We start from the raw sequence: 55686 nt of genomic DNA on the forward strand, positions 1-55686 counted from the left end.
TCGCCGAAGCCGACTGGCGCCTGATGATCCCGCTGATCACCTGGATCATCGCCTACAGCCTGGCCCTGCGGTACTTCGTGCCACGGGTCAAGGACCGCTCGGTCATCTCATCCGAGGCCCGCTCCAAACTGATGGGGCGGATTGTCGACGGCTACACCAACATCACCACCTTGAAGCTGTTCGCTCACACGAATTTCGAGCAGAACTACGCCAAGGAAGCGATCGTCGAGCAGACCGAGAAAACCCAACTGGCCAGCCGTGTCGTGACCAGCATGGACATCGTGATCACCACCATGAACGGCCTGCTGATTGTCACCACCACCGGCCTTGCCCTGTGGCTGTGGACCCAATCCCTGATTTCGGTGGGCGCCATCGCCCTGGCCACTGGCCTGGTGATTCGTATCGTCAATATGTCCGGCTGGATCATGTGGGTGGTCAACGGCATTTTCGAAAACATCGGCATGGTGCAGGACGGCCTGAAAACCATCGCCCAACCGCTGGCAGTGACCGACCGGGAAAATGCCCCGCGCCTGGAAGTGCCCCATGGCGAGGTGCGTTTCGATCAGGTGGACTTCCACTACGGCAAGAAGAGCGGAATCATCAGCGGCCTGAACCTGGACATTAAACCGGGTGAAAAAATCGGCCTGATCGGGCCGTCCGGCGCGGGTAAATCCACCCTGGTCAATCTGCTGCTGCGCCTGTACGACCTGCAAGGCGGACGCATCCTGATCGACGACCAGAACATCGCCGAAGTCGCCCAGGAAACCCTGCGCGAACAGATCGGCATGATCACCCAGGACACTTCGTTGCTGCACCGCTCGATCCGCGACAACCTGTTGTACGGCAAGCCGGACGCCACCGATGAAGAGCTCTGGGCCGCCGTGCACAAGGCCCGCGCCGACGAGTTCATCCCGCTGCTGTCGGACGCCGAGGGCCGCACCGGCCTGGACGCGCACGTCGGCGAGCGCGGGGTCAAACTCTCCGGTGGGCAGCGCCAGCGCATCGCTATTGCGCGGGTACTGCTCAAGGACGCGCCCATCCTGATCATGGACGAAGCCACCTCGGCGCTGGACTCGGAAGTGGAAGCGGCGATCCAGGAAAGCCTGGAAACCCTGATGCAGGGCAAGACCGTGATCGCCATCGCGCACCGGCTTTCTACCATTGCCAGAATGGACAGGCTGGTGGTGCTGGAAAAAGGCCAGATTGCCGAAAGCGGCAGCCATGCCCAATTGCTCGAACACGGCGGCCTGTATGCGCGACTGTGGCAACACCAGACCGGCGGCTTCGTCGGAATAGGCTGATTCCGTTGGTTAACTGCACCCTCAATTCCGAACAATTCTGACAGTTTTCTCCATCTCACTGGTCTTGCGACACAATCCTGCTGTACTGCAATCAGGCCCCAGGAGGGCCCTGATTTAAGGCAGCAGGGATGCACCACAGACCCGTTAATCAGATAGAGAAATCTACTAAGGATGTGTTCATGTCACTGTTCAAACGTTCCGTTACGGAAGGACTGGGTACGTTTTGGCTGGTGTTGGGCGGCTGCGGGAGTGCGGTGTTGGCCGCAGCGTTCCCCAACGTCGGAATCGGTCTGCTCGGTGTGGCCCTGGCGTTCGGGCTCACGGTGCTGACCATGGCATTTGCCATCGGGCATATCAGCGGCTGTCACCTGAACCCGGCCGTTTCGGTGGGGCTGGTCGTGGGCGGAAGGTTTCCGGCCAGGGAGTTACCCGCCTACATCGTGTCCCAGGTGATCGGCGGCACCATCGCCGCCGCACTGCTGTACTTCATTGCCAGCGGCAAGCCAGGGTTCGAACTGGCCTCTGGCCTCGCCAGCAATGGCTATGGCGAGCATTCGCCCGGTGGTTATTCAATGGCGGCAGGGTTTGTGTGTGAGCTGGTGATGACCGCGATGTTCGTGCTGATCATCCTCGGCGCCACCGACCGCCGCGCTCCGGCAGGCCTGGCGCCGATCGCCATCGGCCTGGCACTGACGCTGATCCACCTGATCTCGATCCCGGTCACCAACACCTCGGTCAACCCGGCCCGCAGTACCGGCCCGGCGCTGATTGTCGGCGGTTGGGCGCTCCAGCAGCTGTGGCTGTTCTGGCTGGCGCCGATCCTCGGTGCGGTGATCGGCGGTGTCACTTATCGATGGCTGGGCAAGGAAGAAACCGCCTGAGCCCAACGGGTTCAGCCCTGCCGATAAGGCAGGGCTGTTCTCGCTTCTTCAGCGTACGCCAGGATTCCCACGCTTTCGCGCTCGAGGAAATCCGCTACCGCCGTCTTCAATCCCGGATGGCGCAAGTAATGCCAGGAGCGGGTAATCACCGGCTCAAACCCGCGAATCAACTTGTGCTCGCCCTGGGCGCCGGCGTCGAACCGCTGCAAACCGTGGGCAATCGCGTAGTCCATGCCTTGATAGAAACACGTCTCGAAATGCAGCCGGTCGAACTCCGCCAGGCAGCCCCAGTAACGACCATAAAAGCTGTCGCCGCCGATCAGGCTGAACGCCATGGCCACCGGCCGTGAGCCTTGCTTGGCCAGCACCACGCGAATCGCCTCGGGCATGCGCTCGGCCAGCAGGCTGAAAAACGCCCGGGTCAGGTAGGGCGATTGTCGACGCACAGCGTAGGTATTGGCGTAACAGGCGTAGACGAAATCCCACTGCGTTTCGCTCAGTTCATGGCCTTGCAACCACTCGAACTCAATCCCCTGCCCCGCCACCTGTTCGCGCTCCTTGCGCATCTGTTTGCGCTTGCGCGAACTCAAGGCATCGAGAAAGTCCTGGAAGTCGCGGTAACCGCGATTCTGCCAATGAAACTGGCAGCCCAGGCGTTGCAACCAACCCGGCTGTTGGGCCAGTGCGGTGTCTGCCAGCGTATCGGTAAAGTTGATATGGGCGCTGGAAAGACCTTCGATCTCCAGATAACCCGGCAGGCTCTTGAGCAATTCGAAACCGTCCTCAGCGCGAGCAGCCAGCAAGCGCGGTCCGCTGACCGGGCTGAAGGGCACTGCCGTGAGCAATTTCGGGTAGTAGTCGATACCGGCACGCTCACAGGCGTCGGCCCAACCATGGTCGAACACGTATTCGCCGTAAGAATGCCATTTGCGGTAGCTGGGCAACGCGGCAATCAGCCGGCCACCTTCGTAGTGCAGCAAATGCTCCGGCTGCCAGCCGGAGTGCGGGCCGATGCTGGCACTGTCTTCCAGGGCGCTGAGGAACGCATGGCGCAGAAACGGCTGATCTACGGGGACCAGCGCATTCCATTCATCGGGCGCAATCTCGGACAGGCTATTCAAACGTTGTAACGGCATCCCATTCCCCGACGGTGACCACAGGCAGACGTGGCGAGTATCGCAGTTCCGGTGGGCATTTGGGGTTATCCGCCCCATAAAAAAAGCCCCGCCAAGCGGCGGGGCAAACCAAATGAGGAGCGCTTTAACGGATGAAGAAAAAGCGCATTGGAGCGGTGTTACAGGTTGCTTAGAACACGTATTGCACGCGGGCTACGATGGCGTCGCCGCTGTCGTCGCCATTGGCGTTCTGGATCTTGTCAGTGCTGACCTTGAGGTAGTTGGCAGAGATCTTCACCGCTTCGTTGGCGTACCAGTTGACGCCGATGGTGTTCAGGCTGGCCTTGGCGTCGCCCACTTCACGGGTCGCGCTGTTACGCACAACGTTTTTGTCATCAACGCTGATGTTGTCGTAGCGGTAGAACACTTCCCACGCACCGAACTGCTTGTTCTCCGGCTTGATGGTGTCGAACTTGGCGCCGTCGAGTTTGTAGACGCGGGACTCGCCGGTCAGGGTGTAGGCGACCTGGCCGTAGAAGCCCGTGGCCTTCACGTCCTGATAAGCGCTGCTGTCGGCCTTCATCTTGCGGTTCAGGTATTCGGCCTGCAGGGACAATGGGCCGCGAGCGAAGGCAAACTCACCGCCGAACACCGTGTCGGTGTCGTAGGCGTCATTCGCGGTCAGGTTGCCGGAATCCAGCCCCACGCCACCGCCGAAGGTCGCACGGTTACCGTTGGCGCCGGCATCGTTGCCGCCGTTGGTGGCAACACCGCGAGCGTCCAGGCGAGGACGGATTCGCGAGTCGAACGAGGTGTCCTTCAGGTCACGCACCGCCACGTCCACACCCAGGTGCAAGACGTTGCCGCTGTCGTGCATCGGCGCAAACACGGCTCGGCCGTTGAACTGCTTCACGCCTTTGCCGTTCTTGTCGTTGATGTCTTTGGACGAAACGCTGGAGGACAGGTAGGCCATGTCGGCGACCACGGCGCTGACTTGCAGGCCCATGCCGTTTTCGTGGGAGTTGACCCAATCGGCGACTTCATAACCCAGGTTACGCTCGATGGCGGTGACCCACTTGGAGCTGGTGGCTTTTTCCAGGCCGAAGTCCTGGTCGAAGCGACCGGCGCGAATCACCACCGGCTTGAAGCCTACGTACGAGAAGGACGCTTCGTCGAAGTAGCCATCATCGGCGTTGCCGGAGTTGTGGGAGAAGTCGTAGTTGATCTGGTATTTCCAGTCCTTGTACACCGTGCCGCCCAATTCGAGGTAGGCGCGTCGGAAATACGTGGCGTCGGCCGAGTTGCCGTTTTTGGTGTAAAAGCCATCAAACGTGCCGTAATCGGCCTGCAAACGACCACCCAGCTTGAAGCTGAAATTCTGGTCGGTGGTTGCAACCTCAAGGCCGCCCTTGGTTTTGACAACGATATCGGCGCCGTCAGTTGTGACAGTACCAGCGAAAGCCTGGGCGGTGACAGCCAGGGCCAGGGCGCTGGCCGCGAAACCGGCGAAGTGCTTACGGATCATCGAAGAATTCCCCTAATTGATGGTCTTGTGCATTGGCAAAACACGCGGTTTAGAGCCGCTCGTGTTGGGGGGCGATCTTGGCGAGGGGATATTTCAGCCGGGTTGCTGGAACATAAAGATTTTGTTACTCAGGAACTTTTTAATAGCCATTCGAAATAAGCCAAAGCCCACGCAAATCAAGGCTCCAGCGCTTTAAAGTGGTAAAAATGTCAGATGTTGCAAAATGTAAAAACAGCCGAGAAAAGTGAAATATTTTTTATCCTGGTTATTTTTTGAGCAAAAAAAAGCCCGCATCCTTTATCGATGCGGGCTTCGTTTTTGTGTGAAAAGTGACGGGTACTACTGGTCGCGGGAGCGCTCGGCGGCCAGGCGTTCGGCCAACGCGTCGACATCAGCGATTGGCGGCTCGGGCAGGATCTTCAGCGTCGCCTGCATCAAGCGCATCTGCCGGATAAAACGCCGGCAGTTGGGGCAGAACATCAGGTGATGGCGCACCAACAGGCGCTCGCGAAAGGTCAATTGCCCATCGATATAGTCACTGGAGCGCGCCACTTGTTCCTTACAGGTCAACATTCGCCGGTTTCCTCAAAATGCTCCACCGTGGCGAAGACTTTAAGCCGTGCCCGATGCAGCAGCACACGAACATTGGAGAGCGATAGTGTCAGAAGATTACAAATCTCTTCCAATTCCAGGCCCTGACGTTCCCGCAGCAGCAATACGCTGCTCTGCAACTCGGAAAGACTCGCCAGCGTGTGCTCCAGGCATTCGCGCAGTTCGTCTTCGGTGAGCAACGCTTCAGGCGTGTCCTGGTGCCAGGCAAACGGTGCGACGGCCCAGTGGCCATCATCGGGCACAAAGCGATCATCACCGATGGTGCCGTGGGGCGACGGCAAGTCATCGAGCAGCACTTCCCGGCGATTTTGCTTGTAGCGGCCCTTTGCCGAATTGGCCGTGATGGTCAGCAGCCAGGTCTTGAGGCTGGAGCGCCCCTCGAACTTCGCCAGGTTACGTACCACCGAGAGCCAGGCGTCCTGCACCACCTCATCGGCATGACGCTGGCCGACGATGGCATAGGCCACGGCGCGCATGGCGCTCTGGTAGGTGGTGACCATTTCCTTATAGGCCCGCTGCTCGCCCTTGAGCAATCGTTCAAGCAGGTGCGCGTCGTCCGCTGCTGCCATTCAAGACCTCGATTTCAAAACATGATCAGCGTTTGCGCAGGATCACGCTACCAATCGAATAACCCGCGCCAAACGAGCTGAGCACCGCCACGGCGCCCTTGGGCAGGTCGTCCTGGTAGGTGTGAAACGCAATCACCGAGCCCGCCGAGCTGGTGTTGGCGTAAGTATCGAGGATCACCGGCGCTTCTTCCACCGAAGCCTCGCGGCCCAGCAGTTTCTTGACGATCAGGTGGTTCATGCTGAGGTTGGCCTGATGCAGCCAGAAGCGCTTCACATCCCCCACATTCAGCTGGTTTTCCGTCAGGTGCTTGCCAATCAACTCGGCGACCATCGGGCAGACATCACGGAAGACTTTGCGGCCTTCCTGCACGAACAGCTTGTCTGGGCCACCGATGCCCTCTTCCGCCGCGCGGTTGAGGAAGCCGAAATTATTGCGGATGTTGTTGGAGAACTTGGTCAGCAGCTTGGTGCTCACCACGTCGAACTGATGCTCGGACGTGGCGAGGTCAGCGCGCTCCAGAATCACAGCGGTGGCCGCGTCGCCGAAGATGAAGTGGCTGTCACGGTCGCGGAAGTTCAGGTGGCCGGTGCAGATCTCCGGGTTGACCATCAGGATCGCCCGGGCTTGGCCCAACTGGATGCTGTTGGCAGCGTTCTGGATGCCGAAAGTCGCCGAGGAGCAGGCCACGTTCATGTCAAAGCCAAAACCCTGGATGCCCAGCGCTTCCTGGACTTCGATGGCAATCGCCGGGTACGCCCGCTGCAGGTTGGAACAGGCGACGATCACGCCATCGATGTCGGCGGCGGTCCTGCCGGCGCGCTGCAAGGCTTGCTCGGCAGCACTGACGGCCATCTGGCAGAGAATCGACCACTCGTCGTTGGAGCGCTCGGGCAGGCGGGGCGCCATGCGCTGCGGGTCGAGAATGCCGGCCTTGTCCATGACAAAGCGGCTCTTGATGCCCGAGGCCTTTTCGATAAACGCGGCGCTGGATTCGGTCAGGGCCTGCACGTCACCCCGTTCGATGGCGGCGGCGTTATCCAGGTTGAACTGTTGCACGTAAGCATTGAAAGACTGCACCAGCTCTTCGTTGGAGATGCTGTTGGCCGGGGTATACAGGCCTGTGCCGCTGATGACGACGTTATGCACGGTCGTTCCTCTAAATCTGTTCAGGCAGAAGGGTATTGGTACCGTCGTACCAAACCGTAAGTAGTTTTATGCCGCCCAGCGGCCTTCAAACTGGAAACGCTTTATTCCATCGCGCCACGGCTGCACCAGCCCAACTCGACGATCCCGGCATTTATAACCGCGAAGTTTGCCATAAAGCCCGGGATTTGGCGCCATTTGCTCGACAGGCGCCTGTCCCGGGGATTGTGGTCACGCTTCGACCAGGCTCCATTGCTTGCTCAAACGCTTGTCGGAAATCGGCACCTTGGTACCCAATTGCTGGGCAAACAACGACACCCGATATTCCTCCAACCACCAGCGATACAGCTCCAGTTGAGGGTCGCGCTTGCCTTCCTGGGCGTGTTTGTTCAGGCGGTTCTGATACTGGCTCCACAGGCCGCCCAGTTCGGTACTCCAGACCCGGTCCTTCTGCACCTGGCTCGGCAATTTCTCCAGGCGCAGCTCGATGGCCTTGAGGAAACGCGGCAGCTCCTTGAACCACTGAGCCGGGGTTTCCCGCACAAAACCGGGATACACCAGGTTGCTCAGTTGCTGCTTGATGTCATTGAGAGCCACGGCCTGGGCCAGGTCAATCTTGCCTTTGAAGCGTTTTTGCAAGCCATGCCACAGTTTCAGGATCTCGAGGGTCAAGCGCGCCTGACGCTCGGCATGCTCGGTCCAACTGCCGCGCTTGCGCTCGGCCAGGGCCGCCAGGCCGGCGCCGTCACGCGGCAGGCTGGCTTCGCCTTCCAGCACGCAGCTGTCGAGGCTGGCCAACAGGATGTCTTCCACCAGGGCTTCAATACGCCCCAGCTCGCGGTACATCAGCCCCAGTTCGGTCAGGCCGGGCAACTTGCCCCGCAGGAATTTCGCCGGTTCGGCCAATTGCTGCAACAACAGGCGCTGCAAGGCCCGGCGGTGCTGGAACTCGGCCTCGGCGGCAGTGGAGAAACGCCCCTCTTTCACCGTGCCACTTTCTTCCACCAATGCCGGATAAACCGTCATCGACAGCCCGGCGATGTTTTGCTGGGTTTTCTCGGCCACCGCCGCGAACACCTTGGCCTCTACCGGCTGCTGGCTCTTCGCAGTCTGCGGCACGGCCAACGCGGCCTGGCTGGCTTCGGCGAAACGGGCGGTCAGCTCGGCCAGGTCGCGGCCTTCGCCAAGGAACTTGCCCTGGCCGTCGACCACTTCCAGGTTCATCTTCAGGTGGCTTTCCACCTGCTGCGCGGCCTCGGCCCAGGCTTCATCGCTGACCCGTGCCCCGGTCATGCGCAACAATTCACGCCCCAATGCCTGGGGCAACGAACCTTGGCCGAACTCGATACGCTGCAACGCCGCCTTGACGAAGTCCGGCACCGGCACGAAGTTCTTGCGCAGGGCCTTGGGCAAGTTGCGCACCAGGGCAATGCACTTGGCCTCGATCACACCCGGCACCAGCCACTCCAGGCGCTCGGGCGGCAGCGCCGGCAACAGCGGTGCCGGCACGCGCAGGGTCACGCCGTCCCGGGGATGGTTGGGCTCGAAGTGGTAACTCAAGGCCAGGGCCAGGTCGCCCAGGTGCAAGGTGTCGGGGTAATGGGCGGCGGTGACTTCACTGGCCTCCCGGGCCAGCACGTCTTCTTCGCGCATGATCAACAGTTGCGGGTCTTTCTGGCTGTTGACCTTGTACCAACTGTCGAACGTCGCCGTCTGGTGGATCTCGGCGGGCAGGCGCGCATCGTAGAAGGCGTACAGGGTTTCTTCGTCCGCCAGGATGTCGCGGCGGCGAGCCTTGGCTTCCAGCTCATCGAGCTGCTCCAGCAGTTGCTGGTTGGCCGTCAGGCACCGGGCGCGGGACTGAATTTCGCCCCGCACCAGGCCTTCACGGATAAACAGCTCGCGGGACGTCACCGGGTCAATCGGCCCGTAATGCACTGGCCGGCGACCGACGATAATCAACCCGAACAGGGTGATCTGCTCAAACGCCACCACCTGGCCGCGCTTCTTCTCCCAATGGGGTTCGAAGTGGTTTTTCTTGATCAGGTGCCCGGCCAACGGCTCGATCCAGTCGGCGTCGATCTTGGCCACCATCCGCGCATACAGCTTGGTGGTTTCCACCAGCTCGGCGGTCATCAGCCATTGCGGGCGCTTCTTGCCGATGCCCGACGAAGGGTGAATCCAGAAACGCCGCTGACGCGCGCCGAGGTAATCGCCCTCTTCGGTTTTCTGGCCAATCTGGCTGAGCAGGCCGGACAACACCGCCTTGTGCAGTTTCGGGAAGTCCGCCGGTTCTTTGTTGACGGTCAGCTGCATGTCGCGGCAGATCAGGCTCAACTGGCGGTGGGAATCACGCCACTCCCGCAGGCGCAGGTAATTCAGGAAATTCTTGCGACACCAGTTGCGCAGCGGGCTGGCGGTCAATGCCTGGCGCTGTTCTTCAAAACCGCGCCACAGGTTGACCAGCCCGGCGAAGTCCGAATCCGCGTCCTTCCATTGTGCGTGGGCCTGGTCGGCGGCTTGCTGGCGTTCCGGCGGGCGCTCGCGCGGGTCCTGGATCGACATGGCGCTGGCGACGATCAGTACTTCCTGCAAACTGCCAAGCTTGGCGGCCTCCAGCAGCATGCGGCCCATGCGCGGGTCCACCGGCAAGCGTGCCAACTGGCGGCCCAGCGGCGTCAGTTGGCTGTTGCGATCGACTGCCGACAATTCTTGCAGCAGGTTGAAACCGTCGCTGATCGCCTTGCCATCCGGCGGCTCGATAAACGGGAAGTCGGTGATTTCCCCCAGACGCAGGTGCAGCATCTGCAGGATCACGGCCGCGAGGTTGGTACGAAGAATCTCGGGGTCGGTAAATTCCGGGCGCCCGATAAAGTCTTCTTCGCTGAACAGGCGCACGCAAATCCCCGGCTCGACGCGCCCGCACCGGCCTTTACGCTGGTTGGCGCTGGCCTGGGAAATCGCCTCGATCGGCAAGCGCTGGACCTTGGCGCGGTAGCTGTAGCGGCTGATACGCGCGGTGCCGCTGTCGATCACATAACGAATGCCCGGCACGGTCAGCGAGGTTTCCGCGACGTTGGTCGCCAGCACCACACGACGGCCAGGGTGGGACTGGAAAATCCGCTGCTGCTCGGCCGGTGACAGGCGCGCATACAGCGGCAGGATTTCAGTGTGCTTGAGCTGGGCCTTGCGCAGCATGTCGGCCGCATCGCGAATCTCGCGCTCGCCGGGCAGGAACACCAGCACATCGCCGGGGCTCTTGCGCTCGCTGCGCTCGAAGGCGGCGATTTCATCGAGGGTGGCAAGAATCGCCTGGTCGACGGTCAGGTCGTCCTCGACGCGGTTGCCCTCCTCGTCCTGCTCCAGGGTCAGCGGGCGGTACCAGGTTTCCACCGGGAACGTGCGGCCCGACACCTCGACAATCGGCGCATCGTCGAAGTGCTTGGAAAAGCGCTCCAGGTCGATGGTGGCCGAGGTGATGATGACCTTGAGGTCCGGGCGACGCGGCAGCAGGGTTTTCAGGTAGCCCAGCAGGAAGTCGATGTTCAGGCTGCGTTCGTGGGCTTCGTCGACGATGATCGTGTCGTAGCGTTCGAGGTAGCGGTCGTTCTGGGTTTCGGCCAGCAGGATGCCGTCGGTCATCAGCTTGATCAGGGTGTTGGAATCGCTCTGGTCCTCAAACCGCACCTGATAGCCCACCAGCGCTCCCAGCGGTGTCGCCAATTCTTCCGCGACCCGGCTGGCCACGCTGCGTGCCGCAATCCGCCGTGGCTGGGTGTGGCCGATCAAGCCGTATTGGCCACGGCCGATTTCCAGGCAGATTTTCGGCAACTGCGTGGTTTTACCCGAACCGGTCTCACCGGCAATGATCAACACCTGATGCTTGAGCAGCGCCTCTTTGATCTCGTCGCGCTTGGCAGCGATCGGCAGGCTGTCGTCGTAGCGAATCACCGGCAGGCTGGCGCGCCGCGCCGTCACCTGGGCGCAGGAGGCCTGCATCCGCGTCACCCACTGCGCAAGTTTTTCCTCATCGGGTTTCTTGCGCAGCTCAAGCAGCTGCCGCCGCAAGCGGTGGCGGTCGGCGAGCATGGCGTGATCGAGGTTTTTCAGCAGTTGGTCGATAGCGGGCGCTTGGTCAGTCATCAGGTACGCAAAGGTCGTCTATTTATGCAGGGGGCGGATTGTCGCAGAAAAGCGCCGCCACGCGCTCCCCTCATTCGTTGTCCAGGCCCTTGCGCCGGTAGGGAAACACATCAATCACCTTGCCGGCGCGAATCGCCTCTTGCAGGCCTTTCCAATAGTCGGCGTTGTACAACTCGCCATGCAGTTCATCGAATAGCCTGCGCTGGCCGGAATCGGCAAACAGGAACGGTGGGAATTCCTCCGGGAACACATCCAGCGGGCCGATGGAATACCAAGGCTCGGAAGCCATTTCATCTTCCGGCGTACGTGGCGCCGGGATATGGCGGAAGTTGGCCTCGGTCAGGAAGCAGATTTCGTCGTAGTCGTAGAACACCACGCGACCGTGACGGGTGACGCCAAAATTCTTCAGCAGCATGTCGCCGGGGAAAATATTCGCCGCGGCCAGCTGTTTAATCGCCAGGCCGTAGTCTTCCAGGGCTTCGCGCACCTGGGCTTCGTTGGCGTTTTCCAGGTAGAGGTTGAGCGGGGTCATGCGCCGTTCGGTCCAGCAGTGGCGAATCAGCACCGTGTCGCCCTCCACCTCGACGGTACCGGCGGCGACTTCAAGCAACTCGGCCAGGCACTCGGGCTCGAACTTGCTCAACGGAAAGCGGAAGTCGGCGAACTCCTGGGTGTCGGCCATGCGCCCGACCCGGTCGACACTTTTCACCAGCCGGTACTTCTCGATCACGGTGGCGCGGTTGACGTTTTTCGAGGGCGAAAACCGGTCCTTGATGATCTTGAACACGGTGTTGAAGCCCGGCAGGGTAAACACGCTCATGACCATGCCGCGCACGCCCGGGGCCATGATGAACTGGTCATCGGTGGTGGCGAGGTGGTTGATCAGCGCCCGGTAGAACTCGGATTTGCCGTGTTTGTAGAAGCCGATGGAGGTGTACAACTCGGCGATGTGCTTGCCCGGCAGGATGCGCTTGAGGAAGCCGATAAACTCGGCCGGAACCGGCACGTCCACCATGAAATAGGAACGGGTGAACGAGAAGATGATCGACACATCGGCCTCGTCGGTGATCAGCGCGTCGATCTGGATGCCGCGTCCTTCCCGGTGCAACAGCGGGATGACCAGCGGCCATTGCTCATCGCGGGTGTAGATACGCCCTACGAGGTACGCGCCTTTGTTGCGGTACAGCACCGAGGAAAACAGTTCGACGTTGAGGTCCGGGTCCTTGCAGACCCAGTCCGGCAGGTTTTCGCGCAATTGCGCTTCCAGCCGGCGCAGGTCGGCGGGCAAGTCGGCGTAGGGTTCACTGAAGCGATAGTCGGCAAAAACCTGCTCCAGCATGCCCGCCAGTTTGCCGGCCGGCTTATAGGTGCGGGTTTGCGCCGCCCGGGCACGGCGCAGGCTGGGCCGGGTGGTGTGGATAAACATGCAGCCATCGCTGATCAGGTCATGGCTGAACAGGCCGCAAAACGTCGAGTTGTACCAGGTCTCGGACAGCTCATCGTCAAACCGCAGGTCGATCAGGCTGATGTAGGCGCTTTTCACCAGCGGCCACACTGAAATGTCGAGCAATACGGCCTCATCGAAGGCCGCCCGCAGCCGCGCCGTGACCTCACTGACCTTGTCTTCATACAGGTTGATGCGCGCAGCCGAAGCCGTCTGCCCTTGCTGCCACTGCGCCTTTTCGAAGCGCTCCCGGGCGCCATCGGTGATCTGGCGGAAGTGCTCGCGGTAGTCGTCGAAGCCGTCGAGGATCATCTGCGCAATGTCGAGCGCTGGCGTTTGCTGCGGCATTTGGGAAACCTCTGCGGGCATTTGGAATGAGCTGAGCTTAGCCAGTGTGCAGGAACAGGAGAAGGGTCATTTTTCGTTCACCCTTGTACAGCTTTGTTCACTTTGTACATTTATTTTCAATTTTAATAGTTCGACCATTCGGTCAATAAAAACACCTGCAAGTCATCCCCGCCTCATTCAGCGCTCGAGCTGAAGGCCTTTAACCACGGGCCTGACCCGGGTTTCCTCGGGAAAATCCGAGTCTTTGCTCTACCGCAACGGGCCTCTCCCCTTCTCTGCGCATTGGATCCAACGTAAGGGAAACCCTGATTACAAGAGTGATGGCTCTTTGCTATATAGCGCGCCCTTTCCCACCCTAACAAGGTCAGAAGACCGATCCGGGAACAGGTTCTAATCGCCCAAGGAGCATTGAGATGTCATTGAGGAATATGCGGATCGGTCTGCGTGCCAGTCTGAGTTTTGGGGTTTTGGCCAGTCTTTTGATTGTGGTCGGCCTGTTTGGCCTGGGCCAGATGGCCAAGCTGCGGGAAAGCGCGCTGATCATCGAAGAATCGTGGATGCCGAGTATCGAGAACATTCACGACAGCGCCGCCTATGTCGCCAGCATCCGCCTGGAAGCGTTGCGCTTGCTGACCACCGACGAGTCCAGAGTGCGGGACAACAGCAAAAACCTGATCACCCGCCAGCGCGCTGACCTTGAAGAATTGCTTAACCGCCACGAAGCCCTGCTGAGCAACGAGCAAGAACGCGACATGCTCAAGCAGTTGAAAGCCAACGTTGCGAGCTACATGACGATCGTCGCCCAGATGATTCAAATGGTCGACCAGGACCAACAGCAAAACGCCATGGACCTGCTCAACAGCCGCCTGGCACCTCAGGGCACGGTCCTCAATAAAAGCCTGGAAGACATGATCACCTTCAACCAGAAAGGTGTGGAGGACGCAGCAGAATCAGCGGCCCAGATGTACACCAGCGCCCAATGGGTAGTCGGCACCATTATCCTCACCGCCCTGCTGGCCACCTTGTTGCTGGCCTGGCTGCTGACCCGCAGCATCACCACGCCCATTGGCCAGGCACTGACGGTGGCCCGCACCATCGCGTCCGGAGACCTGAGCCGGCCGATCATCGTGGAAGGCAAGGATGAAGCGGCCCAGTTGCTCACCGCCCTGGCCACCATGCAGACCCACCTGCAGGACACCATCCGCGGCATCAGCGAATCCTCGCAGCAGTTGGCATCGGCGGCAGAAGAGATGAGCTCGGTGATGGAGCAGAGCACCCGTGGCCTGCAGGCGCAGAACGATGAGATCGAACAGGCGGCCACCGCCGTGACGCAGATGAGCGCGGCGGTCGATGAAGTGGCGGGCAATGCGGTGTCCAGCGCCGAAGCCTCAAAGGCCTCCGACGAAGACAGCAAACACGGCCACTACCAGATCAGCGAAACCATCAGCTCGATCCAGAACCTGGTGGACGAAGTGCTCGGCGCCTCGACCAAGGCCGAAGGCCTCGCGGTGCAGGCCCAGGACATCAGCAAGGTGCTGGAAGTGATTCGCGGGATTGCCGGGCAGACCAACCTGCTGGCGCTCAATGCCGCCATTGAGGCAGCCCGCGCAGGCGAGGCCGGTCGCGGTTTTGCCGTGGTGGCGGACGAAGTGCGCTCCCTGGCACAACGCACCCAGGACTCCACCGAAGAAATCGAGCAGATGATCAACGGTATCCAACAAGGCACCCAGGACACCGTCGGCGCCTTGAACAGCAGCGCCGAACACGCCGGCCAGACCTTGCAGCGGGCCAACAGCGCCGGCAGCGCACTGGAGAAAATCACCGCGGCGATCTCGCAGATCAGCCAGCGCAACCTGGTGATCGCCAGCGCCGCCGAGCAACAGGCCCTGGTGGCCCGTGAAGTGGACCGCAGCCTGGTGAACATTCGGGACCTGTCGACGCAAACCGCCGCCGGTGCCACCCAGACCTCGGCGGCCAGCCAGGAACTGTCGCGCTTGGCGGTGGACCTCAATGGTTTGGTGACCCGTTTCGTCCTGTAAAAACATGTATTAGCGATTGTGTCAGGCAGGTCGGTGGGCAACACTGCCGCCCTTATCAAACAGGAGTTTTCCCGTGAGACCTGTCGACACCCTGCACCTGTTGGTGCTGGCCGCTATCTGGGGCGCAAGCTTTCTGTTCATGCGGATTATCGCGCCGGAAATCGGCACCCTTCCTACGGCTTTTTTCCGGGTGTCGATTGCCGCCACCGGGCTGCTGGTGATCCTCGCCATGATGCGGGTGAGCTGGGATTTCCAGGGCAAGTTCAAGACGGTTCTGTTGCTGGGCGTGATCAATTCGGGTATTCCCGCGACTATGTATTCGGTGGCAGCCCAGGTGCTGCCGGCGGGTTACTCGGCGATCTTCAATGCCACGACGCCGTTGATGGGCGTGCTGATTGGCGGGCTGTTTTTCAGCGAGCGCCTCACACCGTCGAAAATCGCCGGGGTGTGCCTGGGTTTGTTCGGCGTTGGCATCCTGACCCGCGCAGGGCCGGTGGCGTTCGACATGGAGTTGCTGATGGGCGCGCTGGCGTGCCTGCTGGCGACCACCTGTTATGGCTTTGCCGGCTTTTTGGCACGGCGCTGGCTCGATCAACGGGGTGGCCTGGACAGTCGCCTGGCCGCCTTGGGCAGCATGCTCGGGGCCACGCTGTTTCTGCTGCCGCTGTTTGCCTGGAGTGCCATCAGCCATCCACCGGTCAGTTGGGGCGGTTGGCCTGTGTGGTTGTCGCTGCTGGGGCTGGGGCTGGTGTGCACAGCGTTTGCCTACATCCTGTACTTCCGTTTGCTGACGTCCATTGGCCCGGTGAAGTCGATGACCGTGACCTTCATGATTCCGCCGTTCGGGGTGTTGTGGGGCGCGTTGCTGCTGGATGAGCCGTTGTCGATGGCACATCTGTATGGCGGGTTGTTGATTGCGGGGGCGTTGTGGCTGGTGCTTCGGCCAGGGAAATTGGCCAGGAAGCTGTAGGAGCTTTTCGGCTCCTACAGCGTGGGTAGGTCAACCCTTACGAAACACAAAAGCCAGTCCGACAATGATCAACCCCATCCCCAGCAGGCTCAGCATTGCCAGCCGGTTGCCGAAGATCAGGTAGTCCATCACCGCCGTCACCGCGGGCACCAGGTAGAACAGGCTGGTGACATTCACCAGATTGCCCCGGGCGATCAGCCGGTACAGCAACAGCGTCGCCAGCAGTGACACCACCAGCCCCATCCACAGCACCGGTACGAAAAAGCCAGTGCTGTGTTCAAAGTGAAACGGCTGGAACGGCACAAACACCGAGCACAACACCAGGCCCGCCAGGTACTGCACCGGCAGTGTGCCCAACGGGTTATCGGTGATGCGCTTCTGCATGATCGAGCCGAAGGTCATGCTGGCCAGGGCCAGCAGGCCGAAGAGCATGCCCGCCAGGGACATACCGGACATACCGATGCCCTGATACACCACCATGATCAACCCCGCCAACCCCAGCGCCAGGCCGAACATCCGGCTCCAGGAGCGCTGACGCTCCATCAGCACCACGGTCAGGATCGGTTGCACGCCCATGATGGTCGCCATCATGCCCGGCGTCACTTTGAGGTCCAGCGCCAGCAGATAGAAAATCTGGTAAGCCCCCAACAGCACCAGGCCGGTGGCTGCCGCGTAGAGCATCGGCTTGCCGGGGCGCGGCAACTTCAACTTGAGGACCGGTACCAGAATCACCAGCCCCGCCAGGGCGATGGCAAAACGGATCAGCAGAAACGCAAAGGGAGACGCGTGGGCCAGGCCCCATTTGGAGAAAATCGCCCCGCTGCTCCACAGCAAGACAAACAGGCTCGTCGAGGCCGCCGCGGCCACGGATTGTTTCGAAAGAACAGACATGGATACCACCTGTGATCAGGCAAAAAGCCAACTCAGCAAACGCTGAAATTCAGTAGGTTTTTCAGGCGGGCACAGGGGAACAGCAATCAGCTGATCAGCCCGAAATGCCAACACCCGGCGGTGATACGACTGCGTACACCGGCGTGCTACTGACAGGTGGGGGGTAGTGACTGATCTGCGCAGGCTGCTGGCTCCCGCACGGCACGACCGCAGCGTTGACCGCTGAATCGACTACCGCTATGCGCAAGGAAGCTGGCATGTGCTGATCTTTTTTGAAGGGATGAATACGGTGTCTGAAAACACCGGTGGTCGACTATAACCAGCCGGGGACATGCTTTGCAATGACTTCGCCAAAAGGCCAGTAAGGACAGCTTGAGTCAACACCACTAGCCTTGGAAAAAACCAATCCGCTCCGGATCAGGGGGGCTTTCAACTCATGATGACCCATGCCAAAAAAACGCGACACTCTGCGATATCAGCTATACCGCTCCACGGCGCTGCACCTTGCGAAAGCCTCTACCCGGCAGTGGTACGAAGCCCTGAAACATAGCAGTAGAGAAGGCATAGCATCGCAAACATGCTCAATTAATGATCAATAGTGGAGGCTAATATGGGAGCAGTTTCTAAAAACTCCGTCACCCAGAAAGCGTCATCGAAGGTAATAAAAGAGCTCAGGGCCCCAACACTTACAGCTAACCAACGGCGTTTTCTCAGTGCAGCCCTGACAGTCAGCGTTGAAGAACCCAGCCTTTTGGCTGGGAGCCCAGACAAATCAGAAGCATAAAAAAACCGCTCATCCGAGCGGTTTTTTTGCCTGCAACAACCTTAACCAAACAACCAATACCCCAACGCCGTCAGCACCACCACCGCCAGTACCGGCCGCAGGATGCGATAAGCCTTCGGATGCTTGCGCTTCCACTGCTTGACCACACCACTGAAGCCGTCACTGAAGCGCTTGCTCCAGGCATACGCCTGGTTGATCCCGCCAACGCGTTCGTCATCCAGGTTCTGTGGCGCGGTAGCGCGGCCCAGTTGGGCGCTGACCCAACGGTTGATGCGGGTCATCAGGCGGCTGCTCAGCGGGCGTTCGATGTCGCAGAACAGGATCACCCGGGTGTGCTCGGTCTCGTTCTTCACCCAGTGCACGTAGGTTTCGTCGAACATCACGTCTTCACCGTCACGCCAGGCGTATACCTGGCCGTCGACGAAGATGCGGCAGTCATCGGAGTTGGGCGTGGACAGCCCCAGGTGATAACGCAGGGAACCGGCAAACGGATCGCGATGCGGGTTGAGGTGGCTGCCACCGGGCAACAGCGCAAACATCGCGCCCTTGACGTTGGGAATGCTGCTGACCAGGGCCACGGTTTTCGGGCACAGCAGTTCAGCCGATGGCAACGGTTTGTCGTACCACTTAAGGTAGAAACGCTTCCAGCCCTTCTTGAAGAACGAGCCAAAACCGGCGTCGTTGTTCTTCTCGGCCGCGCGGATGTAGCCCTCGTCGAACAGGTGCATGGCCTCTTCGCGAATCACTTCCCAGTTGTCCTTGAGCACGTCCAGCTCCGGGAACTTGCTGCGGTCCAGGTACGGCTTGGACGGCACGGCAGAGAAGAGGTACATCAAGGCGTTGTACGGAGCGAACAGCGCCGAATGGTTGACGAACTGACGCAACATCGGCAAACGGGCCTTGCCACGCAAATGCACATACAGCGTGCTGCCGATAAACAGCAGCAACACCGACAGTTTGGCGGCCAAAGAAAAGGTCATGCAGCAACTCCTGGAAATAGGCGTCTGGCGATTAGCCTCCCGGCATGGGGAAACCAGACGTAGCAGCCGGCCATGATAAACACTCCGGGCCTCGGGAAAAACCCGCGCACTCCAACAATCAGCATCTAGCGGTGCGCGATAACGGGCCAATTATGCATAAGGGCCACGCCATCGCGCTGATTTGAATCAAGCCTGGTTTTCCTGATCGGTGAACAAATCGGCGAACAACATGCTCGACAGGTAGCGTTCGCCGGAGTCCGGCAGCACCACGACGATGGTCTTGCCCTGCATTTCCGGCTTCTCCGCCAGGCGCACCGCCACGGCCATCGCCGCGCCGCAGGAGATACCGCACAGAATCCCCTCCTCCTGCATCAAGCGCAACGCCATGGCCTTGGACTCTTCGTCGCTGACCAGTTCGACCCGGTCGACCATCGACAGGTCGAGGTTCTTCGGCACAAAACCGGCGCCGATGCCCTGGATCTTGTGGGGGCTGGGCTTGATCTCTTCACCGGCCAGCGCCTGGGTAATCACCGGCGAGCTGATGGGTTCCACCGCCACCGACAGGATCGGCTTGCCCTGGATGTTCTTGATGTAGCGCGACACCCCGGTGATGGTGCCGCCGGTGCCTACGCCTGCCACCAGCACGTCCACGGCGCCATCGGTGTCATTCCAGATTTCCGGACCGGTGGTTTTCTCGTGGATCGCCGGGTTGGCCGGGTTTTCGAACTGGGCCGGCATAAAGTACTTGGCCGGGTCGCTGGCGAGGATTTCGCCGGCTTTTTCGATCGCGCCCTTCATGCCCTTGGCCGGCTCGGTCAACACCAGTTCGGCGCCGAGGGCCTTGAGCACCTTGCGTCGCTCGATGCTCATGGAGGCGGGCATGGTCAGCAACAGCTTGTAACCACGGGCGGCGGCGACAAACGCCAGGCCGATACCGGTGTTGCCGGAAGTCGGTTCGACAATGGTCATGCCGGGCTTGAGTTTGCCGCTGCCTTCGGCGTCCCAGATCATGTTTGCGCCAATCCGGCACTTCACCGAATACCCCGGGTTACGCCCTTCGATCTTGGCCAGGATGGTCACGCCACGCGGGGCGATGCGGTTGATCTGAACCAGGGGCGTGTTACCGATGGAGTGCGCGTTGTCTGCAAAAATGCGGCTCATGACGGGTCCTTAAGGCAATTTCAGGAAGGCCCCAAGGGTATGCCTCGTGTTGCGAGGCGTCCAGTCAAGCGAACGTCCGGCGGCGCCAGCAGTCAATCGCCTACACGGATGGAGAAATTTCCTATGAAACGTCGCTACAGTTGGCCGCTCTGGACCCTCGTCGGGATCGTGGTACTGCTGGTCGTCCTGGATATCGCCCTGCCCTATCTGGTGCGCAATTACCTGAATGACAAACTCGCCGACATGGGCGACTACCGCGGCCAGGTCACCGATGTCGACCTCGCGTTGTGGCGCGGCGCCTATCGAATCAATGGTTTGCAGATCGTCAAGGTCGACGGCAAGGTGCCAGTACCGTTCGTCAAGGCGCCGGTGATCGACCTGTCGGTCAGCTGGCACTCGCTGTGGTACGACCATGCAGTCGTGGCCGAGGCACAGTTCATCAAGCCGGAGCTGAACTTTGTCGACGGTGGCACCAACAAACAGGCGTCCCAGACCGGTCAGGGCACCGACTGGCGGGCACAGCTGGGCAAACTGTTGCCGATCACCCTCAACGAGGTGCGCATCGATGACGGAAAGATCGCCTTCCATAACTTCAGCTCGAAACCACCGGTCAATCTGTACGCTACCCAGGTCAATGCCAGCTTCTATAACCTGACCAACGTGGTGGACGTCAAAGGCCAGCGCGACGCACGCTTCGACGGCAAGGCGCTGTTCCTGGGCCAGGCACCGCTGGAAGCCAGCGCCACGTTCGACCCCTTGAGCAATTTCGAAAACTTCGAATTCCGCTTCCGGGCCCGGGATATCGAGCTCAAGCGCATGAATGACTTCGCCTCGGCCTACGGCAAGTTCGACTTCAATGCGGGCACCGGCGACCTGGTGGTCGAGGCGCAGGCCGAAAAGGGCCAACTGACGGGCTACATCAAGCCGCTGCTGCGCAATGTCGAAGTGTTCAACTGGCAACAGGACGTAGAGAACAAGGACAAGGGCATCTTCCGTTCAATCTGGGAGGCGGTGGTTGGCGCCAGCGAGACCGTGCTGAAAAACCAGAACAAAAACCAGTTTGCCACCCGCGTAGAGCTGAGCGGCAACGTTCACCAGCAAGATATCAGCGCGTTCCAGGCGTTTTTGCAGATTTTGCGCAATGGTTTTGTCCAGGCCTTCAACGCCCGCTATGAGCAGCCCAAGCCTTCGGCAAATTGATGTCAGACGTGACTGCCCATTCAGAGACTGAATAGCCCGTCTGCGTTCACAGTCGCCGGGGCTGCGCGGTATAGTCGGGCAAAGCTGATTACTCGCCCGCTTCGGTCCCGGACCGTTCGGCGTCACGTTCGAGGATTGATAGATGAAGTTCGAAGGCACCCAGGCCTACGTTGCCACCGATGACCTGAAACTGGCCGTCAACGCCGCCATCACGCTGGAGCGGCCGCTGCTGGTCAAGGGCGAACCGGGCACCGGCAAGACCATGCTCGCCGAGCAACTGGCCGAATCCTTTGGCGCCAAGCTGATCACCTGGCACATCAAGTCCACCACCAAGGCCCACCAAGGCCTCTACGAGTACGACGCGGTGAGCCGCCTGCGGGACTCGCAACTGGGCGTGGACAAGGTGCATGACGTTCGCAACTACCTGAAAAAGGGCAAGCTCTGGGAGGCTTTCGAGTCCGAGGAGCGGGTGATTCTGCTGATCGACGAAATCGACAAGGCCGACATCGAATTCCCCAACGACCTGCTACAAGAACTCGACAAGATGGAGTTCTACGTCTACGAAATCGACGAGACCATCAAGGCCAAGAAGCGCCCGATCATCATCATTACCTCCAACAACGAAAAAGAGCTGCCGGACGCCTTCCTGCGCCGCTGCTTCTTCCACTACATCGCCTTCCCGGACCGCACCACCCTGCAAAAAATCGTCGACGTGCACTACCCGGACATCAAGAAAGACCTGGTCAGCGAAGCGCTGGACGTGTTCTTCGACGTGCGCAAGGTACCGGGCCTGAAGAAAAAACCGTCCACCTCCGAACTGGTGGACTGGCTCAAACTGCTGATGGCCGACAACATCGGCGAAGCGGTGCTGCGCGAGCGCGACCCCACCAAGGCCATCCCGCCCCTGGCCGGTGCCCTGGTGAAAAACGAGCAAGACGTGCAGTTGCTGGAACGCCTGGCGTTCATGAGCCGTCGCGGTAACCGATAAGGGCGATCGCCATGCTGCTCAACCTGTTCAATGAAATGCGTGCAGCCAAGGTGCCCGTCTCGGTGCGCGAGCTGCTGGACCTGATCAACGCGCTGAAACAGCGCGTGACCTTCGCCGACATGGACGAGTTCTACTACTTGGCCCGGGCGATCCTGGTGAAGGACGAACGGCATTTCGACAAATTCGACCGGGCCTTCGGCGCCTACTTCAATGGCCTGGAAAAACTCGACGATCACCTGCAGGCGCTGATCCCCGAAGACTGGCTGCGCAAGGAGTTCGAACGCTCGCTGACCGACGAGGAACGCGCGCAAATCCAGTCCCTTGGCGGGCTGGACAAGCTGATTGAAGAATTCAAGAAACGCCTGGAAGAACAGAAGGAACGCCACGCCGGCGGCAACAAGTGGATCGGCACCGGCGGCACCAGCCCGTTCGGCTCCGGCGGCTTCAACCCCGAAGGCATTCGCGTGGGTGATGCCGGCAAGCGCCAGGGCAAGGCAGTCAAGGTCTGGGACCAGCGCGAGTACAAGAACCTCGATGACTCGGTGGAACTGGGCACGCGCAACATCAAGATCGCCCTGCGCCGCCTGCGCAAGTTCGCGCGCCAGGGTGCGGCGGAAGAGCTCGACATCGACGGCACCATCGACCATACGGCCCGTGATGCCGGGTTGCTGAATATCCAGATGCGCCCGGAGCGGCGCAACACCATCAAGCTGCTGTTGCTGTTCGACATTGGCGGGTCGATGGATGCCCATGTGAAGACTTGCGAAGAGCTGTTCTCCGCGTGCAAGACCGAGTTCAAGCACCTGGAGTACTTCTATTTCCACAACTTCATTTATGAATCGGTGTGGAAGAACAACATGCGCCGCACCTCCGAGCGCACATCGACCCAGGACTTGCTGCACAAGTACGGCGCCGACTACAAAGTGATCTTTATCGGCGATGCGGCCATGGCGCCGTATGAAATCACCCAGGCCGGCGGCAGCGTCGAGCACTGGAACGAAGAACCCGGGTACGTGTGGATGCAGCGGTTCATGGAGAAGTACAAGAAGCTGATCTGGATTAATCCGTATCCAAAAGATACCTGGGGCTATACCGCGTCCACCGGGATTGTCCGGGACTTGATCGAGGACCAGATGTTTCCGTTGACGTTGCGGGGGCTTGAGGAAGGGATGCGCTTTCTTTCCAAATAGGCGGAGCACTCACTGACGCCATCGCAGGCAAGCCAGCTCCCACAGGGAAATGCATTCCAAATTGTGGGAGCTGGCTTGCCTGCGATGCTTTTAGCGGTCCATAAAGCGGCGCAAATACTCCACCTGCTGCCGATGCGCCGTCTCTTGCACCACCGGCGCCAATCGCACCTTCTCCCCCGGCAAACACTGCGCCAGCCGCGCCAACGCCAATGGCGTCAACGCGCCCAATCGTGGGTAGCCGCCAATGGTCTGCCGATCATTGAGCAACACGATCGGCTGCCCGTCCGGCGGCACCTGGATCGCGCCCAGCGGTATGCCTTCCGAGATCAGCGACGGCCCCTGATACTGCAACGGCGTGCCCAGCAAGCGCATGCCCATGCGGTCGGCACGGCTGTCGAGGGTCCACTCGCTGTTGAACACATCAAACAGACTCTGCCCACCAAACTGGCCAATCTGTGCCCCGAGGATCACTTCCAGTGGCGCCTTCGTGCCCAGTTTCGGCAACTGCCCGGCGGACAACTCCCGCATTGCACCGCCCGTGCCTGAATACGTCAGCTGCGCACCTTCCGCCAGCGCCCGGCCAAAACCATCCAGCCCGCCCAGCTCCTCACGCCCCACCGTGGCGCAACTGCCCAGCACCTGCGGCGCAGCAAACCCGCCCGGAGCGGCCAGGTAAGCCCGCGCACCACTGAAGGGCTGGGTAAAACGCAAACGCTGGCCTTTTTGCAGAATAAAGCTGCGTCCCGGGCTGATGGCGCGCTCATCGACATAAGCGCCCAGGTCCGCCCCGGCCAGCGCCAGCAGGCAATAGCCCTCGGCCTGTACCGTAAAGCCGCCCAGGGTGATTTCCACCACCGGCGCGTCCAGGGCATTGCCCAGCAACCAATTGGCCCACGACATTGATACCCAATCCAGCGCACCGCCCTGGGTTACGCCCAAATGCCTTACGCCAAAGCGTCCGGCGTCCTGCAACAGGCACAGCGGTGTGCTGGCCTCGATCATCAAGCGGCTCATGCCTGCGCCTCCAACGGCGTGTCATCGCCACCCAGGTGGATGAATTCGCTGTGGCTGACGGCTTCGTACCGCACGGTGTCCCCCAGCTGCATCAGGCTGTAGCCCTCGCGCTCGCGGTCAAACAGCTTGGCCGGCGTGCGGCCGATCAGGTTCCAGCCGCCCGGCGATACCACCGGATAGGCGGCCGTCTGCCGCTCGGCGATCCCCACGCTGCCGGCCGCTACTCGCTTGCGCGGCGTATTGAGACGAGGCGCGGCGAGCTGTTCATCCACCAGCCCCATAAAGGCAAACCCCGGGGCGAAGCCCAAGGCGAACACCTGGTACTCGTGCTGGCTGTGGCGACGAATCACCTCCTCCACCGCCAGGCCACTGCGCTGCGCGAGCAACGTCAGCTCGGGGCCGACACTCAGGTCATACCAAACCGGCAACACATGGCATTGCCCGCTGCCCTTGGGCTCTGGCTGCAATTCCTCAAGCGCCTGATCGATCAACGCCCGGGCCTGGCCCGGGTCCAGCGCCAACAGGTCGTAGTGCACCATCAGGGTCGTGTAGGACGGCACCAGGTCCACCAGCGCAGGGCCAAACCCTTCCCTCAGCCGCCGTGTGGCGGCGAGCATCCAGGGCATGTTGTCTTCGGCGATCACATCAAACAGGCGCACCATCAGGCAGTCGATGGCCACTACTTCAATCCGTGACTTCATGCTGGGTTCAACGCCGCGCGGATGCGCTGCACGGCGGCCACCGAGCTGGCGTTATCGCCATGCACACACAAGGTATTGGCCTGCAGATGTAACGGGCTGCCGTCGCTGGCGACCAGGTGCTCACCGCGAGCGATGATCAGGGCTTGCTGGATGATCTTTTCCGGATCGTGGTGCACCGCGCCCGGCAACTGGCGGGAGACCAGATGGCCGGCGCTGTCGTAGGCCCGGTCAGCGAACGCTTCGAACCACAGGGTCACGCCATATTCGTCACCCAGGGCCTGGGCGGAGCTGTTGTCGCGCGTGGCCATCAGCATCAAGGGCAGGCTGGCATCGTAGGCCGCCACGGCCTGGATCACTGCGCGCAATTGGGCCGGCTTGGCCATCATGTCGTTGTACATCGCGCCATGGGGTTTGACGTAGCTGACACGCCCGCCCTGGGCCCGGCAAATGCCGTCGAGGGCACCGATCTGGTAGTGCAACAGGTCCTGGATTTCCTGCGGGGTGTAGGCCATCGAGCGGCGGCCGAAACCCTGCAAATCCTGGTACGCCGGGTGCGCACCCACCTGCACGCCATGCTGGAAGGCCAGGCTGACGGTCTTGCGCATGATGCTCGGGTCGCCGGCGTGGAAGCCGCAGGCAACGTTGGCGCAATCAATGAACGGCATGACCTCGGCGTCCAGACCCAAGGTCCAGTTGCCAAAGCTTTCGCCGATGTCGCAGTTCAATAGCAGGCGGCTCACGGTGAGGGCTCCTGTAGTCTTTATATTTTTCTAGTGTGGGACCTTTCTTCAAGATCCCGCAACGTTCAGGTTACTGTGCTTCAAGCTGCTTGCCACGGGTTTCCGGCAGGCTCAGCGCCGCCAGGATCACCACGCCGTAGGACACCGCCGCAAACCCGCCAATGCCCATGCTCAGGGGCACCTTCTGGCTCAACAGGCCAATCAGCAGCGGGAAGAACGCCGCGAGTGCCCGGCCGATGTTGTAGCAAAAACCCTGGCCAGAACCACGAATCCGTGTGGGAAACAGCTCGGTGAGAAACGCGCCCATGCCGCTGAAAATTCCGGAGGCAAAGAAGCCCAGAGGGAAACCCAGCCACAGCATGACCTGGTTGCTGACCTGCAATTGGGTGTAGAGCACGACGATGATGAAGGAGCCCACGGCGAACAAAATAAAGTTCTTTTTGCGCCCGAGCAGGTCCGTCATGTAGGCACTGATCACATAACCCACGTAGGAACCCACGATCACCATGGCCAGATAACCGCCGGTACCGAGGACACTTAAGCCCCGTTCGTTCTTCAGAAAGGTCGGCAGCCACGACGTGATGGCGTAATACCCGCCCAGCGCGCCGGTGGTCAGCAGCGAAGCACGAAGCGTGGTGCTGAGCATGCCGGGGGCGAAAATCTCGTAGAACTTCGCCGGGTTGCTCGGTGCTTCCTTCGCTTTGGCCTGGCGATAAATCTCCGGGTCCTTGACCAGGCGCCGCACAAAAATCACGAAGATCGCCGGCAGCAGGCCCAACATGAACAGCGCGCGCCAGGCGTCTTCCGGGGGCAACCAGGAGTACAACAGTGCATAAAGAATCGCCGTGATGCCCCAGCCCAGTGCCCAGCCGGACTGCACCATGCCCACCGCCTTGCCGCGGTCCTTGGCGCGAATCACCTCGCCCATCAGCACGGCGCCGGCGGTCCATTCGCCGCCAAAACCAAAGCCCATCAAGGTACGCGCCACCAGCAACTGCTCGTAGCTTTGCGCCAGGCCACACAGGAAGGTGAATACCGCAAACCACAGCACCGTCAGTTGCAGGGTGAGCACCCGGCCAATGCGGTCCGACAGGATGCCGGCAATCCAGCCGCCCAGCGCCGAGGCGATCAGGGTGCTGGTGTGGATCAAGCCTGCCTGGCCGGTGGTAATGCCCCACATCGCAATCAGTGTCGGGACCACAAAGCTGAGCATTTGGGTGTCCATGCCGTCCAGGCCGTAACCGATCTTGCAGCTCCAGAACGTACGGCGCTCCTGCTGGTTGATATTGCGGTACCAGTCAAACAGTCCGGCGCGGCGTTCGGGCTTGGCCACCTCCAGGGTATCGGGCGCACTCATGGCGGATCTCCACGTGAATATTATTGGTATTGTTCTGGGCCCCTACGACGCTTATCGTGAGACGAGCCGATTTTTGGCGTGCGACCCCTGCTGCGTCCAACTAATAAAAACCGCCCCAATGCATAAGAAAAAGTTGATCCCATGAATTTGAAGTTCCTTGAAACCTTCGTCTGGGTGGCCAAGCTCAAGAGCTTTCGCCTCACCGCCGAAAAGCTCTTCACCACCCAGGCGTCGATTTCCAGCCGCATCGCGGTGCTGGAAAGTGAACTGGGGGTGAAGCTGTTCCTGCGCGATTCCCGCGGCGTGAGCCTGACCCCGGAAGGGGTGAAGGTGCTGGATTACGCCGAGCAGATGATGGCCACCATGCAAGGGCTGAAGCAGTCCCTGGAAACCACCAGCAGCCAGGTTGGGCGGATCCGCATCGGGGTGATGGACACGGTGATCCACACCTGGCTCAGCCCGCTGGTGACCGAGTTGATGGAGCGCTTTCCGCGGGTGGAGATCGAATTGGTGGCCGACACCTCGTTCAACCTCATCGATCAACTGCAAAAAGGCTTTCTGGACCTGATCCTGCAAACCGACCTGCTGCGCCAGGAAACCCTGCGCAGCCTGGAACTGGCCAGCCACCCCATGGGCTGGATCGTCGCCAGCGACTCGATCCACAACCGCAACTACGCCTCCCTCGCCGAACTGGCCCAGGAGCGCATCATCACCTACTCGAAAAACTCCTGCCCGCACCAGGACGTGCTCAGCCTGATGCAAGCCAACGGCGTGGCTGCGCCCAGGATGAACTGCGTGAATTCGGTGTCGGCGATTACCCGTTTGCTGCGCGACGGGTTCGGGATTGGCGCGTTGCCGCCGGTGCTGGTCAGGGAAGAGTTGGCGCGGGGCGAAATGACCCTGCTGGCCATGGCACAACGCCCGCCGAACCTGCAGGTGGTGGTGTCGTGGCGGGTCGGGGTGGAGTTGGTGGAGGAAATCGTGGCGCTGTGCCAGATCGTGGTGGGGCGGTATGCGCAGAAGGTCGGCGAGGGTTTGATGGTGCTGAGCAAACCCATGCCACTGAAGGAACCGATTTAAAACTGTGGGAGCCTTTAAAGCCCCTTGAGGTCCCGCTCTTCGATCGGCCGGCTCTGGCGCAGGCGCTTGCCGCCCAACACCACCCAGTCGATCAGGCGGAACAGGCATTCGATGCCAAACGACAACAGCATCGCGCCACCCAGGCCCCAGCCCATGGCTTCCGGGGTCAGCAACAGCATGTAGCTGTAGCCGTTCCAGGTTTCCTGGCGAATCGCCGGGTCGGCGGCCACGGCCACTTGCAGCGCGCGGATATACCACGGGCCTTGCATCGCCTGGAATTGCTTATCCAGCGCTACCTGACGGTCGAGCAAGGTCCCCAGGCTGTTGGCGTCGCTGCGGAACACCGGGTCGTCGCTGGCCCGGTAATGAGCCACCAGCGCCTGCAAGTCACCGTTGAAGAACTGCTGCGCCGTGGCATCGAAGCCGCGCAGGCCAGTCTGGGCCTCGATCAAATGGGCTTCGACGCGCTTGGCGTAGTCGCTGATAAACCCCGGCACCTGCACACCCACCAGCAGGCCCACGGCAAACAGCACCAGTCGCAAATAGCTGAGCAACATATTCGGCGTCCTTACTCGGTTGTACCTTGGGAGACGCATTCACCGCGTCGCCACAGGCTCCACTGGCCCGGTTCGTAGCGGGTCCAGGTCTCGTTTTCGGTCAGGGGTTCGGTGGCGATCACCGTTACTACATCATTTGGCGTGGTTTCGGCCTGAAAATCGACGATCACGTCGACATCTTTCAACCGCGCAGGGCCAAACGGCGCACGCCGGGTGATCTGTGCCAGTTTGGTCGAGCAATAGCAGAACAGCCAGTCACCGTCGCTCAGCAGGCAGTTGAACACGCCCTTGCTGCGGTATTCGCTGCAGGCGGCAATCAGGTCGGGCAGCACCTGTTCGATGTCCACCGGCTCTGGGAAGGCTTCACGGACGCGGTTGAGCAAATCGCAGAATGCCGCTTCGCTGTCGGTATCGCCCACCGGGCGGTAGAACGTGGCGCGGGGATTGAAGTCCGCCAGTTGGCCGTTATGGGCGAAACACCAGTTGCGGCCCCACAGTTCACGCACGAACGGATGGGTATTGGACAGGCACACCTTGCCGACATTGGCCTGGCGGATATGGCCAATCACCACTTCGCTCTTGATGGGATAACGCTGCACCAGCAGCGCGACTTCCGATTCGCTGCTGGCCGCCGGGTCCTGGAACAACCGCAGGCCGCGGCCCTCGTAGAAGGCGATGCCCCAACCGTCGCGGTGGGGGCCGGTACGTCCACCGCGCTGCATCAGCCCGGTAAAGCTGAAGACGATATCGGTCGGTACGTTGGCACTCATGCCCAATAATTCACACATGCCAGGCTTCTCGATACAGGGCGTACAACGTTAAAGACGCGGTTCGACCCGCATACCGCTGACAGGGGCAGGACGACCGTAGCGCTCATCGGCGAACGGTTCGTCGTCATCCGGCTCGGCGGCAGCGGCTGCCGCAGCGGCGGCCTTCTGCTCACGGCGGGTCCTGGCGGCACGTTCGATGGGCCAGCGAATCAGCACAAATACCAGGTACACGCCGAACGCGATCATGGAATACATGAACAGATCGGAGATCGCCCGCCAGGCGTTGTTGCCGACCTTCAGCACCAGGTCCAGGGCGGTAATGGCCACGGCCGGGGCGAACTGGGTCTTCACCGGGTCGACAATGGTCGGGCTGAACAGCAGCACCGCCATCAGCAACCGCAGCGGCTCGCGCAGCCAGCGCCACATCCAGCGGGTCATGGCAAACCACACCAACAGGCAACCCAGGGCAGCGAAGGCGTAGAGGCCCCAAGCGATCAGATAGTCGTTCTCGGTCATGGTGTCCATGGCAAGGTAGGCAAACAGGCCGCTATGATAACGGCTTTTCAGTGCCGAGGCTGCAATGCCGTCGGCCAACCGCCAGACAGAGAGTGATCCATGCCCCCAGCGACCCACATCACTGCCGCCCCGATCGCCCGCAAGGCCCCAGGCACCGACCCGTACGCCTGGCTGCAAGAGCGCGACAGCGCCGAGGTGCTCGATTACCTCAAGGCGGAAAATGCCTGGCAAGAAGCAGAATTGTCCGACCAGCAGGCCCTGCGCGAAACCCTGTTCGACGAGATCAAGGGCCGCATCCTCGAAACCGACCTGTCCCTGCCCTCGCCCTGGGGCCCGTACCTGTATTACACCCGCACCACCGCCGGCGACGAGTACGCCCGCCACTACCGGTGCCCGCGCCCGGCAGATGACAGCCAACAGGTCGACGAAAGTGCAGAAGAGTTGCTGCTGGACCCGAACGCATTGGCCAACGGCGGCTTTTTCTCCCTCGGCGCGTTCAGCATCAGCCCGGACCACCAGCGCCTGGCCTACAGCCTGGACACCAGCGGCGAAGAGATCTACACCCTCTACGTGAAGGAATTGTCCACCGGCAAGGTCAGCGAACTCGAGTTTGAAGACTGCGACGGCAGCATGACCTGGGCCAACGACAGCCTGACCCTGTTCTTCAGCGAACTGGACGACACCCACCGCCCGCACAAACTGTATCGCTATCGCCTGGACGGCACTGCCGCCGAGGAAGTGTTCCACGAGCCTGACGGCCGTTTCTTCCTGCACTGCTATCGCTCAAGCTCCGAGCGCCAGTTGCTGCTGGCCCTGGGCAGCAAGACCACCAGCGAAATCTGGGCCCTGGATGCCGATCGGCCGCAGCAGGCGTTTACCTGCATGGCGCCACGGGTCGAAGGCCATGAATACGACGTCGACCACGGCAAGCTGGACGACCAGTGGACCTGGTTTATCCGCAGCAACCGCGACGGCATCAACTTCGCCCTGTTCCAGGCCGTCGACACGGGCAGCGTGCCGACCCAGGACGACTGGCAGAACCTGATCCCCCACGACGACGCGGTGATGCTCGACGGCGTGAGCCTTAATGCCCGGGCGATGACCCTGAGCCTGCGCATCGGCGGCCTGCCGATCATCGAAGTTCACCCCCAAGGCCAGGCCGCCTATCGGGTGGAACTGCCGGACGCGGCCTACAGCCTCTACGTGCAAAACAGCCTGGAATTTGTCAGCGACAAGATCCGCCTGCGCTATGAAGCGCTGAACCGCCCGGCGCAGGTCCGTCAGCTGGAGCTGGCCAGCGGCGCGCAACAGGTGCTCAAGGAAACCCCGGTGCTGGGCGTGTTCAACGCCGACGACTACGTCAGCCAGCGGCTGTGGGCGACGTCGGCCGATGGCACCCAGGTGCCCATCAGCCTTGTAGTGCGGCGCGACCAGTTGGGCAAGCCGACGCCGTTGTACCTGTATGGCTACGGCGCTTACGGCCACAGCCTCGACCCGTGGTTCTCCCATGCGCGCCTGAGCCTGCTGGACCGCGGCGTGGCCTTTGCCATCGCGCATGTACGTGGCGGCGGCGAGCTGGGCGAAGCCTGGTACCGCGCCGGCAAGCAGGAGCACAAGCAAAACACCTTCAGCGACTTTATCGCCTGTGCCGAACACCTGATCGCCCAGGGCCTGACCACCTCCAAGCAACTGGCCATCAGCGGTGGCAGCGCCGGCGGCCTGTTGATCGGCGCGGTGCTCAATCAGCGCCCGGAGCTGTTCCAGGCGGCGATTGCCGAAGTGCCGTTCGTCGATGTGCTCAACACCATGCTCGACCCGGAACTGCCGCTGACCATCACCGAGTACGACGAATGGGGCAACCCTGAGGAGCCCGAGGTGTATGCGCGAATCAAGGCCTACGCGCCGTACGAAAACGTCAGCGCCCAGGCCTACCCGGCCACACTGGTGATCGCCGGCTACAACGACAGCCGCGTGCAATATTGGGAAGCCGCCAAGTGGGTAGCCAGGCTGCGGGACACCAAGACCGACGATAACCTGCTGCTGCTCAAGACCGAGCTGGGCGCTGGCCATGGCGGCATGAGTGGTCGTTACCAGGGATTACGTGACGTAGCACTCGAATATGGATTTGTTTTCAAGGCGCTGGGGCTGATTTAAGGAACTCCGCTCGGCGGGCGGGTCTGAACACCTGACCGCCGGGCGCGCGCCCTGCACGATTTATGGACAAAGACTGTAAGCCTCATGCCAGAACCGACCTTACTCAATAACGAAATCCGCGACATGCTGATGGACTGCGGGCTCTTCGACCCGCTGCTACCGGAAGACTTCCATGTGGCGGCGGGCTATTTCAACATCAGCAGCATCGCCCGGGACGAGGTGATTTTCCTCGAGGGCGACGCCGGCACCTTCATGTGCATCATCCACTCAGGCCAGGTGGCCGTGCAGAAAACCAACCATGAAGGCCAGCGGCTGACCATCGCCACCTTGCGCAGCGGGCGGGCCTTTGGCGAGATGGCGGTGCTGGATGGCGAGCGCCGTTCCGCCAGCTGTGTGGCGGCCAGCGATTGCGTGCTGTTGAACCTGGGCAAGGATTCCCTGGAAAAAATGCTCAACGATGCACCGAAAATCGCGGCCAAGATCATTCGTGCGATTGCGATCGCCCTGTCCAAGCGCCTGCGCATGGCGGATGGGCAATTGCTGTCCCAGCAGTTTTAACCGCCCGGGGTCTTGGGCTTGATGTCGTTTTGCTGCAAGCCGGGGATCGTCTGGTCCTTCGGCGGCGTCGGCAACACGATCGGTGCCAGCATCGGTTCCCCACCGCCGGAAACCTTTGGCGTCGCCGGCGGCGTGACTTGCGGATAAGGTGTGGGCGTTGCAGTACCCGGCGAACCCGCAGTGGGCGCGGGGGTGATCGGCACGGTTTGCGACTCCTGGGCCCCGGCCGCACCGCTAAGGGTGAGCGCGCCCCATACAATGACCGTTAGAATGCTGCACTTCATCGATGGCTCCATGGCCTGACCGTAAAGTCGTAAGGCTACTCCCAACCGCGCAAGAATGCCCTTCCCAATGAGATTTCCATGAAACGTTTCGTTCTGCTGGACACCACTCCGATCCCCGACAACGGCGGTGCCTTGTGCCTGTTCGAATACGGTGAGGATTTTGTCATCAAGATTCAGGGCGGTGACGGTGGCCAGTTGATGAACACGCGCATGCACGGCTCCGAGGATGCACTGGCGGAAATCCCGTGCCGCAAGGTCGCCGGACGGCCCGGTTCCCGGGTGTTGATTGGCGGCCTGGGCATGGGCTTTACCCTGGCGGCGGCGCTCAAGCACTTGGGCAAGACCGCCGAAGTGGTGGTCGCCGAGCTGGTGCCCGGCGTGGTGGAGTGGAATCGCGGCCCGCTGGGTGAAAAATCCGGCCGCCCGCTGCTGGACCCGCGCACCGTGATCCGCCAGGAAGACGTGGCCAAAGTGCTGCAGGCCGAGCCCCAGGGCTTTGACGCGATCATGCTGGACGTCGACAACGGCCCCGAAGGCCTGACGCAAAAAGCCAACAGTTGGCTGTATTCCGCCGGTGGCCTCAGCGCCTGCGCCAAGGCCCTGCGGCCCAAGGGCGTGCTGGCGGTGTGGTCGGCCAGCGCCGACAAGCAGTTCAGCGACAAACTGCGCAAGGCCGGCTTCAAGGCCGAAGAAGTGCAGGTGTTTGCCCATGGAAACAAAGGCACCCGGCATACCATCTGGATCGCCGAGAAGCTCAAGGGCTGAAGCAGCCGACTGAACAGAGGCGGCACAAGGCCGCCCTTAACGGTTCGTCACTTACTTCTGCTGTCGATAACGTAGGGCACTTTCTTCTTGAACGTATCGTTCAGTTCCTTGCGGTTAAGTGACGTAAAGCCGCCCAACTGCTGAGCGCTGAAGCCGCTGCCCCCCACCGGCGCATCGGGCGCCAGGCTGACCATGCGTTTGGCCAGCGCCTCGATAGCGTCCTCATACCCGCCTTGCTTGTTCAGGTTGAACGCGCCGAGGTCAATCTGCGTGCGCAGCCAGCCGCCCCAATAGAATTCCAGGAACTCCGGCACCACCGCGCCGGAGTTCGGCTTGCCGTAGGAAGCCTTGCGGGAGAAGTACACCAGGCTGCGGAACCTATCGTCGCCGAGGTCCTTGAAACCCAGGTGTGCCGGTATCTGCTCAGGGCTGATGGTTTTTCCCTGGCCGTCCTTGAGCCAGACCTTGCGCGCCTGCTCCATCCGTTTCCAGAACGTCGCCTGGTCCGGGCTGTCGCTGAAGTTATCGGTGACCCGCACCCACATTTTCAGCGTGGCACCCGCACCGGGCTGTTCCCACAAGGTACTGAAGCTGTGATGGCCGTCAGTGAGGTACAGCTGGCCTGCGGGGCCGACCACCACGGTTTTCATGTCTGCCGGGTGAGTGCCCACCGGGTCCTTGCAGGTGAAACTGTCGGGCTTATGCAAATCGGCGCCTTTGGGCACTGTGTCTGCTCCGCCCTGGCCGTTGGTCTCACAGTATTCGTCGAACACCTTCTTGGGAGACTCTGCAAACACCCCCAGCTTGTAGTGGATCTGGTCAAAACCGATGACCGCCTGGGTCGGATGGAGTTGCTCCAGCGCCACCTCGATCACCTGGCCGGGCTGGGGCGTGGAAAGCGCCTGGACGTGAACGCTGACGGCGCATAACAGCAATGCCCACCACCATGAATGCATCCGCATGAGTACCGCTCCTTTGAATTCAGTTCGCCGATACTACAAACATTCCCTGGCACCTGCGTGTACTGCGGCGGAAAAAGCCGGAGGTTTATTACCCCGCAAGCAGCTAGAATCAACGCTATCCGTGATCCACTAAAAGACAGGAGCCATGATGAGCTCGACCAACCCGCCCTCCCACACCGCCAAGCTGGACCGCATCCTCGCCGATGCCCAGCGCGACCGGGAAATGGGCTATCGCGACAAAGCCCTGAAGATGTACCCCCATGTGTGCGGCCGCTGCGCCCGTGAATTCGCCGGCAAGCGCCTGAGCGAACTGACCGTGCACCATCGCAACCATAATCATGACGACAACCCCCAGGACGGCTCCAACTGGGAATTGCTGTGCCTGTATTGCCACGACAACGAACACTCGCGGTATACCGACCAGCAGTATTTCGGCGAAGGCTCCACCAGCAGCCCGACGATTGCCAAGGCCACGCACAACCCATTTGCGGCACTGGCCGGGTTGATGAAGAAAGACGACTGAAGCGATGTGATGGGCGACTTGCTGTGGAAGGAGGCTGGTGTGGGAGGAGGCTTGCTGTGGCGAGGGAGCTTGCTCCCGCTGGGCTGCGTAGCGGCCCCACGTTTTTTGGGAGCGCTTCGCACTCCAGCGGGAGCAAGCTCCCTCGCCACAGTGTTGCACCCCATGCCGTTCAAACCGACCGCCTTTCGAGCAATCCCCGTATAATCGCCGTTTTTCTCGAAGGCACCCTCTCCCGTGGGCAATAAACGCTACAGCTGCATCGGTCTGTATAACCCCAAATCCCCCGAAAACGTCGGTTCGGTGATGCGCGCCGCCGGCTGCTACGGCGTGGCCTCGGTGTTCTACACCGGCAAGCGTTACGAGCGGGCCCGGGACTTTATTACCGACACCAAGAAGGTCCACCACGACATTCCACTGATCGGCATCGACGACCTGAAAAAGATCCTGCCCCTGGGCTGCATCCCGGTCGCCGTCGAGCTGGTGGAAGGCGCCCGCCCTCTCCCCGAGTACACCCACCCGGACCGCGCGCTGTATATCTTCGGGCCGGAAGACGGCTCCCTGGACAAAGAGATTCGCGACTGGTGTGAAGACGTGATCTACATCCCGACCACCGGTTGCATGAACCTCGCCGCCACCGTCAACGTGGTGCTTTACGACCGCCTGGCCAAGGGCAACAACACCCGTTCGGGTCCCAAGTACTGATTTTTTGGGAACGTCCGCGGCCTGTGTGCAGTCAGTTGCATATCAATAAGCCCTTGTTGGAGACAGATCATGAGCGACAGCAAAACCCTGCGACCCGTTATCCGGTCTACACCGTTGGAGCGCCAACCCACACAAAACGTCCAGGGCTGGGAACGCATCGGCTCCCTGGCGGGTGGCGTGGTGATGATGGGCAAAGGCCTGCGCCGTGGCGGCTTTTTCGGTTTGATTCAGGTGGCGATTGGTGGCGTTGCATTGGCGCGCGGCATCAGCGGGCACAGCTCGGCGAAAGAGTTGCTGGAGCGCAGTCGCCAGGAAATGAACACCGTGCGCACGAAGATTGAACGCGCCGGTGAGGAACTGAAAAACCTCAAGACCAAGGCTGAAGTGGCGGCTGAGAAAGCCAGTAAAACCACTGACTGAACCCGATCCCGATCCTGTAGGAGCCCGGCTTGCCGGCGATGGCGTCCTCAAGGACCTCATCGCCGGCAAGCCGGGCTCCTACAGGGATCAGTGCAGCAGCTTGCTGTCGAGCACCACCGACGACTCGCCGATAATGCTCTCCCCCAGCTGCACAAATTCCTTTGTGCTGATGCTGTTCAAACGCATCACCGCCTGGGTCAAATCATCCAGCGAACGCTTGTTGTGGGTTTTCACACGAATCTCGCGGTCCAGCTCCTGCAATAACACCACCGCCCGCGCCACCGTCGCGCTGTTGGCGTGCTCGACCCGCAGGCTCGTCACGTCCTTGCCGTCCTTGGTCAGACGGGCCTGTATCGCGGCGTAACGGTCGTCACTGATACCGCCAGCGCGGCGCATCAGTTCAATGGCGTAATACTGCGCCAAGCCTTCGCTGATCCAGTCGCTGCCCTCATGGTCATTGAACCGGCCGATGGCCTGCACCACTTCACGGATCAACGGGCTGCTCCCGTTTTCGCTGACCAGCGGTGTGCGGCTGTTGAGGTAGATGGAATCGCGCGCCGCGAATGCGCCGCGCCGCATGGGATCGCTGGCGCCCACCACCAGCAGTTTTGCCGGATGCCTCGGGAACGCTGCTTGCACCTGAGGCCAGACAAACGTCAGCAAGGTCAGCACATCCATGCGGTGCATGCCCTGCCCTTTGGGCGAAGCCACAGTGATTTCGGTTTCGCCCAAGCGCATCCTGCGGCTGCCCAGATTGCCGGCGAGCATCCAGCCGGTGGGCCGGTCAAACAGGCGGGAAACGTTGTCGATGCGGAATTTGTTCTTGCCGATGCGCGGCCATGACGTCTCGACGCTTTTCCAGCCGGCAGGCAGTTCAAACACCAGGCGCGACACCAGTTCAATGCCGTCCTGTTGATCCAGGCGTGCAGTGGGCACCAGGTCTTCCCCCCGAAACAGCGCCCAGCTCGGCGTCATGCGTGCTTCGTAAATCCCCTTCTTGCGCGCATGGGTCAGGCGGACACGGTAGGTCAGGCTGGCCTTGTCGGCGCTGGGCTGCCATAGGCCTCGGCTGTCACCCGGCGTATTGCCCGGCAGCACTTGCCACTGGCCATCGGCCTTGAAGTCGCTGTAGTCGCCGTCGCGGCCCAGGTCGAAGTTGAGGCTGCGCACCGCCGAGCCCTGTGACAGGCTCAGGCGTACTTCAGCCTGATCACTTTGGGGCAGCAGCTTGACGTGATAGTCCAGGTCAACTTTCTTCGCCGCCCACGCCGACGCGCTCAATGCCAACAACAGCAGGCTTGCTGCCAGCCTGGCTCCAACCGTCATACACACTCCTTTTCAACCGGCGCGAAAAATCAGGTAATCCTCCCAGTCATCCTCGGGCACGCTGCCTTCGCTGAGCATGCGCCCGGACTGGGAAATGCGCTCCTGGTGCACGGCGTCGCGGTCACCGCAGACCAGATGGTGCCAGAGCGGCAAGTCCTTGCGCTCGCTGACCAGCCGGTAACCGCAGGTGGGCGGCAGCCATTTGAACTGGTCGGCCTGGCCCGGGGTGAGCTGGATGCAATCGGGCACCGAGTCGCGACGGTTGGGGTAATCGGTGCACTGGCAGGTTTTCAGGTCCAGCAGTTTGCAGGCAATGCGCGTGTAATAGACGCTGTTGTCGTCTTCATCCTCGAGCTTTTGCAGGCAGCACAGGCCGCAGCCGTCGCACAACGACTCCCACTCATCCTGGTCGAGTTGTTCGAGGGTTTTGCGGATCCAGAAAGGTTCGACTTTGGCGGCCATGGCTCTACATCGGTATCGGTATGTTAAAAGGCCGCCAGTCTAGTGCCCATGGCCCCCGGGGCCAAGCGCTTACGACTGCCGGTAGAACAAGACTTGTCAGCCCGTCGGCGGCGAAGTAGTTTTGAACCCCGGTTTTTCATCAGGATCAGCCCAATGAGCAGCAACCCACGCGTCGCCGACTACCCGATCCACCCGCAATTCACCGACCGCTGGTCGCCGCGCGCCTTTACCGGCGAAAGCATCCCGGTAGACACCCTGCTGAGCTTCTTCGAAGCTGCCCGCTGGTCACCCTCGGCCTACAACTCGCAGCCGTGGCGCTTCCTCTACGCGCGCCGTGACACACCAAACTGGGAACGTTTCCTGGGCCTGCTGAACGAATTCAACCGTGGCTGGGCGCAGCATGCGTCGGCCCTGGTGATCGTGGCGTCGAAGACCGACTTCCAGGTACCCGGCGCCGCCGAGGAAACCCCGGCCCTGTGGCACACCTTTGACACCGGCTCCGCCTGGGGCCACCTGGCGCTGCAAGCCAGCCTCAGCGGCTGGCACACCCACGGCATGGCCGGTTTCGACCAGGAGCTGACCCGCAAGGAACTCAAGGTGCCAGAGGGCTATGCCCTGCACGCGGCCGTGGCGATTGGCAAACTGGGCGACAAATCGACCCTGGCCGATTACCTGCAAGCCCGGGAAACCCCAAGCCCGCGCAAGCCGTTGAGCGAGCTGGTATCGGAAGGCGATTTCAACGTGTAAGACCTCACCAGGAGCGAGCGCGCTCGCTCCTGATGTTAATACCCGCGCTCGAAACTCACTTCCCCGCGCAATGCTTCCTGCGCCTGATACGCGCGCAAATTCTCGACAAACAACTGCACCATCATCCCCGGTGAGGTCGGCGCGGAACTGTGCCCGGTCAACAGCAAGCCCCAGGCGGTCCAGAACGGATGACGCTGTGGCAATGGCTCCTGACGGCACACGTCGATCACCGCACCCGCCAGATGCCCTTCCTTCAAGGCCTCCACCAGGTCCGCATCGACCACCGCCACACCGCGCCCGACGTTGATAAACAACCCGGTCGGCTTGAACTGCTTGAACAGCGCGGCATCGTACAAATCATGGGTGTTCGGGGTGTTGGGCAGCAGGTTGACCACGTAGTCCACCTCGCCTACCAGCCGTGGCAGCTCTTCAAGCGCGGCGACTTCGATAAAAGGCGCCTGCTCACGGGCTTCGCTGGCGATGCCGTACAACTCCACGCCAAACGGCAACAGGAACTGCGCAACGCTGCGGCCGATATCGCCGGTGCCGACGATCAGCACCTTGCGCCCCGCCAGGCTCTGGCCCATGCGGTTGTCCCATTTGCGCTCGACCTGGCTGACCAGCCGCGCCAGCACTTCACGCTCGTGGCCGAGCATGTAGGTGAGCACGTATTCGGCCATCACCTGGCCAAAAATGCCCACGGCGCGGGTCAGGCGGTAATCCCGCGGCAGGCCCTCAGCCAACAGTGGGGTGATGCCCGCCCAGGTCGATTGCAACCATTGAGGCTGATGGCCCTGGCGCAGCAAGGTCGCCAACAGGTCCGGCTGGCCCAGCCACACCGGGCAATCCGCCGCCAGGCGCGACAGTTCAGCGGAATCGCCGCTGGTCATGACCTCAAGGTCCGGCGCCGCTTCGCGCAGCAGCCGGGCGTACAGCGGGTGATCGTGTTCAGCAATCAGAACGCGCATGGTTCAAACCTTTCAAAAACACTGCAGGCGGCCGCCGGTCCAGTTCACTGTCCGTTGCTGCCACCGCCAAAAATTGAATTCCATTGATGAATGTGCCCCGGACGGGGCACTGACCGATCACATCGGGTCATTACGTCGCAGCAGCTCTTCGGGCAAGTGTTCGATGTACTCGTCCTCGGCCGGCGGCATTTGCAGGTGGTAGCCCTGCTTTTCGAGGTTTTCCAGGACCACGGTGATGTCCTCGCGGGACAGCTTGCGCTCCGGGCTCAGCACCAGGTCAAAGGCGTGGTGCGGCTTGCCGAAGGCGGCCAGCAGACTTTCCGGCACGCGCTCCAGTGCATCGCTTTTCAGCACGTAGAGGTACATCTCGTTTCGTTTGAGGCTGCGATAGATGGAGCAAATACGTTTCAAGGCTGTTCTCCGGCAGTGGCCAGGCTGTCCAGCAGCGCCTGGCCCATCAATTCGCGGCGCCAGCCACGCAGCGAATCTGGCAATTGGTAAGGCCCCTCGGGATAGCCACTCTTGACCAGGGCCTCGAGGGTTTTCTTGCGCAGCATCAGTTCCGGCGCCATGTCCAGGCGCTCAGCCTCGGCCTGGCCCAGGGCGCGCAATTGCTTGATCAGCGTGGCGGCGTCCACCGGCAACGGCTCGGCAACCGCCGGCGGCCATTGGTCCATTGGTACGCTGCCGGCACGCTTGATCAGGCCCAGCAGGAACTCGCCGTCCTGGCGCACGGTGCGCGGGTGCATGTCTTCGATCTTGCCCAGCGCGGCGAGGTTATCCGGCTGGGATTTGGCCAGGGGCCATAACGAGTGTTCACGAATGATCCGGTTGCGCGGCAGGTCACGGGCACGGGCTTGCTGCTCGCGCCAGGCGCACAGTTCGCGCAACACGGCGAGCTGGGCACGGGACAGTTTCCAGGCCAGCTTGGCGTCGCGGTAGACCTCGTACGGGTCGACTTCGCGGCGCAGGTTGGCCACCAGCTCGGCGCCGTCTTCCAGGACCCAGGCGTACTTGTCGTCGGAAAGTTTCGGGCGCAGGCGTGTGTAGACTTCCGCCAAGTGCACCGCGTCTTCGGCGGCGTAGCTGATTTGCGTCTCGGACAATGGCCGCTGCAGCCAGTCCGAGCGGGTTTCGCCCTTGGGCAACTCGATATCGAGGACGGCTTGCACCAAACGCGAATAGCCCATGGAGAAACCGAGGTTCAGGTACGCAGCCGCCAGTTGGGTGTCGAACAGTGGCACCGGCAGGCTGCCGGTCAGGCGCAGCAACACTTCCAGGTCTTCGCTGCAGGCGTGTACCACCTTGATCACCGCCGGGTTTTCCAGCAAGGCGGCCAAGGGTTGCCAGTTGTCGATGGTCAGGGGATCGATCAGGTAAGCGCGAACGCCATCACCAATCTGGATCAGCCCGGCAATGGGATAAAAAGTGTCGACCCGCATGAATTCGGTGTCGAGGGCGACGAATGGCAACTGCTGCCATTCGGCGCAGTGCTGGCCGAGGCTATCGTTGTCGCAGATCCAGTGAATATCGATGGCCACACGGCTCTCCCTTGAAGAATGGCGCGCAGTATATATCGCGAAAGGGAGTTGCGAGCATTCGCCGCACAGCATCCGCCATGAAAACTCCTATAGGATCTGAAGAATAGTCCGACGGGCGGGACTTATCCTCTCTTACGCAGGACGTAAACCCGCCACATGGCCGAGCCGGGCATGAATTCCTGCTGGCTGAGGACCTTGAAACCGGCCTGGCGAAACTCCGCTTCCACCTGCGTCCGGTGGCTGGCAACCGCCGCCAGGGCGGGCTGCATCGCCCGGTAACCGCTGTCGCTGTTGACCGAGACAATCACCGTGTCGCGGCTCACCCGGTGAAATTCACCGAGCAGGGCCAGGCGCCCTTCTGCCGTCGGCACATGGCGAAACAACTCCAGGCAGAAAATGCAGTCCACCGCGTTGGCCGACAGGCCGATGGAAAAGGCCGAGCCCTGGAACGTCTTGATCCGCTTGAGCAAGCCCGGCGCATGGTGGGTACGGGCGTGGTCGAGCATGTCCTGGGAGTTGTCCGACGCGAGGATCACCCGGTTGCTGTGCTCGGCCAGCACCGGCCAGAAGCGCCCCGAGCCGCAGGCCAGGTCGAGGATCAGCCCCGGTTCGCCGGCGATTTTCAGCGCACGGCGTACCAGTCGCTCATCGCGCCACAGCGCCAGGCGCCGCAGCAACTTGGGCGGGCGCGTGTCAGCGCAGACCCGGGCATGCTCCTGGCCTGCACGTTCGGCAAATTCAATCTCGATGGAAGACGGCAGTTGCGACGGCATCACACGACTCTGTTAATGGATCAGACATCCGCAGCTTAACCACCGTCTCGTGAAAAAAAGGTCGAAGGATTGTTTACCGCGCATGCAGGGCCAGTATCCGGCGCCCAGCCTGTCTGTTAACTGTCTGCGATCAAGGCTTCATCTTCAGGCCGGGTGCAAATACCAGCGCCAGTCCTGCTCCCCCACTTCGCCCATGAACTGGCGATACTCGGCCCGCTTGACCGCCAGGTACACACCGAGGAATTCACCACCAAAGGCTTCCCGGGCCCAGGACGAGCCTTCAAGGGCGCGCAAGGTGGTCAACCAATCGGTGGGCAGTAATTCCTTGGCCTGGGCGTAACCGTTGCCCTCCACCGGCGCGCCGGGATCGCGCTGTTCGCGGATGCCTCGGTGAATACCCGCCAGGATCGCCGCCGCCGCAAGGTAGGGGTTGGCGTCGGCGCCGCAGATTCGGTGTTCGATATGCCGGGAAAACGCCGGCCCGCCCGGTACGCGCAGGGTCACCGTGCGGTTGTCCACGCCCCAGGTGGCTGCCAGCGGCGCGTAGCTGTTGGTCTGGAAGCGCCGGTAGGAGTTGGCGTTCGGGCAGAACATCAGCAACGAGTCGAGCAAGGTGCTGAGCATGCCGCCCACCGCCTGGCGCAACAGCGGCGTGCCGTCGGGTGCTTCGCTGGCAAACAGGTTATTGCCGTCGCGGTCTGCGAGGCTGACGTGCATGTGCATGCCGGTGCCGGCCAGGTCATCGAACGGCTTGGCCATGAAACACGCGGTCATCCCGTGCTTGTGGGCCACGCCCTTGACCAGGCGCTTGTAACGTACCGCTTCGTCCATGGCTTGCAGGGCGTCGCTGCGGTGCTCCAGGGTGATTTCCACCTGGCCCGGGGCGTATTCGGAAATCGCCGTGCGCGCCGGAATGCCCTGGAGTTTGCAGGCGCTGTAGAGGTCGGCAAGGAACGGTTCGATCTGCTCCAGTTCCCGCAGGCCGTAGACCTGGGTCGAGCGTGGGCGCCCCCCATCGACATCCCGCGCCGGTTGCGGGCGGCCGTTGCTGTCGGGTTTCTGGTCGAGCAAATAAAACTCCAGCTCCGCCGCCATCACCGGGTAATAGCCGTCGGCCTTGAGGTCCTCGATCACCTTGGCCAGCAAGTGCCGCGGGTCGGCCACGGTGGCGGGCATGCCTTCGGTGGGGTGCATGCTGACCTGCACCGCCGCCGTCGGGATCAGGCGCCACGGCATGCGCTGCAAACTGCCGCTGACCGGGTAGGCGCGGCAGTCGATATCGCCCACTTCCCAGACCAGCCCGGAGTTCTCCACGTCGTCGCCATTGATGGTCAGGCCCAGGATCGTACTCGGCAGCGGCCGGCCACTTTCATAGACCGCCAGCAGCTCATCGCGGTGCAGCAACTTGCCCCGGGGCACTCCGTTGTTGTCGAGGATGAACAGCTCGAACATCTCGATATCCGGGTTCTGGTCCAGAAAGGATTGGGCTTCGTGCAGGGTGGCAAAGGGCGTGCTCATGGGCATTCTCATACGTTCGCGTCAGGCAGGCGCGCGGGCGCTGCCGGGCAGATGCGTGGGGCATCCGGTTGGGCAAATCAACGGGTGAGAAAGGCGTCCGGTGGGCGCGCGTGACGGCAGTGCCAGAGTGCCCAGAAGGCGAGTTCGGAAGGGAGTGCATCAGCGGTGATTCGACGACGGTCCGGACGGCTGGACGCGGTGGCGCCTGGCGATGTCTCAGGGTGTGTGTCGGGGGAACCGTCCATGCGGGAGTCACAGTAAAGAGATGCCGAACAGCCTCACACGCGAGGTTAAGCCGTTAAATCCAGTCTTGACGGAGTTTGGTTGTGCCGTGGCTAAACATTTGCAAATAATGGCGGCCCTGCTCATGCCCAAGGACCCGACCGCATGAAAGCTTTGCTGACCCTTTCCCTGCTGGCCGGCCTGTCCGCCCAAGCCCTGGCCGACAGCCCCGCATCGCGCCTGGATGAAGTGCTCCAGCGCGGTGAAATGACCGTCTGCACCACCGGTGACTACAAGCCCTACAGCTATTTGCGCCCGGACGGCAGCTACGAAGGCATCGACATCGCCATGGCCCAGTCGCTGGCCAAAAGCCTTGGCGTGCAGGTGAAATGGGTGCCCACCACCTGGAAAACCCTGATGCCGGACTTCCTGGCCCAGCGCTGTGATATTGCCCTCGGTGGTATTTCGGTGTCGCTGGAGCGGCAGAAGAAGGCATTTTTCAGCCAGCCCCTGGGCGTCGACGGCAAGATCCCGCTGGTGCGTTGCGCCGATGTGCAGCGCTATCAGACCGTGGAGCAAATCAATCAGCCGCAGGTGCGGGTGATCGAGCCTTCAGGCGGTACCAATGAAGTGTTTGCGCGGGCACATCTGGGCAAGGCGCAACTGACACTGTTCCCGGACAACGTGACGATTTTTGAAGAGCTTTTGGCCAACAAGGCCGACGTGATGATCACCGACGCCAGCGAGGCCCGGTATCAGCAAAAGCTCAAGCCGGGGCTGTGTGCGGTAAACCCCGAGCGCTACATGCAGTACAGCGAGAAGGCGTTCTTGCTGCCTCGGGATGATGTGGCGTGGAAGAGCTACGTGGACCAGTGGCTGCACTTGAGTACGGTGACGGGCGTGTATGACGGCATCATCAACCAGTGGCTGGCTGCGCCCTGACCAGTTCGACAAACGCCCGGCACGCCGCGCTGCGATAGCCTCCCTTGCGACTGAGCAGCGCCGCYGTGCGTTGCGGCAACGCCGGGCTTAACGGCACCGCCTGCAAGCCCGCCTGCACCTGGGCAATCGCGCTGGGCAGGATGGTCGCCAACTGAGTGCTCCGTACGATTTCAATAATCGCACTGATGGAATTGGCCTCCATGGCGATCAGGGGTTTTACCGCCTGGCTACGAAAATACTCATCGATATAGCGGCGCGTGGCGAACCCTGAGTTCAGCAGCACCCACGGTTGCCGGAGCCACTGCTGGCGGTTCAACTCCGGATGGCCGGCACTCACCACCACGCTCAACGCCTCGACAAACACCCCTTCACACTCGATATCCGGCAAATGCTCGCCGGTAAAACCAATGCCGATATCCAGCAAGTCTTCCGTGAGCGCCGCCTCCATGCGGTCTTGCGTCAGTTCCTCGACGCCGACCGTTATCCCCGGGTACAGACGGTTGAACCGCGCCAGCAACGGCCCGATCAGGTACGCGGTAAACGTCGGCGTCATTGCCAGGCGCAGGCTGCCGCGGCTCAGGTCCTGCACGTCGTGCATGGCCCGGGTGCCGGCCTGCAGATCCTGCAAGGCCAGGCGCGCAAAACGCACATAGGCCTCGCCCGCATCAGTCAGGCTGACGCTCCGGCCGGAGCGATCCAGCAGTGGTGCGCCGAGGGTGTCTTCCAGTTGCCTGATCTGCTGCGACAAGGTCGGCTGCGACACATGCAGCGCCTCCGCCGCCCGGGTGAAATTACGGTGCTCGGCAACGGCCAACAGGTAGCGGATATGACGCAGCAACATGAAGGGCGCTCCATCTATAGGCATGACTTATAGAAACCATAATAAGCCGGTCTTGGACGCTATAGCTGAAAACTTCCATCCTTGCCCCATCAGCGACGCAAGGAGAACCACCATGCAAGACCTCATCGACGGTTTCCGCAAGTTCCAGGGTGAAGCCTTCACCCAACGCAGCGACCTGTTCAAACACCTGGCCACCACGCAAAACCCCGGCACGCTGTTTGTGTCCTGTTCCGACAGCCGTGTAGTCCCGGAACTGCTGACCCAGCAGGAACCCGGCGACCTGTTTGTGATCCGTAACGCCGGCAACATCGTGCCGTCCTACGGGCCAGAGCCCGGCGGTGTGTCGGCCACCGTCGAATACGCGGTAGCCGTTCTCGGCGTCAGCGACATCGTGATCTGTGGCCACTCCGACTGCGGCGCCATGACCGCCATTTCCACCTGCAAATGCCTGGACCACTTGCCGGCCGTCGCCAACTGGCTGCGCCATGCCGAGTCAGCCAAGGTGATCAACGCCGCCCGTACCCACGCCTCAGACGCCGACCGGCTCAACTCGCTGGTACGGGAAAACGTGGTCGCCCAACTGGCTAATCTCAAGACTCACCCTTCCGTGGCCCTGGCCCTGGAACAAGGCCGGCTGAGCATGCACGGCTGGGTCTACGACATCGAAAGCGGCGGCATCGACGCCCTGGATGGCCGCAGCGGGCGCTTTGTGTCCCTGCTGGATAACCCGAGCACCCGCGCCCACGCGGCCTGAATCCTATTCAAACCCAAGAGGACATCACCATGCTGCAATCCCAATTCGCCCAATCCCCACGCCTGGCCCTGGCCGACACCGTTATCGACATCAAGGCGCGCAAGAACCTGTCGTGGCAGGACCTCACCGACGGCACCGGCCTGAGCCTGGCGTTCGTCACCGCCGCCCTGCTCGGCCAGCACCCGTTGCCCAAGGACGCTGCCGATGTGGTGTGCGAAAAGCTCGGACTCGACGAGGACGCCAGCCGCTTGCTGCAAACGGTGCCCCTGCGCGGCAGCTTCCCCGGCGGCGTGCCGACGGACCCGACCATGTACCGTTTCTATGAAATGCTGCAGGTCTACGGTTCGACCCTCAAGGCCCTGGTACACGAGCAGTTCGGCGACGGCATCATCAGCGCGATCAACTTCAAGCTGGACATCAAGAAAGTCGAAGACCCGGACGGCGGTTCCCGCGCGGTGATCACCCTGGACGGTAAATACCTGCCGACCAAACCGTTCTGATAAGTCGGCAAACCGTCTACGCTCTTGGCACACCAACAAGAACGAGGGACGGGTAATGAAGGCAATGCTCCGAGCCACCTGGCTGCTGCTGTTGTGCGTTGGCCAGGTGCACGCCGCCACCGCTGAGGATGCGGACGCCCAAGCCGCCAAGGCCCTGCTGGAAAAGGCCTTGGGGTATTACCAGACGAATGGCGACAAAGCCTTTGCGGCGTTCAGCCGCCAGGGTGAATTCGTCGACCAGGACCGCTATGTGTTCGTGGTCGACACCAAGGGCGTGCTGCTGGCGAGTGGCGGGCCCTCTTCTGCGTTGATCGGGCGCAACGTTTCCGAGGTGCTTGGGCCGGATCTGAACAAGTCATTCAAGGATGCGTTGGCGGTGCCGGAAGGCAGTGGCATCCAGCAGGCCGATTACCGGTGGCAGAACTGGAATGACGGCAAGGTCGAGCGCAAGCATGTGTATTACCAGCGCGTTGGGCAGCGGATTCTGGCCGTGGGTTATTACTTGCCACGGGCTACGCCGGAGCACGCGAAGTCTTTGCGGGACAAGGCCGTCAAGGCGCTGGAGAAGGATCAGGCCGGGACGCTCAAAGCCATCAACGCCATGCAGGGTGGTTTTCTGCAGGACGATTTGTATGTGTTTGTGGTTGACCTGGATACCCACCGCTATGTGGCCCATGGCACGAACCCGCGGCTGGTCAACACCGACTTCAGCAAGATCAAGGACCCCGACGGCAAGCCGGTGGGTGAGCCGATATTGGCGGTGATGGCTGAGCAGGGTCAGGGGGAATACGAGTACCGCTGGAAAAATCCGGTGACCGGGAAGGTCGAGAACAAGCATGCGTATTTGCGCAAGGCCGGGCATTTTATGGTCGCTGTGGGGTATTACAGCCCGTGAGGCCATCACCTGCTCAAAAGCTGGAATGCAATCACAATGTGGGAGCTGGCTTGCCTGCTCCCACATTTGATCTTCATTGTTCCAACTATTTGGCCTTGTCTTCCCGCCCCCGCAGCACGCGATCAGGCATGGCAATCGCCGCCGCCAACCCCAGCAACGACACCCCTGCACTGACCATCAGCAAATGCCTGAAGGTAATCAGCAGCTCCCCCCGCAAGGCATCCTGCGCCGGCCCCGGCGCCGCATTCAAACCGTCCAGCAACACATTGCCGGAACTGCCTTCCGCCACCAGTGCCCCACTGGCCAGGTGCGCAAAACTGGAGTCCTGCAACAACGCCAGCAGCAAGGCCGACATGCACGCCACCCCGACCGCCCCACCCAGGGAACGGAACAGGTTCGTGGTGCTGGTCGCCACGCCGATGTCCCGCTGCTCCACCGAGTTCTGCGTACCCACCAGGGAGGTCGGAAACTGCATCCCGGCGGCAATCCCGCAGAGCAACATGAACAGGCTGGTCACCGCCACGGCCTGGGGTGCACTGAGGGCCATGCCAAGGATCGCGATCGGGCTCAGCAAGGCGCCAATCAGGATCATCGGTTTATAGCGGCCCGTCACCGAGGTCATGCGCCCGGCAAAATACGCGCCCATCGGCAAGCCCATCGCCAGCGGCAGCAAGTGCAACGCGGCGCTGTCGGCACCGGAACCGGTGACGGTCTGGTAACGCAGCGGCATCAATACCGTGAGGGAAATCGCCTGGAAGCTGGTAAAGAAAATCGTGCACCAGCACAGCACCGCGCTGCGGTTGGCGAACAGGTGCATCGGCAACAACGGCTCCCGCGCCCGGCGCTCGTGCCACACAAACACCGTCAACGCCACCAGCGCGCAGGCCAACAGCCCCAGCACTTCATCGTCACGCCAGTGATGGCCCTGGCCGATTTCGGTGATGCCCAGCAACAACGCGGTCAAGCCGACGATCATCAGCACGGTGCCGAGGTAGTCGATGACCGGCTTGCGCTGCGGCACCGGCAGCCCCACCAGCGTGCGATGGGCCACCCACCAGGCGCCGGCGCCCAAAGGCAGGTTGATCAGGAACACCCAGCGCCACGACAGGTACTCGGTCATGTAGCCACCCAACACCGGCCCGGCCACGCTGGCCACCGCGTACATGCTGCTGAAATAGCCCTGGTAACGCCCGCGCTCACGGGGAGGAATGATGTCGCCGATAATCGCCTGACTGACCGAAATCATCCCGCCGGCACCGATGCCCTGGAGGATCCGCGCCAGCACCAGTTGCTCCATGCTCTGGGCCATACCGCAGAACAGCGAGGCAAGGGTGAACAAGCCCATGCCGATCAGCATCATTGGCCGGCGCCCGTACAGGTCGCCGAGTTTGCCGTAGATCGGCACCGCCACGGTCATGGCCACCATATAGCCGGAGATCACCCAGGCCAGCAGGTTGACGTCGTGGAACTGGGCGGAAATGGCCGGCATGGACACGGCGACGATGGTCTGGTCCAACGCCCCGAGGAAGATCGCCATCATCAAGGCGACGAGAACACTGCGAACGGCGGGTGTGGCGGGCTGATTGAGGTTGGTCACGGCAGAACCTGCGAGCAAGGGCCCACGGGAAAAGGAGGCCCGCGGGAATGCTCGTCAGTGTACTAGATAGCTGGCTACTCGATAGCCTCGTAAGGAAGTCCGACGTAATTTTCTGCAATGGTTTTACGTCCGGCCTCGGAGTCGACGAAATATTCCAGCTCGCTCTGGGCGATGCGCTGGCTGAAGCCATCTGCCTCCGGGAATTGGTGCAGCATCGAGGTCATCCACCAGGAAAACCGCTCGGCCTTCCAGATCCGCCGCAGGCAAATCTGCGAGTATTTCTCCAGCAACTCCACCCGGCCCTCGCGGTACACCTTGAGCAGGATATTGAACAAGGTGCTGACGTCGCTGGCCGCCAGGTTCAAACCCTTGGCGCCGGTGGGCGGCACGATGTGGGCGGCGTCGCCGAGCAGGAACAGCCGGCCGTACTGCATCGGTTCCACCACGAAACTGCGCAACGGGGCGATGCTCTTTTCGATGGACGGGCCAGTCACCAGTTGCGCGCCCAGTGACGCGGGCAAGCGGGTTTTCAGTTCGTCCCAGAAGCGTTCATCGGACCAGTCTTCAACCGCTTCATCCGCCGGCACTTGCAGGTAATAACGGCTTCGGGTCGGTGAACGCATGCTGCACAGGGCAAAGCCGCGCGCGTGCTTGGCGTACACGAGTTCATCGTGGATCGGCGGGGTGTCGGCCAGAATGCCCAGCCAGCCAAACGGATACACCCGTTCAAAGACCTGCAATGCCTCGGCGGGAATCGACTGGCGCGCTACACCGTGGAAACCGTCGCAGCCGGCGATGTAGTCGCAGTCCAGCCGATACTGCTCGCCTTCGTGCTCGAAACTCAGCCAGGGCTCTGCACTTTTCAGATCATGGGGCTGCACATTGCGGGCTCCGTAAAAAGTGACAGCACCGCTGGCCTGGCGCGCGGCCATCAGGTCGCGGGTGACTTCGGTCTGGCCGTAGATCATCACCGTCTTGCCGCCGGTCAGCGTCTTCAGGTCGATGTGGGTCAATTGCCCGTTCAGCGCCAGTTCAAAGCCCTCATGCACCAGGCCTTCGGCATCCATCCGCGCACTGACCCCGGCCTGGCGCAACAGGTCGACCATGCCTTGTTCCAGCACCCCGGCACGGATGCGCCCTTGCACGTAATCCGGCGTCTGGCGCTCAAGAATCAGGGTTTCAATCCCGGCCTCGTGCAACAGTTGGCCGAGCAGCAGTCCCGAGGGACCGGCGCCAATAATGGCGACTTGGGTTTTCAGCGTTTTCATTATTTTTATGGCCCGCAAGCTTCACCCGAACGTATTCGGTGAAAGAGTTGTCATTGAAGGTGTTGCTGGCATTTTTCACTTGAGTGCCCGGCATAAGAAGGTGAAAACTGAGCCCAAAGCTGCGCTTTTCGCCAATTGGGGCGATTACCGCACAACTCTCCCGAAGTATCGGATGAAGCCATGACCAAAACTGCCAGTGCCGCGATTCCAGTGTTCAAACTCTACGGTGAGAGCCAGCAATGGCCGACCCCTGATTTGCTGCACTGTGAAACCATCTCCCGGCGCAGCCGTGAGTACCAGTGGGAAATCCAGCCCCACCGGCACGCGGACCTGTGCCAGTTGCTGTACGTGCACAAGGGCCAGGCGCAACTGGAGATCGAAGGCCAGCGCAGCACGCTGAGCGAATCGACGCTGCAGGTGCTGCCGCCGTTATGCGTGCATGGTTTTCGCTTTTCCGAAGACGTCGAAGGGTTCGTGGTCACCCTGGCCGCGCCGCTGATGGCGCATTTGCAGGGGCAACTGGGCGCGGCACTGGACGGCCTGAACGCACTGGGCAGCTACCCGGCCGGCAACGACAGTGACTACCTCAACAGTTTGTTCGCCCGGTTGCAGGATGAGTACGCCAGCGATCAACCGGCGCGGGACATGATGATGCACGCGCTGGTCAGCGTGCTGCTGGTGTGGATCAGCCGCCAGGCCATCCAGCGCCGCCATCCACGGGCACCGCGAGGCCGCGAATACTTCCGCCGGTTCACCCAACTGGTGGAGCAGCATTACCGCGAACACCCGAAAATCGAAGACCTGGCCCACAAGCTCGGGATCTCGGTTTCTCACCTGAACGGTACGTGTCGGGAATTGGGCGGCCAGCCCGCGTTGCAGATCATGCACGACCGCCAATTGCTGGAAGCCAAGCGCCTGCTGACCTACACCAGCATGACCATCAATGAGATGTCGGACGTGTTGGGCTTTTCCGACCCGACCAACTTCTCACGGCTGTTTCGCCGGCGCGTCGGGTTCTCCCCGAAGGCGTTTCGGGAGCAGTTGAAAGCCGACCAGGACGCTAGCGCAGCGAGCTGAAGGCGGCCATGTGGCCAACACATTGCCCGTGATTGCAGCTGGAAGCGAAGCCCGGCTGCATGCGGGTCTGTTCGACGCGGTAGGCGGCAGTGCCGTAAAGCGCTGTGGCGGCGGCGCACAGGGTGAAAATCATCAGGTACTTTCTTGTTTTGATCGACATGATGCTGACCTCTGATCGGATCAAGAAGGTGCTTGTATAAGCATAGTTCAGAAGCATGGCTCAGATGCAGCAAGTCGCTTATCCGGCGACATTCAACCTGTTTATGTCGGCTCAGAGACCGATGTCCCACTCAGGTTCCTCCGGAAACCTCAACACCAGGAAATCCAGCAGGCTGCGCAACGCCGACGGCATGTGCTTGCGCGAGGCGTACACCGCGTAGATGTTCATTTGCTGCGGCTCGGCCTCGGGCAGCAGGCGGATCAGCTCTCCACTGCGGATGTAGTCGCCCGCCTGATAGCTCGGCAGCCGCGACACCCCTGCCCCCGCCAGCGTGACCCGCAATAAAGTGCTGGCCTCGTTGGCGCTGATATTGCCCTGCACCGGCACCGACACCGGCTCGCCGTTTTCCACGAAGTGCCACAGGCTTTTGCCGAAGTAGGAATGGGTCAGGCAGTTGTGCCGGGCCAGGTCCTGCACACGCCGGGGCTGCGGATGCTCCAGCAGATAAGCGGGCGACGCGCAGATCACCGAGCGGCACAGCGTGAGCCGGCGGGCGATGAGGTTGGGGTCCAGCTCAAAGCTGGTGCGGATAGCCAGGTCGATGCGCTCATCCACCAGGTTCACCGTGCGATCCAGCATCTGCATGTCGATGCTGACCAGCGGGTAGTGCCTGACGTATTCGGCGATGGCATCGGCCAACTGCGCCTGGCCGAACGAGGTGCTGACGCTCAGGCGCAACAGGCCCCGGGGCGCTTCGTCCGGCTCGCTGACGGCGGCCTGCATGTCGCTGCACAACTCCAGCATCTGCCGGCAACGGGGCAAGGTTTCGCTGCCGGCGGCGGTCAGGCTGAGCTTGCGGGTGGTGCGGTGCATCAGGCGCGCGCCGACCCAGTCTTCCAGCTCCGCCAGGTAGCGCGACACCACCGGCCGCGACAGGTCCAGATGGTCGGCCGCCGCCGATTGGCTGCCCAGGTCCACCACGGCCACAAACACCCGCATTGCTTGAAGACGATCCATGATTTGCCCGCTTTTAGAAACAAACTATGTCCAAGCATCGCATTTTTTGTAGCGTTTGGTGCAACTAAGCTCTGTCCACACCTCACCGATGACTGGAGCTGCACATGTTTGGATTCTCCCCGCTCAAGCGCGTGGCCCTGGCCGCTGCCACCCTGGCCTTCGCCGCTCACGCCGCGGCTGCCGACCTGACCCTGGACGCCTACAACCCGGGCGAAACCGCGATGATGCCGGTCACTTCGGTACTGGTCAGCGGCGACAAAGACGCGATCCTCGTGGATGCCCAATTCGGCAAAACCCAGGCCGAGCAACTGGTGCAAAAAATCCGCGCCAGCGGCAAGCGCCTGACCACCATCTACATCAGCCACGGCGACCCGGACTACTACTTCGGCCTCGACACCCTGGCGGCCGCGTTTCCCCAGGCCAACATCGTCGCGCCGCAGCCGGTGGTGGACCATATCAAGGCCACCGTTGAACACAAACTGGCGTTCTGGGGCCCGAAACTGGGAGCCGACAAACCTGCCAAAGCCGTCATTCCCCAGGTACTCAAGGGCCACAGCCTGACCCTCGAAGGCAAGCAGCTGGAAGTGATTGGCCTTGATGGCCCGCAACCGGACCGCACCTTTGTGTGGATTCCGTCGATCAAGGCGGTCGTCGGTGGCGTGGTCGTCTCGGAAAACATTCATGTGTGGATGGCCGATACCCAAACCGCGAAATCCCACACCGACTGGCTGGCGACCCTGCAACGTATCCAGGATCTGAAACCGCGCACCGTGATTCCGGGTCACTACCTGGGCACACCGTCGCTGAAATCCGTGGCGTTCACCGCCGACTACATCAAGGCCTTTGACGAAGAAACCGCCCAGGCCAAGGACTCTGCCGCACTGATCAGCGCAATGAAAAAACGTTACCCGAACCTGGGCGACGAAAGCACCCTGGAACTGGGCGCCAAAGTCGCCAAGGGCGAAATGCAGTGGTGAGTTGATTCAACCCTTAACCGTACTGGAGAACGTCATGAGCAAGATCGCAATCATTGGTGCCACCGGTCGTGCCGGTAGCCAGCTGCTGGAAGAAGCCTTGCGTCGCGGGCATACCGTGACCGCCATCGCGCGCAATACCGACAAGATCGGCGTGCGCCCTGGCGTCACTGCCAGGCAAGTGGACGCGCTGGATGCCGAGGCGCTGGAACAGGCCATCCGTGGCAACGACGTGGTGATCAGCGCGGCACACTTCGCCAGCCTGCCGGCGGAAGCGGTGATCAACCCGGTGAAAAAAGCCGGCGTGAAACGCCTGCTGGTGGTCGGCGGTGCCGGCTCGCTGCTGCTGTCGGGCGGCAGCCGGGTGATCGACAGCCCTGGTTTCCCCGAGGAATACAAAACCGAAGCCAGCGCCGGCAGTGTGTTCCTCGACACCTTGCGTCAGGAAAAAGACCTGGACTGGACCTTCCTGTCGCCCTCGGCGGAGTTCACCGAGACCGCGCGCACCGGCAAATTCCGCCTGGGCCAGGATGAGTTGCTGGTGAGCAATGAAGGCCGCAGCTGGATCAGCTTTGCCGACTTTGCGATTGTGCTGATTGATGAGGTGGAAACGCCCAAGCATTCGCGCCAGCGGTTTACGGTCGGTTATTAAGCGCGTGCCTGGCTCACCAGCCAGTCCATAAGCTGCTCCAACCCCGCCGAGGGCTCCGTCCCCGGCGGGTACACCAGGTAATACCCCATCCCCGTCGGCACCCGCAGTTCAAACGGCGTCGCCAACCGCCCGGCCTTGAGGTCCTCGCCAATCAGCGCGCTGTCGCCGATTGCCACGCCGGAACCCTGGGACGCCACCGTCATCGCCAGGTCCAGCGTTTCAAAATGATGCCCCTGGGCCAGATTGCTCAAACGCGTATCCGCCGCCTTCAGCCACAACGCCCAATCCCGTTCATCCCGCGTGGGGTGCAGCAGCACCTGTTGCTGCAAGTCTGCCGGCGTGTGCAAACCACCGAGCAAGGCCGGCGCACATACCGGTGTCAGACGCTCATCAAACAGGTGCCGGGCCTGGGTCGACTGCTCGGCAATCGGCGCGTAGATCACCGCCGCATCGAACTGCTCACGGCGAAAGTCCACGGTGTAGGCCACGGTGGTGGTCAGTTCAACCGGCACGTCCGGGCGTTCCTGCTGCCACTGCATCAGGCGCGGCAACAGCCAGCGCATCACGCAGGTGGAGGCCTTGAGCTGCAGGGTTTCGCGGCGAGTGCCGATCTGTTCCACCGCCTCGCCAATCAGGCCGAACACCTGCTGCGCCCGCAACGACCACTCACGGCCCTCTTCCGTCAGGCTCAAGCCCCGGGCCTGGCGCTGGAACAGCGCATAACCCAGATGGCTTTCCAGCCCGGCAATCTGCCGGCTCACCGCGCCCTGAGTGATGTGCAATTGCTCGGCGGCACGGGTGAAGTTGCAGCACTGGGCCGTGACCCAAAAGGTGTGCAAGGCCGGCAACGGTGGAAGGCGTTTCATAGGGGCGCAGCCATGACGTGAGGACATGGCTAGTATGACTTTTTATCGATTGTTGCCGCTACGGGCCAGCCGTTCCAATACGGGCCTTTATCAACAATAAGAGCGACGACAATGGCGACCTGCGGCGAAGTATTGGTCAACCTGCTGGAAGGCTACGGTGTAGACCAGGTGTTTGGCATCCCCGGCGTGCACACCGTG

Annotated in this window: 55 protein-coding genes (2 of these 55 only partly in view); 23 read left to right on the plus strand and 32 right to left on the minus strand. The window is 61.5% G+C overall.

Annotated features, from left to right (window positions below; genetic code table 11):
• Positions 1-1301: the 3' portion of an ABC transporter ATP-binding protein gene (locus P3C29_RS12645; RefSeq protein WP_275964633.1), read on the plus strand. The gene continues 532 nt to the left of window position 1, outside the view; the window shows 1301 of its 1833 coding nt (coding positions 533-1833); its start codon lies beyond the left edge, outside the window; the stop codon is at positions 1299-1301.
• A 179-nt stretch (positions 1302-1480) separates the two neighbouring features.
• Positions 1481-2182: an aquaporin Z gene (gene aqpZ / locus P3C29_RS12650; protein WP_010176502.1), complete on the plus strand. Its 702-nt coding sequence runs from the start codon at positions 1481-1483 to the stop codon at positions 2180-2182.
• An 11-nt stretch (positions 2183-2193) separates the two neighbouring features.
• Here the strand turns inward: aqpZ and P3C29_RS12655 are convergent, their stop codons facing one another.
• The 7 genes from P3C29_RS12655 to aceK form a co-directional block, all read right to left on the minus strand.
• Entirely contained in the window at positions 2194-3318 is a 1125-nt protein-coding gene (locus P3C29_RS12655; protein ID WP_275964634.1) for a GNAT family N-acetyltransferase, read from the minus strand.
• A 169-nt stretch (positions 3319-3487) separates the two neighbouring features.
• A complete protein-coding gene (locus P3C29_RS12660) occupies positions 3488-4822 on the minus strand; it encodes an OprO/OprP family phosphate-selective porin (protein ID WP_201122096.1) in 1335 nt (444 codons plus the stop codon).
• A gap of 339 nt (positions 4823-5161) precedes the next feature.
• Positions 5162-5395 carry a zf-HC2 domain-containing protein gene (locus P3C29_RS12665; protein ID WP_275964635.1) on the minus strand — a complete coding sequence of 78 codons (234 nt, stop codon included), beginning with the start codon at positions 5393-5395 and terminating at the stop codon, positions 5162-5164.
• Complete coding sequence (locus P3C29_RS12670; RefSeq protein ID WP_010176505.1) at positions 5389-6003, minus strand: RNA polymerase sigma factor; 615 nt, start codon at positions 6001-6003, stop codon at positions 5389-5391. Before P3C29_RS12670 ends, P3C29_RS12665 begins: the two co-directional genes overlap by 7 nt.
• A gap of 25 nt (positions 6004-6028) precedes the next feature.
• Positions 6029-7150, minus strand: a complete 1122-nt coding sequence (locus tag P3C29_RS12675) for a beta-ketoacyl-ACP synthase III (protein ID WP_275964636.1) — start codon at positions 7148-7150, stop codon at positions 6029-6031.
• Between the two features lie 228 nt (positions 7151-7378).
• A complete protein-coding gene (hrpA, locus tag P3C29_RS12680) occupies positions 7379-11290 on the minus strand; it encodes an ATP-dependent RNA helicase HrpA (protein WP_275964637.1) in 3912 nt (1303 codons plus the stop codon).
• A gap of 70 nt (positions 11291-11360) precedes the next feature.
• A complete protein-coding gene (gene aceK, locus P3C29_RS12685) occupies positions 11361-13082 on the minus strand; it encodes a bifunctional isocitrate dehydrogenase kinase/phosphatase (protein WP_275964638.1) in 1722 nt (573 codons plus the stop codon).
• Between the two features lie 413 nt (positions 13083-13495).
• Here aceK and P3C29_RS12690 point away from each other — a divergent pair, with 413 nt between their 5' ends.
• Both P3C29_RS12690 and P3C29_RS12695 read left to right on the plus strand, forming a co-directional pair.
• Positions 13496-15121: a methyl-accepting chemotaxis protein gene (locus P3C29_RS12690; protein WP_201122090.1), complete on the plus strand. Its 1626-nt coding sequence runs from the start codon at positions 13496-13498 to the stop codon at positions 15119-15121.
• A gap of 73 nt (positions 15122-15194) precedes the next feature.
• A complete protein-coding gene (locus P3C29_RS12695; protein ID WP_169387354.1) occupies positions 15195-16091 on the plus strand; it encodes a DMT family transporter in 897 nt (298 codons plus the stop codon).
• A gap of 30 nt (positions 16092-16121) precedes the next feature.
• Here the strand turns inward: P3C29_RS12695 and P3C29_RS12700 are convergent, their stop codons facing one another.
• The 3 genes from P3C29_RS12700 to cysK form a co-directional block, all read right to left on the minus strand.
• The gene (locus P3C29_RS12700) at positions 16122-16982 is read right to left on the minus strand and encodes a DMT family transporter (RefSeq protein ID WP_010176511.1); all 861 of its coding nucleotides are present in this window, start codon (positions 16980-16982) and stop codon (positions 16122-16124) included.
• 825 nt (positions 16983-17807) lie between these two features.
• On the minus strand, positions 17808-18746 hold the full coding sequence (locus P3C29_RS12705; protein ID WP_010176513.1) for an aspartyl/asparaginyl beta-hydroxylase domain-containing protein: 939 nt from the start codon (positions 18744-18746) through the stop codon (positions 17808-17810).
• Between the two features lie 186 nt (positions 18747-18932).
• Positions 18933-19907: a cysteine synthase A gene (gene cysK, locus P3C29_RS12710; protein ID WP_010176514.1), complete on the minus strand. Its 975-nt coding sequence runs from the start codon at positions 19905-19907 to the stop codon at positions 18933-18935.
• A 123-nt stretch (positions 19908-20030) separates the two neighbouring features.
• On the opposite strand from cysK, the gene P3C29_RS12715 reads away from it, so the two are divergent.
• The 3 genes from P3C29_RS12715 (at position 20031) to P3C29_RS12725 (ending at position 23285) form a co-directional block, all read left to right on the plus strand.
• Entirely contained in the window at positions 20031-21107 is a 1077-nt protein-coding gene (locus P3C29_RS12715) for a DUF748 domain-containing protein (protein WP_275964639.1), read from the plus strand.
• A gap of 142 nt (positions 21108-21249) precedes the next feature.
• Positions 21250-22095 (plus strand): MoxR family ATPase, encoded by an 846-nt coding sequence (locus tag P3C29_RS12720; RefSeq protein ID WP_003210690.1) that lies wholly within the window; start codon positions 21250-21252, stop codon positions 22093-22095.
• An 11-nt stretch (positions 22096-22106) separates the two neighbouring features.
• Positions 22107-23285 carry a VWA domain-containing protein gene (locus tag P3C29_RS12725; protein WP_010176516.1) on the plus strand — a complete coding sequence of 393 codons (1179 nt, stop codon included), beginning with the start codon at positions 22107-22109 and terminating at the stop codon, positions 23283-23285.
• A 90-nt stretch (positions 23286-23375) separates the two neighbouring features.
• Here the strand turns inward: P3C29_RS12725 and P3C29_RS12730 are convergent, their stop codons facing one another.
• From P3C29_RS12730 to P3C29_RS12745, 4 genes are all read right to left on the minus strand, one after another.
• Positions 23376-24299: a biotin-dependent carboxyltransferase family protein gene (locus P3C29_RS12730; RefSeq protein WP_275964640.1), complete on the minus strand. Its 924-nt coding sequence runs from the start codon at positions 24297-24299 to the stop codon at positions 23376-23378.
• Positions 24296-25000, minus strand: coding sequence for a 5-oxoprolinase subunit PxpB (gene pxpB, locus P3C29_RS12735; protein WP_275964641.1), 705 nt, complete (start codon positions 24998-25000; stop codon positions 24296-24298). The genes P3C29_RS12730 and pxpB overlap by 4 nt, the downstream gene beginning before the upstream one ends.
• On the minus strand, positions 24997-25740 hold the full coding sequence (locus P3C29_RS12740; protein ID WP_201122084.1) for a 5-oxoprolinase subunit PxpA: 744 nt from the start codon (positions 25738-25740) through the stop codon (positions 24997-24999). The genes pxpB and P3C29_RS12740 overlap by 4 nt, the downstream gene beginning before the upstream one ends.
• A gap of 70 nt (positions 25741-25810) precedes the next feature.
• Positions 25811-27097: an MFS transporter gene (locus P3C29_RS12745; RefSeq protein ID WP_275964642.1), complete on the minus strand. Its 1287-nt coding sequence runs from the start codon at positions 27095-27097 to the stop codon at positions 25811-25813.
• 141 nt (positions 27098-27238) lie between these two features.
• Here P3C29_RS12745 and P3C29_RS12750 point away from each other — a divergent pair, with 141 nt between their 5' ends.
• The gene (locus P3C29_RS12750; protein ID WP_275964643.1) at positions 27239-28177 is read left to right on the plus strand and encodes a LysR family transcriptional regulator; all 939 of its coding nucleotides are present in this window, start codon (positions 27239-27241) and stop codon (positions 28175-28177) included.
• Between the two features lie 14 nt (positions 28178-28191).
• Here P3C29_RS12750 and P3C29_RS12755 read toward each other — a convergent pair whose 3' ends face one another.
• Genes P3C29_RS12755 through P3C29_RS12765 form a run of 3 tightly spaced genes read right to left on the minus strand, consistent with a single transcriptional unit; the run spans position 28192 to position 30098 of the window.
• Positions 28192-28734, minus strand: coding sequence for a DUF2937 family protein (locus tag P3C29_RS12755; RefSeq protein ID WP_003210684.1), 543 nt, complete (start codon positions 28732-28734; stop codon positions 28192-28194).
• Positions 28735-28745: 11 nt separating this feature from the next.
• Positions 28746-29522 (minus strand): class II glutamine amidotransferase, encoded by a 777-nt coding sequence (locus P3C29_RS12760; protein WP_010176522.1) that lies wholly within the window; start codon positions 29520-29522, stop codon positions 28746-28748.
• Positions 29523-29552: 30 nt separating this feature from the next.
• On the minus strand, positions 29553-30098 hold the full coding sequence (locus tag P3C29_RS12765; RefSeq protein ID WP_201122080.1) for an MFS transporter: 546 nt from the start codon (positions 30096-30098) through the stop codon (positions 29553-29555).
• A 21-nt stretch (positions 30099-30119) separates the two neighbouring features.
• On the opposite strand from P3C29_RS12765, the gene P3C29_RS12770 reads away from it, so the two are divergent.
• Both P3C29_RS12770 and P3C29_RS12775 read left to right on the plus strand, forming a co-directional pair.
• A complete protein-coding gene (locus tag P3C29_RS12770; protein WP_275964644.1) occupies positions 30120-32174 on the plus strand; it encodes a S9 family peptidase in 2055 nt (684 codons plus the stop codon).
• Positions 32175-32258: 84 nt separating this feature from the next.
• Positions 32259-32732, plus strand: a complete 474-nt coding sequence (locus P3C29_RS12775; RefSeq protein ID WP_010176525.1) for a cyclic nucleotide-binding domain-containing protein — start codon at positions 32259-32261, stop codon at positions 32730-32732.
• On the opposite strand, the gene P3C29_RS12780 is transcribed toward P3C29_RS12775, so the two are convergent.
• Positions 32729-33016: a hypothetical protein gene (locus P3C29_RS12780; RefSeq protein ID WP_201122076.1), complete on the minus strand. Its 288-nt coding sequence runs from the start codon at positions 33014-33016 to the stop codon at positions 32729-32731. The two genes, P3C29_RS12775 and P3C29_RS12780, sit on opposite strands and share 4 nt — an antisense overlap.
• Before the next feature lie 78 nt (positions 33017-33094).
• Here P3C29_RS12780 and P3C29_RS12785 point away from each other — a divergent pair, with 78 nt between their 5' ends.
• A complete protein-coding gene (locus tag P3C29_RS12785) occupies positions 33095-33781 on the plus strand; it encodes a hypothetical protein (protein WP_275964645.1) in 687 nt (228 codons plus the stop codon).
• Positions 33782-33828: 47 nt separating this feature from the next.
• On the opposite strand, the gene P3C29_RS12790 is transcribed toward P3C29_RS12785, so the two are convergent.
• The gene (locus P3C29_RS12790) at positions 33829-34743 is read right to left on the minus strand and encodes a ParB/Srx family N-terminal domain-containing protein (protein ID WP_275964646.1); all 915 of its coding nucleotides are present in this window, start codon (positions 34741-34743) and stop codon (positions 33829-33831) included.
• A gap of 148 nt (positions 34744-34891) precedes the next feature.
• On the opposite strand from P3C29_RS12790, the gene P3C29_RS12795 reads away from it, so the two are divergent.
• From P3C29_RS12795 to P3C29_RS12805, 3 genes are all read left to right on the plus strand, one after another.
• A complete protein-coding gene (locus tag P3C29_RS12795; RefSeq protein WP_003210675.1) occupies positions 34892-35266 on the plus strand; it encodes a YajD family HNH nuclease in 375 nt (124 codons plus the stop codon).
• Positions 35267-35500: 234 nt separating this feature from the next.
• On the plus strand, positions 35501-35968 hold the full coding sequence (locus P3C29_RS12800; RefSeq protein WP_003210674.1) for an RNA methyltransferase: 468 nt from the start codon (positions 35501-35503) through the stop codon (positions 35966-35968).
• A 69-nt stretch (positions 35969-36037) separates the two neighbouring features.
• A complete protein-coding gene (locus tag P3C29_RS12805) occupies positions 36038-36388 on the plus strand; it encodes a DUF2892 domain-containing protein (RefSeq protein WP_275964647.1) in 351 nt (116 codons plus the stop codon).
• A gap of 87 nt (positions 36389-36475) precedes the next feature.
• Here the strand turns inward: P3C29_RS12805 and P3C29_RS12810 are convergent, their stop codons facing one another.
• Together P3C29_RS12810 and P3C29_RS12815 are read right to left on the minus strand one after the other, a co-directional pair.
• Entirely contained in the window at positions 36476-37714 is a 1239-nt protein-coding gene (locus P3C29_RS12810) for a hypothetical protein (protein WP_201122072.1), read from the minus strand.
• 12 nt (positions 37715-37726) lie between these two features.
• A complete protein-coding gene (locus P3C29_RS12815) occupies positions 37727-38176 on the minus strand; it encodes a YcgN family cysteine cluster protein (RefSeq protein WP_010176530.1) in 450 nt (149 codons plus the stop codon).
• A 153-nt stretch (positions 38177-38329) separates the two neighbouring features.
• On the opposite strand from P3C29_RS12815, the gene P3C29_RS12820 reads away from it, so the two are divergent.
• Positions 38330-38923 (plus strand): nitroreductase family protein, encoded by a 594-nt coding sequence (locus P3C29_RS12820; protein ID WP_201122070.1) that lies wholly within the window; start codon positions 38330-38332, stop codon positions 38921-38923.
• 35 nt (positions 38924-38958) lie between these two features.
• Here P3C29_RS12820 and P3C29_RS12825 read toward each other — a convergent pair whose 3' ends face one another.
• The 5 genes from P3C29_RS12825 to P3C29_RS12845 form a co-directional block, all read right to left on the minus strand.
• Entirely contained in the window at positions 38959-39891 is a 933-nt protein-coding gene (locus P3C29_RS12825; RefSeq protein WP_010176533.1) for a D-2-hydroxyacid dehydrogenase, read from the minus strand.
• A gap of 117 nt (positions 39892-40008) precedes the next feature.
• On the minus strand, positions 40009-40302 hold the full coding sequence (locus P3C29_RS12830) for a YcgL domain-containing protein (protein WP_003210667.1): 294 nt from the start codon (positions 40300-40302) through the stop codon (positions 40009-40011).
• Positions 40299-41432, minus strand: coding sequence for a ribonuclease D (rnd, locus tag P3C29_RS12835; protein ID WP_003210666.1), 1134 nt, complete (start codon positions 41430-41432; stop codon positions 40299-40301). The genes P3C29_RS12830 and rnd overlap by 4 nt, the downstream gene beginning before the upstream one ends.
• Positions 41433-41554: 122 nt before the next feature.
• Positions 41555-42205, minus strand: a complete 651-nt coding sequence (locus P3C29_RS12840; RefSeq protein WP_275964649.1) for a class I SAM-dependent methyltransferase — start codon at positions 42203-42205, stop codon at positions 41555-41557.
• 144 nt (positions 42206-42349) lie between these two features.
• Positions 42350-43723 carry a glutamine synthetase family protein gene (locus P3C29_RS12845; protein ID WP_201122066.1) on the minus strand — a complete coding sequence of 458 codons (1374 nt, stop codon included), beginning with the start codon at positions 43721-43723 and terminating at the stop codon, positions 42350-42352.
• Between the two features lie 387 nt (positions 43724-44110).
• Between P3C29_RS12845 and P3C29_RS12850 the strand changes: the two genes are divergently transcribed.
• A complete protein-coding gene (locus tag P3C29_RS12850) occupies positions 44111-44887 on the plus strand; it encodes a transporter substrate-binding domain-containing protein (protein WP_169387338.1) in 777 nt (258 codons plus the stop codon).
• Here the strand turns inward: P3C29_RS12850 and cynR are convergent.
• Entirely contained in the window at positions 44862-45728 is an 867-nt protein-coding gene (gene cynR / locus P3C29_RS12855; protein ID WP_275964650.1) for a transcriptional regulator CynR, read from the minus strand. The genes P3C29_RS12850 and cynR overlap by 26 nt on opposite strands.
• Positions 45729-45840: 112 nt before the next feature.
• On the opposite strand from cynR, the gene P3C29_RS12860 reads away from it, so the two are divergent.
• Genes P3C29_RS12860 through P3C29_RS12870 form a run of 3 tightly spaced genes read left to right on the plus strand, consistent with a single transcriptional unit; the run spans position 45841 to position 47877 of the window.
• Positions 45841-46482 carry a carbonic anhydrase gene (locus P3C29_RS12860; protein ID WP_275964651.1) on the plus strand — a complete coding sequence of 214 codons (642 nt, stop codon included), beginning with the start codon at positions 45841-45843 and terminating at the stop codon, positions 46480-46482.
• 29 nt (positions 46483-46511) lie between these two features.
• Positions 46512-46982 carry a cyanase gene (cynS, locus tag P3C29_RS12865; RefSeq protein WP_275964652.1) on the plus strand — a complete coding sequence of 157 codons (471 nt, stop codon included), beginning with the start codon at positions 46512-46514 and terminating at the stop codon, positions 46980-46982.
• 55 nt (positions 46983-47037) lie between these two features.
• Positions 47038-47877, plus strand: a complete 840-nt coding sequence (locus tag P3C29_RS12870) for a cache domain-containing protein (RefSeq protein ID WP_169387337.1) — start codon at positions 47038-47040, stop codon at positions 47875-47877.
• 85 nt (positions 47878-47962) lie between these two features.
• On the opposite strand, the gene P3C29_RS12875 is transcribed toward P3C29_RS12870, so the two are convergent.
• Positions 47963-49474 carry an MDR family MFS transporter gene (locus tag P3C29_RS12875; protein WP_275964653.1) on the minus strand — a complete coding sequence of 504 codons (1512 nt, stop codon included), beginning with the start codon at positions 49472-49474 and terminating at the stop codon, positions 47963-47965.
• A 74-nt stretch (positions 49475-49548) separates the two neighbouring features.
• A complete protein-coding gene (pobA, locus tag P3C29_RS12880) occupies positions 49549-50733 on the minus strand; it encodes a 4-hydroxybenzoate 3-monooxygenase (RefSeq protein ID WP_275964696.1) in 1185 nt (394 codons plus the stop codon).
• 189 nt (positions 50734-50922) lie between these two features.
• On the opposite strand from pobA, the gene P3C29_RS12885 reads away from it, so the two are divergent.
• The gene (locus tag P3C29_RS12885; protein ID WP_010176543.1) at positions 50923-51819 is read left to right on the plus strand and encodes a helix-turn-helix domain-containing protein; all 897 of its coding nucleotides are present in this window, start codon (positions 50923-50925) and stop codon (positions 51817-51819) included.
• Here the strand turns inward: P3C29_RS12885 and P3C29_RS12890 are convergent.
• Positions 51803-51979 (minus strand): hypothetical protein, encoded by a 177-nt coding sequence (locus P3C29_RS12890; protein WP_162835184.1) that lies wholly within the window; start codon positions 51977-51979, stop codon positions 51803-51805. The two genes, P3C29_RS12885 and P3C29_RS12890, sit on opposite strands and share 17 nt — an antisense overlap.
• Positions 51980-52090: 111 nt before the next feature.
• Entirely contained in the window at positions 52091-52996 is a 906-nt protein-coding gene (locus tag P3C29_RS12895) for a LysR family transcriptional regulator (RefSeq protein ID WP_201122056.1), read from the minus strand.
• Between the two features lie 104 nt (positions 52997-53100).
• Between P3C29_RS12895 and P3C29_RS12900 the strand changes: the two genes are divergently transcribed.
• Together P3C29_RS12900 and P3C29_RS12905 are read left to right on the plus strand one after the other, a co-directional pair.
• Positions 53101-53973 carry an MBL fold metallo-hydrolase gene (locus tag P3C29_RS12900; RefSeq protein WP_275964654.1) on the plus strand — a complete coding sequence of 291 codons (873 nt, stop codon included), beginning with the start codon at positions 53101-53103 and terminating at the stop codon, positions 53971-53973.
• A gap of 34 nt (positions 53974-54007) precedes the next feature.
• Positions 54008-54622, plus strand: a complete 615-nt coding sequence (locus P3C29_RS12905) for an NAD(P)-dependent oxidoreductase (protein ID WP_275964655.1) — start codon at positions 54008-54010, stop codon at positions 54620-54622.
• Here the strand turns inward: P3C29_RS12905 and P3C29_RS12910 are convergent.
• Positions 54619-55488: a LysR substrate-binding domain-containing protein gene (locus P3C29_RS12910; protein ID WP_201122054.1), complete on the minus strand. Its 870-nt coding sequence runs from the start codon at positions 55486-55488 to the stop codon at positions 54619-54621. The two genes, P3C29_RS12905 and P3C29_RS12910, sit on opposite strands and share 4 nt — an antisense overlap.
• Before the next feature lie 111 nt (positions 55489-55599).
• Between P3C29_RS12910 and P3C29_RS12915 the strand changes: the two genes are divergently transcribed.
• Positions 55600-55686, plus strand: the beginning of a protein-coding gene (locus P3C29_RS12915; RefSeq protein WP_275964656.1) for a 5-guanidino-2-oxopentanoate decarboxylase. Its footprint extends 1539 nt past the window's final position; 87 of the gene's 1626 nt are visible here — the first part of the coding sequence; its start codon is at positions 55600-55602; the stop codon falls past the right edge of the window.

The organism is Pseudomonas sp. 1912-s, assembly GCF_029269205.1.
Classification (GTDB): domain Bacteria; phylum Pseudomonadota; class Gammaproteobacteria; order Pseudomonadales; family Pseudomonadaceae; genus Aquipseudomonas.

What these genes read in the sequence shown, in the direction of transcription:
- aqpZ (WP_010176502.1), top strand. Translation starts at nt 1,481, where the DNA reads ATGTCACTGTTCAAACGTTCCGTTACGGAAGGACTGGGTACGTTTTGG.
- P3C29_RS12655 (WP_275964634.1), bottom strand. Translation starts at nt 3,318, where the DNA reads ATGCCGTTACAACGTTTGAATAGCCTGTCCGAGATTGCGCCCGATGAA.
- P3C29_RS12660 (WP_201122096.1), bottom strand. Translation starts at nt 4,822, where the DNA reads ATGATCCGTAAGCACTTCGCCGGTTTCGCGGCCAGCGCCCTGGCCCTG.
- P3C29_RS12665 (WP_275964635.1), bottom strand. Translation starts at nt 5,395, where the DNA reads ATGTTGACCTGTAAGGAACAAGTGGCGCGCTCCAGTGACTATATCGAT.
- P3C29_RS12670 (WP_010176505.1), bottom strand. Translation starts at nt 6,003, where the DNA reads ATGGCAGCAGCGGACGACGCGCACCTGCTTGAACGATTGCTCAAGGGC.
- hrpA (WP_275964637.1), bottom strand. Translation starts at nt 11,290, where the DNA reads ATGACTGACCAAGCGCCCGCTATCGACCAACTGCTGAAAAACCTCGAT.
- aceK (WP_275964638.1), bottom strand. Translation starts at nt 13,082, where the DNA reads ATGCCGCAGCAAACGCCAGCGCTCGACATTGCGCAGATGATCCTCGAC.
- P3C29_RS12690 (WP_201122090.1), top strand. Translation starts at nt 13,496, where the DNA reads ATGTCATTGAGGAATATGCGGATCGGTCTGCGTGCCAGTCTGAGTTTT.
- P3C29_RS12700 (WP_010176511.1), bottom strand. Translation starts at nt 16,982, where the DNA reads ATGTCTGTTCTTTCGAAACAATCCGTGGCCGCGGCGGCCTCGACGAGC.
- P3C29_RS12705 (WP_010176513.1), bottom strand. Translation starts at nt 18,746, where the DNA reads ATGACCTTTTCTTTGGCCGCCAAACTGTCGGTGTTGCTGCTGTTTATC.
- cysK (WP_010176514.1), bottom strand. Translation starts at nt 19,907, where the DNA reads ATGAGCCGCATTTTTGCAGACAACGCGCACTCCATCGGTAACACGCCC.
- P3C29_RS12715 (WP_275964639.1), top strand. Translation starts at nt 20,031, where the DNA reads ATGAAACGTCGCTACAGTTGGCCGCTCTGGACCCTCGTCGGGATCGTG.
- P3C29_RS12720 (WP_003210690.1), top strand. Translation starts at nt 21,250, where the DNA reads ATGAAGTTCGAAGGCACCCAGGCCTACGTTGCCACCGATGACCTGAAA.
- P3C29_RS12725 (WP_010176516.1), top strand. Translation starts at nt 22,107, where the DNA reads ATGCTGCTCAACCTGTTCAATGAAATGCGTGCAGCCAAGGTGCCCGTC.
- P3C29_RS12730 (WP_275964640.1), bottom strand. Translation starts at nt 24,299, where the DNA reads ATGAGCCGCTTGATGATCGAGGCCAGCACACCGCTGTGCCTGTTGCAG.
- pxpB (WP_275964641.1), bottom strand. Translation starts at nt 25,000, where the DNA reads ATGAAGTCACGGATTGAAGTAGTGGCCATCGACTGCCTGATGGTGCGC.
- P3C29_RS12745 (WP_275964642.1), bottom strand. Translation starts at nt 27,097, where the DNA reads ATGAGTGCGCCCGATACCCTGGAGGTGGCCAAGCCCGAACGCCGCGCC.
- P3C29_RS12750 (WP_275964643.1), top strand. Translation starts at nt 27,239, where the DNA reads ATGAATTTGAAGTTCCTTGAAACCTTCGTCTGGGTGGCCAAGCTCAAG.
- P3C29_RS12755 (WP_003210684.1), bottom strand. Translation starts at nt 28,734, where the DNA reads ATGTTGCTCAGCTATTTGCGACTGGTGCTGTTTGCCGTGGGCCTGCTG.
- P3C29_RS12760 (WP_010176522.1), bottom strand. Translation starts at nt 29,522, where the DNA reads ATGTGTGAATTATTGGGCATGAGTGCCAACGTACCGACCGATATCGTC.
- P3C29_RS12770 (WP_275964644.1), top strand. Translation starts at nt 30,120, where the DNA reads ATGCCCCCAGCGACCCACATCACTGCCGCCCCGATCGCCCGCAAGGCC.
- P3C29_RS12775 (WP_010176525.1), top strand. Translation starts at nt 32,259, where the DNA reads ATGCCAGAACCGACCTTACTCAATAACGAAATCCGCGACATGCTGATG.
- P3C29_RS12780 (WP_201122076.1), bottom strand. Translation starts at nt 33,016, where the DNA reads ATGAAGTGCAGCATTCTAACGGTCATTGTATGGGGCGCGCTCACCCTT.
- P3C29_RS12785 (WP_275964645.1), top strand. Translation starts at nt 33,095, where the DNA reads ATGAAACGTTTCGTTCTGCTGGACACCACTCCGATCCCCGACAACGGC.
- P3C29_RS12790 (WP_275964646.1), bottom strand. Translation starts at nt 34,743, where the DNA reads ATGCGGATGCATTCATGGTGGTGGGCATTGCTGTTATGCGCCGTCAGC.
- P3C29_RS12795 (WP_003210675.1), top strand. Translation starts at nt 34,892, where the DNA reads ATGAGCTCGACCAACCCGCCCTCCCACACCGCCAAGCTGGACCGCATC.
- P3C29_RS12805 (WP_275964647.1), top strand. Translation starts at nt 36,038, where the DNA reads ATGAGCGACAGCAAAACCCTGCGACCCGTTATCCGGTCTACACCGTTG.
- P3C29_RS12810 (WP_201122072.1), bottom strand. Translation starts at nt 37,714, where the DNA reads ATGACGGTTGGAGCCAGGCTGGCAGCAAGCCTGCTGTTGTTGGCATTG.
- P3C29_RS12815 (WP_010176530.1), bottom strand. Translation starts at nt 38,176, where the DNA reads ATGGCCGCCAAAGTCGAACCTTTCTGGATCCGCAAAACCCTCGAACAA.
- P3C29_RS12820 (WP_201122070.1), top strand. Translation starts at nt 38,330, where the DNA reads ATGAGCAGCAACCCACGCGTCGCCGACTACCCGATCCACCCGCAATTC.
- P3C29_RS12825 (WP_010176533.1), bottom strand. Translation starts at nt 39,891, where the DNA reads ATGCGCGTTCTGATTGCTGAACACGATCACCCGCTGTACGCCCGGCTG.
- P3C29_RS12840 (WP_275964649.1), bottom strand. Translation starts at nt 42,205, where the DNA reads ATGCCGTCGCAACTGCCGTCTTCCATCGAGATTGAATTTGCCGAACGT.
- P3C29_RS12845 (WP_201122066.1), bottom strand. Translation starts at nt 43,723, where the DNA reads ATGAGCACGCCCTTTGCCACCCTGCACGAAGCCCAATCCTTTCTGGAC.
- P3C29_RS12850 (WP_169387338.1), top strand. Translation starts at nt 44,111, where the DNA reads ATGAAAGCTTTGCTGACCCTTTCCCTGCTGGCCGGCCTGTCCGCCCAA.
- P3C29_RS12860 (WP_275964651.1), top strand. Translation starts at nt 45,841, where the DNA reads ATGCAAGACCTCATCGACGGTTTCCGCAAGTTCCAGGGTGAAGCCTTC.
- cynS (WP_275964652.1), top strand. Translation starts at nt 46,512, where the DNA reads ATGCTGCAATCCCAATTCGCCCAATCCCCACGCCTGGCCCTGGCCGAC.
- P3C29_RS12870 (WP_169387337.1), top strand. Translation starts at nt 47,038, where the DNA reads ATGAAGGCAATGCTCCGAGCCACCTGGCTGCTGCTGTTGTGCGTTGGC.
- P3C29_RS12885 (WP_010176543.1), top strand. Translation starts at nt 50,923, where the DNA reads ATGACCAAAACTGCCAGTGCCGCGATTCCAGTGTTCAAACTCTACGGT.
- P3C29_RS12890 (WP_162835184.1), bottom strand. Translation starts at nt 51,979, where the DNA reads ATGTCGATCAAAACAAGAAAGTACCTGATGATTTTCACCCTGTGCGCC.
- P3C29_RS12895 (WP_201122056.1), bottom strand. Translation starts at nt 52,996, where the DNA reads ATGGATCGTCTTCAAGCAATGCGGGTGTTTGTGGCCGTGGTGGACCTG.
- P3C29_RS12900 (WP_275964654.1), top strand. Translation starts at nt 53,101, where the DNA reads ATGTTTGGATTCTCCCCGCTCAAGCGCGTGGCCCTGGCCGCTGCCACC.
- P3C29_RS12905 (WP_275964655.1), top strand. Translation starts at nt 54,008, where the DNA reads ATGAGCAAGATCGCAATCATTGGTGCCACCGGTCGTGCCGGTAGCCAG.
- P3C29_RS12910 (WP_201122054.1), bottom strand. Translation starts at nt 55,488, where the DNA reads ATGAAACGCCTTCCACCGTTGCCGGCCTTGCACACCTTTTGGGTCACG.